The following is a 57,191-nucleotide window of genomic DNA, read 5'->3' as shown; positions in this document are numbered from 1 at the left end:
TCATCAGCGCCTCAAAAAAAGAAGGTATCTCAATGAAAGTAGCTCGATTTGCTCGGAATGGCTCGGTCAGCATCGGCCTTGTGAAGGGCGACGGCATCATCTCCCTGTCGCCGTTTGATAAAGGCCTATCTGATATCGATGAAGTAGTGGCTGCGGAAGGCTGGGCTCGCGCAGAAAAGCTTATGACACGCGAGCCTGACCTGAAGATTGGTGACGTTGAGTTTCTTCCTCCCCTGTCTGCTAGGGCCAGGGTGTTCTGCGTTGGCTTCAACTATAAAGCTCACGTAGACGAGACCGGAAACGAGGCGCCTGCTTACCCGACTTTTTTCCAGCGAACGCACGAGAGCTTCGTTGGGAATCGCCAGCTGCTGCTTCGGCCTAAAGTGTCTGAGCGCCTCGATTACGAGGGGGAGCTTGCTCTCATCATCGGCCGGACGTGCCACAGAGTGGAGGAGGGAAGGGCGCTCGACTACGTCGGCGGGTACACCTGTCTAAACGAGGGCAGTGTCCGAGATTACCAAAAACACTCTGCCACTGGCATGACGGGCAAGAATTTCGATTCGAGCGGATCCATAGGACCCTGGATCGTGGCGGCGACTGACGTCCCGCATCCGGACCGCCTCGCGCTTTCCACGCGCTTAAACGGCGAGGTGGTTCAACAGGCATCGACGAGCCAGCTGATCTATGGGTTACCGCGGCTTATAAGCTATCTGTCCAGTGTTCTCAGGCTCCTGCCAGGCGATATCATCGCGACCGGTACTCCAGCAGGAGTTGGGTCGCGTCGCGTTCCGCCGCGTTGGCTGCGCGCTGGCGACCGGGTCGAGGTGGAGATCTCAGGCGTCGGAATTTTGGAAAACGCGGTGATCGACGAACCGACGTGAAAGCTCGCCCGAAAGCGGCCGCTTAAAACCTTCCCGATAGGCGGACCCAACAATCTGCTTTCAACAACGGCCCGCGGTTAAGCGCGCCAATACGACCTTACCAATTCAGCGCACGGAGGTGTTCATGCCCGCAGCCATGATGAAAGCTGTTCAAGTCGAAAAGCCGGGAGGACCCGAGGTCCTCAAATACATCGATCTGCCAATTCCCACACCGGCGGCTGGGCAAGTCCTCATTCGGACCGACACCATCGGGGTCGGGAAATACGATGCGCTGGTCAGGACTGGACGCTACCCGTGGCCCGTGGAGTATCCGGAGGTGCCGGGGATCAGTGTAACCGGCTATGTTGAGCGGGTGGGAGATGGTGTTGAAGGCTTCTCCCCGGGCCAGCCCGTTCTCGCATGGAAGTTTTCTCGCCGATGTTACGCCGAATATGTCGCCTGCGATGTCCACGAGATCACGAAGCTGCCTGAAGGCATAGACATTGAGGGCGCGGTCGCAATTCCCGACTATCAGGTCGCATGGGGCATGTTGAATGACGCTGCAGATCTGCGCCGGGTAAAGGTCGCCTCCATCAACGGAGCTACTGGCGGCGTCGGCTGCGCCATGATCGATCTTTGCCGCGCTGCTGGGATACAGCTGATAGCTGTCTGCCGGGCCCCGAACAAGGCAGCGTTCGCCTTGGAGCGGGGTGCAAGCTATGCGATCGACAGCAGCTCTGAAGCGGTTGGTGCCCGGATCTTGGATATCACCAAAGGTACGGGCGTCGACTTGATGTTCGACCAATTGGTCGGTCCGGATTTCCGCGACAACATCAAGCTCGTTGCTCCCTTGGGACAGATCGTCACGTTCAATGCGCTGTCGGGACTTCCATCGTCCGACCTATTCGCGGACTTGCGCAAGAACATGGACCGCAGCATCTCAGTGCGTGCTTATAGCGTTCACGTCTACGATCCATTTCCTCAAGAGCGCGTACGGATTGCGTCAGAGGTCTTCAAACTCGTGGAAGCAAGAGCCATCAATCCGTCCGTGACGGTGCGATTGCCGCTTAGGGAGGCTGTGCAAGCGCATCGAATGCTTGATGGCCGGGAAGTTATGGGCAAGCTGGTGTTAAAGCCGTAGCGAGGGATGCATCACCGCACACCCGAGACGCCGTGATTCGCCGCCTTCCATTTCCTGTCGATGGCAAGGAGATGCGGCGCAATCGACGACACGACAATTCTATACATAGGCATACCGCCACCAAGATGCGTCCCGGACTTAATGATGAATTAGCGAGAGCGCGATAGGTTCTCGGAAACTTATGCGAAATGTGGGGTACGCATGCGAATCGGAAAGCTCTTTGCGCTGTCGATGCTGACGGTGACCACGTTTGCGGTTATTCTCGGCGCCGAGGTTCTGCTTCCGCAGACGCGCATCTTCGTTAGTCGCTCCGAATCCATCAAAATGGTCGAGGCTTTCGGCGCGGTGCTGATGGTCAGTCAACACCTGGCGGGCCTTCGTACACCCTACATCACGATCTTTCAGGAAACGCCCGCCACGCCGACCCAGATCGAAGCGATGGGCAAGGCGTCGAGCGCCGCCGATGCGGCCTTCGACCTGGCCCGCAACAGTTTGCTGGCCCTTGATGGTGGCGAACCGATGATCCAAAGCCTGGACCGTACCGGGCGCCGTTTCAAGGATGTTCATGCGGCGGCCGATCGGGCCGTGCGCGTATCCCTCGGATCGCGCGATAGTGCGGTGGTCAAAGAACTCCTTCCCACTGTTGCCGAGATGATCGGCGCGATCGAGCCGATCCTGAATCGGCTGGAGGGGCAGGTGGTCAGCGCCGATTCTTCACTTGCAACGCTGCTGAGCCTGGCGCGAACCGCGCAGGATTTGCGGGTGACCGCCGGCAGCCACGCCTCGCCACTGTCGCCGGCCTTGAGCGCCTCGCGTCCGCTCACTCCCGCTGAATTTGCGCTGATGGATCGTATGCAGGGCCGCTTAGATGCCGACCGAGAACGCATCGAGGGCACGATCGACCAGCTCGGCAATCCGCCCCGCCTTGCCACGGCCATGAAAGCGGCCGTCGAAGCCTATTTCGGAAAGGCGATTCCGGTCGTCGAGAAGGAAATGCCGGCGGCCAGAGGCGACGGCAAATACAGTCTCAGTCCCTCCGACATGGCCAAGGTCATTGTGCCCGCTATCCAGATGTTCTTCGGCGTCCGCGATGCCGCCTTGGCCGAAGCTGCCGAGCGCGCCTCGGCGGTCCGTGACGGCGCGCTGGGGATGCTGGTGCTTGCAGGAGTTGCAGTGCTGGCCCTGCTCGGTACGCTCGCTGGCGTGACCATAATGCTGCGCCGACGCGTGGTGACGCCGCTAGGCCAGCTTGCGGAGGTGATCGGCACTCTTGCGGCCGGAAACCATGACGTCGAGATCCCATCGACCGGCCGGAATGATGAAGTCGGCCAAGTTGCCGGCTCGCTACAGCATTTCAAAGACAAGCTAGTCGCCCAAAAGGCTGCCGACGCCGCGGCCGCCAGCGAAGCCGAGGGCAAACTCAAACGCGGCCAACGCTTGGACCAGATTGCGCGCGAATTCGAGGCCATGATCGGCGATGTGATCAGGACCGTTTCGTCCGCCTCCGCGGCGTTGGAAGCGTCGGCCGGTATGCTGACTAGCACGGCCGAGCAATCCAAACAGATCACGGCTGCCGTGGCTGGCTCCTCCGAACAAGCTTCGACCAACGTGCAGACCGTGGCGGCGGCCGCCGAGGAGATGTCGTCGTCCGTCGACGAGATTGGTCGCCAAGTGCAAGATTCAGCCCGCATTGCTGGCGAAGCGGTGCTGCAGGCGGGACGGACCAACGAGCATGTCGCCGAACTCGCCAAGGCGGCCCGTCGGATCGGCGACGTAGTCGAACTCATTAGCCAGATCGCAAGCCAAACCAACCTATTGGCCCTCAACGCCACTATAGAAGCGGCACGCGCCGGGGAGGCCGGCCGCGGGTTCGCGGTGGTGGCGTCGGAGGTCAAGGCTCTGGCCGAGCAGACGGCCAAAGCAACCGACGAAATCGGTCAGCAGATAACAGGCATTCAGAGCGCAACCCAGGACTCGGTCGGCGCGATCAAGTCGATCGGAGACACCATCGGCCGCATGTCAGAAATCGCCTCCACGATCGCGGCGGCGGTTGAGGAGCAGGGCGCGGCAACGCGCGAAATCTCCCGCAACGTGCAGCAGGCGGCGCATGGTACCCGACAGGTTTCGGCCAGCATCGTTGATGTACAGAGGGGCGCCAGCGAGACCGAAACGGCGTCATTCAACGTGCTCGCCGCCGCGAAGTCACTGTCCGGCGAAAGCAACCGGCTAGAGACCGAGGTCGCCACATTCCTGGAAGCGATCCGCGCAGCCTAACGGGCCTAACACGGATCACCTGTCCTCGCCGGAACTCTCCGGGCTGAACGTCTCATTGCTCGTCTTGAACGGGCACTCACCACAAGGTCACCTGGACACACCGTCGATAGTCATGTCGGGATAGCACTCAATATGTTTGCCTCGAGTTCGTTGCGGAAACCCCGCAGACTCTGATCGTCCGCTGGATAACAATTGAGTGACAGGTCAGCACCCACACTAGTCACGACCGCCGCCTCACAAACTTTGCTGGCGGTGCAGCTGTGAGCCGTGTCGTGGAAACGTTGCGATCACGACGTGGCTGGGCAGCCTCCTACTTCCTTTTGGTAAACTCAGGCGGCGACGACATTCTCTTTTTCGCCCGTCGATCGGCTACTAATTCAGCAGCCTGCTAGGCGTTTTCGGGACACATCACTGCGCTAATGACGGCGATCAGCTCCTTGCGGAATTGCTTGTCGTCTTTAGCAACCGGCGCAAATCGCGCGATGAATTGCCGGTTAGCCATGGACATCGACATCGCGCCGAGGGCGGCAAAGAATCGCAAGTTCGGATCGACTTTCCGGCTGTTGCCACTCCGATTGACTGCTGCGATCAAGGGTACCAAGGTTTCTCGGAGTGGCTTAGTTAGGGCATTGTGAAAGAACTCAAATCGCTCGCTCTGGTCGATCCCGGCAACCTCGTTGATGACAAATCGCGCAAATTGCGGCTTACGCTGGCCCACATTGATCAATTGTTCAATCGTAAGCTCTAGGCGCTCCCTCGAAGACACTTCTGCCCCATCCGATCGCACGGATGCGAGCAGAGCCATCGCCTCCCCCGAAAACGACTCGATTACGGCCTTCCATAGTTCGAGTTTTGATCCGTAGTGGTAAGAGATCAGGGCGACATCAACTTTCGCGGCAGCAGCGATTGAGCGGAGGTTTGCCTTTTCGAAACCGTGCTCGGCAAATGCGTCGAGCGCTGCATCGAGAAGGTTGTCGGCCTCTAGTTCTGAGCCCTTCCGTGGTCGACCGCGCGTTCTCACGGCTTTTCGAGACATCCCTCCTCCTCCATCGACCATTCCGACCTCTTGACGTTTAGAACGATGCAACTAAATATTCAACGCCTGTTGAATATTACGCCTTGGAGTTCTTTGGCGGGGCGCTCAGACAACTTGAAACTTTGAGTTAAATCAGCATGTTGCAAATGCCCAGCGAAGAAGGGGACCTAATGCCGCGGCTGGCCAACAGGGCGCAATTCCGCACGTCGCTCGCGCTCGTCGCGACCGTGCTTACAGCGTTCCCGAACTCGATGGCGCGAGCGGGTGACAAGTCTTCGGCGCTGTTGCGCGTGACCGTCGCCACCGCCCGCCGGCAACACATCACGCCAGACCTTCCCCTCACTGGGACGATCCAGGCTCGCATCCTTTCGAACATTGCATTTCAGACCAGTGGACGAGTTGTCCGTCGCGACGTCGAGGTTGGGCAGTATGTCAAAGCAGGTCAAACTCTCGCGCATCTTGAACGGACCGAGCAGCAGACCGATGTTACCAGTGCTGAAGCAGCGCTGAATGCTGCGAATGCGCAGTTGCTGGAAGCCCAACGAAATTTCGAGCGACAACAGTCTCTGCTTAGCAGTGGCTCTACCACACGTGAGCGATTCGATCAGGCGTTAGCCACGCTTCGAACAGATGAGGCGCAGGTCAACAGCGCACAAGCTGCCCTGAATACGGCACGCGAGCGGCTAACCTACACGGAATTGAAGGCAGGACGGGACGGCATCATTGTCTCACGTAGTATCGAAGTCGGCCAGGTTGTGCAGGCCGGACAGACGGCTTTCGCCCTTGCCGAGGATGGCCCGCGGGATGCGGTATTCCAAGTTCCCGAGATTCTTGTCACCAATCCGCCAAACGACAGGACTGTCGACATCACCTCGCAATCGATGCCGAATGTAACTGTTGCCGGCTCTGTGCGCGAGATCTCGCCGATTTTGGATCAGGCCACCGGCACCGTTACGCTCAAGGTCGCGGTCGAACGAGCGCCGGCCGATTTGACACTCGGTTCGGCCGTCGTCGGTAGAGCCCGTTGGGAGTTATCGCCTGCCTTTGTCATTCCATCGAGCGCGCTGTTTGCAGCCAACGGTAAGCCCGCAGTCTGGATATTGGATAGCGAGAACAAGGCCCGGCTTCGCGGGGTCGTCGTGCAGGAATATCTCACTGGAGCGGTCGCGTTGGCCGCCGGATTGGAAGAAGGCGAGCGTGTCGTAACTTCCAGCGTACAACTGCTGTATCCAGGGAAGGTTGTCGCGGTCGCCTACGGAGCCGAGCCATGACGTCGCCCGCACCCACGGTCTTGCGGCTGCTACTTTTCGCCTGCGCCGCGGCGCTTTCCGGGTGCGAGGAGAAGAGCCTCGAATCGCCCGTCATTCGTCCCGTGCTCACCATGGTTGTGCAACCGGCCTCGTAGAGGATCGACACCTTCACCGGAACGGTGCAGCCTCGGTACCAGGCCGAGCTTGGCTTTCAAACAATGGGGCGAATGAGCTCGCGCGACGTCAATGTGGGAGATCTCGTTGCCAAGGGGCAAAGACTCGGGTCCCTTGATTCGACCGTCGCGCAGCTCGCGATCGTCTCAAGCCAGGCCGATCTGGCCAACGCTCGAGCGGTCCTTGCCAATGCCGAGGCCACTCTGGAACGAAAGCACAAACTGTTCAGCACGGGCAGCGGGACACAGGCGGACCTCGATGCGGCAACAGCAGCCCAGCAGAGCGCCCAATCACGCGCCACGCAAGCTGAGGCGAGTCTGCAGAAGGCGACCGAACAACTCGGCTACACGACCCTAAACAGCAGCTATGACGGTGTCGTCGTCTCCTGGTCCACGGAAATCGGCCAGGTCGTCTCGGTAGGCCAGACGGTTGTCACCATCGCTCGCCCAACTTTTCGCGACGGTGTGTTCGACATACCGGACGACCGAATTGGCCAATTCATCGAAGGTTCATCCTCTCGGGCATCGCTCCTCGTCCAGGATAGCATCGCAGCCAAGGCGGTCGTCCGTGAGATCGCGCCGCAGTCGGACTCCTCGACCAGAACTCGGCGCATTCGGTTCACCATCGAAGATCCACCTGAAGCGTTTCGGCTGGGAACCACGATCCGCCTCGCGGCTGCACAGGAGGGCCAAATGGAGATTCCGGTTAGTGCTCTTTTGAAAATCGAAGGTCAGGACGCCGTCTGGATCGTGGGAGCAAACAAGAGGGCTCTAGCACGTCCTGTGATGCTCGGCGCCCACAGGGGAGACCGCGTGGCAGTTACATCCGGCTTGTCGATTGGCGATCGCGTCATCACTGCCGGCGTGCATTCCCTCTCCGAAGGACAACTCGTCAAACTTTTGCAAGAGAATCAGTCGTGACCTCCTTCAATCTATCTGAATGGGCCCTAAAGCATCGCTCGTTCGTTTGGTTCCTGATGATAGCGTCCGCGATAGCGGGCCTGCTCGCCTACCGCAGCCTCGGTCGCGAGGAAGATCCTCCGTTCACCATCAAGACTATGGTGATCCAGCAACAATGGCCCGGCGCGACGGTTGACGACATGCTCAATCAAGTGACCGACCGGATTGAAAAGGAGGTGAAACAGATCGGCGCGGTCGACTACGTCAAGAGCTACACGACGCCCGGTCAGACCACGATTTTGGTCAATCTGAAGGACACCACCAAGCCAAAGGACGTGCCGTGGCTATTCTATGAGGTCCGCAAACATGTTCAGGACATCCAGTACACCCTGCCTTCAGGCGTAGGCGCAGCCTCCTTCAACGACGAATTTGGCGATGTCTTCGGCAACATCTACGCGTTTACGTCCGACGGACTCAGCCCACGGCAATTGCGCGACTATGTCGAGCGGGTGCGCTCGGAACTTCTCACCGTGCCAAGCATCGGCAAGATCACGGTGATCGGAGCACAAGATGAGGTCATCTATCTCGACATCTCCACGCGCAAGCTGGCGGCACTCGGTCTTAATATGCAGTCGCTCATCAAGACACTGCAAAATCAAAACACAGTGCAGCCGTCAGGCGTCGTACAAGCGGGCCCAGAACAAGTTTCGCTGCGCGTAAGCGGTCAATTCGCTTCGGAAGAGGCCCTTCGAAGCACCAACCTGCGCATCGACAACCGCTTCCTTCCGCTTAGCGACGTCGCGACCATCACCCGTGGATATCGCGATCCACCCGATCCGCTATTTCGTGTCGATGGAAAGCCTGCGATCGGGCTCGGCATCGCGATGATGGCCTCTAGCAATGTGCTTCAATTTGGTGAGGCGCTGAGAGCAAAGATGCGCGACATCTTGGCCACGCTTCCGGTAGGCGTCGAACTCCACCTGGTTTCCGATCAGCCGAAGATAGTTGAGCAGGCAGTCGGCGGCTTCACCGAAGCGCTCGTTGAGGCCATAGCCATCGTGTTGGTGGTAAGCCTGATCAGTCTTGGAGTGAGGGCAGGGCTGGTGGTCTCGTTCTCAATTCCGCTCGTGCTGGCGGTCGTGTTCGTCATCATGCAGTATTTTGGAGTAACGCTGCAGCGCATTTCCCTAGGTGCGCTGATCATCGCGCTTGGACTGCTCGTCGATGATGCAATGATAACAGTCGAGATGATGGTGCACCGCCTTGAGCGCGGGGACAATCTCTATAACGCAGTGACCTTTGCTTACACCTCGACCGCATTTCCGATGCTAACCGGAACCCTGGTAACTGTCGCAGGCTTTATCCCGATTGGGTTCAACGGCTCATCGGCTGGCGAATACACCTACACTCTGTTCCTCGTAATCGCAGCATCGCTACTAACCAGCTGGGTGGTAGCCGTTCTGTTCGCTCCACTGATCGGCGTCATGGTCCTTCCAAAAACCATGAAACATCACGACCATATCGGTGTCGGCCGGCTATCCCGCTACTTTGTCGTTCTACTGGAGGCCGCGATGCGCTTCCGCTGGGTCACAATCGGCGGAAGCCTCGGTCTGCTCGCGGTGGCAATCGTCGGTATGGGATTTGTGCAGCAGCAGTTCTTCCCGTCGTCAGACCGGTCCGAGCTGCTCGTCGACTTGACGCTTCCGCAGGGCAGCACGATCCTTGAGACCAAGAAGCAGATCGACCAGTTCGAAAAAGGGCTGGCCTCCGATCCTGACGTCGAAAGCTGGAGCTCTTATGTTGGGCAAGGTGCGATCCGCTTCTATCTGCCACTCGACCAGCAGATGGCCTTTAACTATTTCGGCCAGGTGGTCGTCGTAGCCAAGTCACTTGAAGCTCGCAATCGGATCGAAAGCAGATTGCGAAAGACCGCGGCCGATCAATTCATCGGGATCGACGTCTTCATCCACCCGCTCGACCTTGGACCTCCGGTTGGACGTCCGCTGCAATACCGCCTCAGCGGGCCGGACATCCAGCAATTGCGCGCCAAGGCACTGGAGATCGCCAAAATCATGAGCGACAACCCGCATCTTGACCCTCCGACATTTGATTGGAACGAGCCAGGCAAGGTCGTTCAAGTCGAAATAGCGCAAGACAAGGCGAGGCAGCTCGGGCTCGACTCCGTCGATGTTGCCTCGATACTGAACGGCCTTGTCGGCGGGACGTCCATTACACAGATGCGCGATAGCATTTATCAGGTCAACATCGTTGGGCGCGCCGCAAACGACGAACGCAGCCGAATCGAAACGCTGCAGTCGTTGCAGATCCCGACTGGCAATGGACAGGTGGTCCCGTTGCTCTCGTTCGCAACACTTCGCTATGACCTGGAGCAGCCCATTATTTGGCGACGCGACCGTGTCCCAACAATCACGATTCGAGGCACCATCCACGATGGCACGCAACCGGCAACTGTCGTCCAACAGCTTGCGCCGGCTATCGAGACCTTCGCCGCGAACCTGCCGGCGTCGATGAAGATCGCAACCGGAGGCGCCGTCGAGGAGAGCTCAAAGGGTCAGGGTCCAATCGTTGCGGTCGTGCCTGTGATGCTGCTTGCGATGGCGTTCTTCATTATGGTCCAGCTGCAAAGCTTTGCGAAGCTGTTCCTTGTCGTAAGCGTGGCTCCCCTCGGCTTGATCGGCGTTGTGTTCGCTCTCCTCGTATCCGGAAAACCGATGGGTTTTGTCGCGATTCTCGGTACGTTAGCCCTTATCGGGATCATCATTCGCAATTCGATTATCTTGATGGCGCAGATCGACGAAATGCTTGACGAGGGTCACGATCAATGGTCGGCAGTCGTGCTGGCAACACAGCATCGCATGCGGCCAATCCTGCTGACGGCCGCCGCAGCAAGCCTCGGCATGCTTCCGATCGCGCCGCAGGTCTTCTGGGGTCCTATGGCGCTATCGATGATCGGTGGCATCATGGCTGCGACCTTCCTGACTCTCTTTTTCTTGCCGGCGCTTTACATCGCCTGGTTCCGTGTAGAAGCCCCACTAAAGGACTCTTCTTCGCGCCAGGAGGAGCCCAGCAGGCTCGCCAGGGCCAGCTCACCATAGGGAAGCCCGAGCGCGATGCCACAAGGCCTTTGGCGTCCTGCTTGGTAACCGCCACGCTCCGCGCCGGTTTGTACCGGGAGTTCGTGATGCCTTTCCCTGCACCGGATCCGACCGTAGAGCTCTTCGGGCTTGGCGATCCGGTGCACGACGATCGGCGATTGCCGGCAGCGTCGCACGACGTTCACCGCGCTTTCACAATCCACGAGCGTCGTGAAATGATGTCACCGCCGTAGCTGTCGAGCTACCGAGTGATGGTCCTTAGGAGAATCAAACAATCGATCGCGAGACCGAGCACCAGAACGACGTTAAAAAAGCTCGCCACATCATCGTCCTGAATGTCTCTCCCGTAGCGTCCACGGCTATCGAAAGCGCAGCGCCACTGAATTGATCAGGAGCGTGGCACATTGGTCTCGTCTCAGAATGCCGGTGACGCGTCGAACTCGGCCCAGCTACAGTCGACGTGGCTCGGACGTGCGTTTCCGACCGTGCTTATGAAAGCGCACGGCGCAACATGGGTATGGTCGAGAACAAGACCACTGCTAGCAATGTCGTAGACCTTCTTATCAGGTCTGCTCTCCTGCCAGACGTTGTCGAATGCGACGACATCAGCCGTCCCAATCGGCGTATTCTCGTGGGCACAACAAAAGCCCCAAGCTTCAAATCTGGCGCTCTTTGCGGTTCTGCATAGTTGCCGGCCACGCGCATCCATACGTCAGATTTGACATATATGTTCATGCCTGCTAGCCAGTAAGTAATAAATGACATATGGAGGAAGGCCGTGAATTGCCGCTCGGGGGTGGACGCACCTGACCTGTTCGGAATGACGTCCGAACTCTGCACCAAACGCTCTGACCGGTGCTGGGTATCCTCAATTGCTGATCAACGGTGAAGCCATTTTCGCAAGCAGCTGCGCTTTGTGCAGATGCCATTGGTAATTGGCCGCGATGGCTAGTTGAAGCAACGGGCAATCGTCCCGTCTAGAGCTCTCATCCATGATGCTCTCGATGGATAGCAAAGCACTCTGTGAGGCGCGCGCCGGCAGCTCAAGAGTTTCGATGGCAGTGGGGAGCGAGCGTCGCGGCTCTCCATAGCTGTCGGATGCCTTCATCATGCCTGCATCGGTGCGGAGCTGCAATTCACGAGGGCCGACTATCATACGGGAGGAAAAAATGGCGCAGATTAACTCGTTGGGGTCAAAGATTTCATTAGTGACAGGGCACATGGCTGGGATGATAGACCAGCCCGCACTTCCGATTTGGGTCGGTGTTCTGATCTCGGAATATGCGTTTTCACCGGCGCGAGCGGGGGCGCTTCCGACCCTCTTTCTAGGAGCCATGGTCTTTGCAAGCGTTACACTATCGCCATTCTTCCATCGCGCTCCGGGGCGCTGGATGCCGACGCTGGGCTTCGGCATCAGTGCCGGGACCTTCTATGTGATGGCCGGCTTCACCGAATTTAGCATTCTGGCAGTTGGCCACTTCGTCGCTGGATTGGCGACAGGAGTCGCACGGATAACCCACATCGTGTCTTTGCAATGGGGGGGTTAACGCTTGGAGTCTTCGCGGTAATATTGCTCGGCGCATCGGCGACTCTCATCACGAAATTCGGTCCACCAGCCATCTTTGAGGTCTTTGCCGCAGTTACGGCCGTGGCAGCCGCAATAGCGACTTTCTTCTTTCCCTCTGCTTCCATCAGCGAAGACCTCGTCAGGGATGCCGCTGGATTCACACGCCCTGTGTGGTTCATTATCACTGGAATCGTCCTGATGTCGCTCGTCCAGGCAATGATATTCAGTTTCCTACAACCGATGGGCACCGATCGCGGACTGTCGCCTGTCCAGATCCAAAGCGTTCTGGTCACGTTAGGTCTGGTGGCTATGACACCGACCCTGCTCGCCGCGTTTCTCCAAAAGCGGCTTCCGCCGATGCGGGTCGCGATGACTGGAACCCTGCTGCAGGGAGCGGTAGCTGTCCTAATCTCTTGCTCTAGCGGTTTCTTGCCGTATGCGGTCGGAGCGGTCGTTTTCCCGTTCATAATGTTGTTCACGCATACTTTTGTCTTCGGGCATCTCGCGCGCCTTGATCTCACCGGGCGCGCGGTTGCTGCGACCCCAGCCATGTTGGTCGGCAACATGATTGGACCGCTCCTGGGCGGGACATTGGTCCAGACGACTGGCTATCTTGGTCTCGGGTCGGCGGCAGCGGCCGTCGATCTCATTGCTCTCTGCTGCTTCATTGCTGCATCACAGAGAGCCACATCCGCTATCCAGCCGTTGCCGCAGCTAAACCAGTAGGCAGATCTCTTGGCTTGCCGGAGCCTGACGAGAGCCAACGCTACGCGCGGATTCGAAATGCTGAAAGACGTTGAGATGCCGATCTAGTTTCTGCGAGCAGCCAAGTTCTCATTCGCTTTTATCCAATTCGACGCAACCCCTTTGGCAAATTCCCCAGGTGCCTGGCACCGGTGCGAGCGAGAGATGTCGAAAGAGGTATAGGGGCCGGGCTCAAAGAGGCCTCTCCGCCAATACGTTCTCGCGGGGACGCTCTCTCGCCGCTGTTACGCCGAATAGGGTGATTGCGTCAGGCACAATCACGACCCTTTCCGCGACATGCACATAAGGCGCAGTCGCCATGATCGCTTTTGCCGAGAGGGCGGCATTCAGCTGATAATGATCCGCCGGCTCCGGAGACGGCATGGTTCGAATTGGAGCAGGGTTGCGAGCTTTGCTATCGACAACAACATCTCGGATGTCAGTCTCGGTTCTTCGAGTTGACCAAAGGTGTGAGCATTAATCTGATGTTTGACCATTTCGTTGTTCGGTTTTCGCGACGACACTCGCTGGTCGCATCGTTAAGTCAGATATTAACGTTCAACACAAGTCCGGACGTTCTTTCCTCGGAGCTGCGCAAGAACATCGACGGAGGCACCTCCGTCTAAGCTCGCATGAAGTGCGAAGTCTACGATCCTTTCGCCGAATAAAGTGACCGCATCGCCAGGGAAGTCTCATCGCCTAGGCGGCCATCGCGCCATCCGTGATCACGTCGATGCCGACTAAGGTTCGATAGGGCAATCGTGGTAACTTCTTCCTACCTTCTTGTTTGCCGCTACTGCTCGGCGGTTGCCACGGCGAATTCTTCGCGTTCATACCTTTCAATCAGGCAATCGGCGAGCGCGGTACACACCTCGCCGCCCCGCATTCGGGAATTCCGCTTTGCTGAGCAGAAACAGAAAAACATAAGGTTGGTCCACCGGCAGGTAATATGTAAGGATTGCCATATGCGATAACCTGATGTATTCTTACTATAAGTCAAAACTGACATATAGGAGGATCCGTCCGATGGGCTTAGTCCGCCTGTTCGAGCAGTCGAAGGCTCCGTCAGGCTCAAGTCGGAGCGTCCGGATTGTGTGTGCTGGTCTTAAGGATCAGCCAACATTTGGTTCGCTTGACCGAGTAGCTCATTTCGAGCGACGTCCCGATTGGTCGCCTGTTTCCGCGCGCTTTCGATTTTTCTCACTCAAGTCGATGCACAGCCGCCGGCAAGCTCCTCCCGCAGCTTGCGCAGGGCCCCGGCACGAGTTGTCGCGGCACCGCATTTTGCAAGAGCGCCGCCTAGGTGCTCAATCGCCTTTGCAAAATCAGTTTGAAGTTCGTGTCTGCGCTACTGGTTGCGCGCATTGGGGAAACGCCGGTCGACTCCCTGCGTATGCGATGCGGCTCTTTGTACAAGCCGAGCTCCGCGCCAAGCCGCGAAGTCATGGAATGGCGGAGTAACGATCATGAAGAAGGGCTACAAGTGGATCAACAGGAGGATCGAGCAACTCGATCCGCACGTCGATTATGCTGAAATTTGGCGGCTATCCAGCTGTTACGGCCTGACGGATTTCATACAGAATTTTTCGTATTGTTTCACATTTCCCAACTTCGTAGTGACTGAGTGGGGCGCTCGGGCCGTTTGGCGCGAGGATGGCGGAAAGCTTCTTTATAGAGCCACTCATCGCGCCGAACAGACCGGAATCAACAACACAACCTGGTGGTATTACGGTCCTCAGGACGATCGCACCATCAAATCCGTCGAAAACATCAACAAGCTCCACGCCCATTATGCCAAACAGTACCCGGGCGATTTTTCTGATCACGAAGATTAGATCTACACGCTTGCCTTCACGGCGATCGCCATGGATCTGGCATTCAAGGCGATGGGATTGAAGGGCTTCAACGAGAAGCAAAAATAGCAGCTCACAAGTTTTGGGGTGAGATGGCAAAGCTATTCGTCGCCGAAGGTGGCGTACCTTTACACGGGTATCCTAAGGACTGGGACGGTCTCGTTGCATTTTGCCGGGATTTCGAAAGCAGGGAGCGATCAGTGACCGAGAGAGGGAATCTGATCGTCAACGCGCTCTTCGATCAGTTCAGCTATCGCTATTTTCCGCCAGGCTTGCGGTGGTTGGGTCACCAGATGTTGCGATCAATGGCGCTGCCTTCGACGCTGAAGGCGCATGGCATTCCGCCGGCGCATCCCTTGGCTCAAGTACTCATACCGCGATCGTTGGGCTGCGTGGCCTGGATTGCAAAGACGCTCCTTCCTGATCCGCGGATCAGCTACATGGAACAAAGGAGCAGTATGCCGGCGGAAAACAGGAAGAAGCTGCGTAATCGGATCAATGTCCTTGATGAACAGTTTCCATCCTACTTTATCGGACGTCATGCCGAGGATCAGGCATGGGCTGGCTGTCCCTATCATGCTGCGCTGAAGTGCACCTGGACAATCCGCCCCCGCCGTTCAGGTGAGGGCTCTTGAGAAGCAGTCGAGCGTGCTCGACGCCAATTGACCCGGGACATTTTGGAGAATGAAAGAAATGGTTAGCGACAACATCGTGGCAGGCTCGGTGCTGACTGGGCAATTCTTCACGGGCGAATGGTCATCTAGCAAATCCGCCTTTGAGGCAGTCGAACCTGCGACCGGTGCGGTGATTGGTAAGGTTGGTCTTGCAAGCGCGGTCGACATTGGGAGCGCTTCTGCGAATGCACGGCAGGCGCAGGTCTCGTGGGCCGCGACGGCGCCAGATGCACGCGAAAACATACTTCTAAAGGCGTGCGAAGTCGGCGAGCGTTATAGGGATGACATCGTCACCTGGATCATGCGAGAGAGCGGCGCGGTCCGCTTGAAGGCTGAGATCGAGCTCGCAGGTACGCTCAAAGCAATCCGGCTTGCGGCTGCGATGCCCTCGCAAGCTCAAGGGAACGTGCTTCCAAGCCCGGGAGGGCGCATCAGCTTCGTGCGGCGACGCCCACTCGGGGTGATCGGCGTGATATCACCCTTCAATTTCCCGCTCTACCTTGCCGAGCGCGCCATTGCGCCGGCCCTGGCCGTCGGAAACGCGGTGGTAGTCAAGCCGGATCTGCGGACTGCTATTTGTGGTGGCTTCGTTATTGCGCGCCTCTTCGAATTGGCGGGTGTGCCGAAAGGCGTTCTTCAGGTGCTGCCCGGTCGAGAGGATGCTGGTGAGGCTCTGTGCAAGGACCCCAATGTGGCGATGATCCAATTTACCGGGTCGAGCAGGGCGGGGCGAATGGTCGGACAGGTGGCTGGACAGCATCTCAAGAAGGTGTCCCTCGAACTTGGCGGCAAGAACTCACTTATCATCCTAGACGACGCAGATCTGGATACCGCCGTTCGTGCCGCCGCCTTTTCGGCGTTCTTTCATCAAGGACAAGTTTGCATGAGCGCTGGACGCATTCTCGTGCAGAGAAACATCTTCGACGCTTTCAGCGATGCGCTCGTCAGATATGCGAAGACTTTGAAAGTTGGCAACCCTCTCGACCCTTCCGTTGCCCTCGGTCCGATGATCAATCAGCATCAGCTAAATCATGCACTAACCCTGATTGACCGCTCCGTCACCGAGGGAGCTCGGCTGCTAACGGGAGGCAAGGCGGAGGGCCTGTTTCTTCAGCCCTCCGTGCTGGCGGAGATCTCACCCACCAATCCGGCCTATCGTGACGAGCTCTTCGCTCCGGTCGCGGTGCTTGTCCCATTTGAGACGGATGTACAGGCCGGGCAAATGGCGAATGATACCGAATATGGGCTCTCTGCTGTGATCATCTCGCGCAACATCGGCAGGGCAATGGCAATTGGCGAGCAATTACGAACGGGTTTGCTACACATCAATGATCAGACGATCAACGACGATGTGGTCAATCCCTTCGGCGGCTCCGGCACATCGGGCAATGGCACATCGATCGGCGGTATCGCTAACTGGGAAGAGTTCACTCAATGGCAATGGGTGACGATCAAAGCTGAGCTGCAGCCCTATTCACTCTAAACTCGACACTCGATCACTGACTGAATGACCAATGCGCCCGTGGCGCTGATTGTTTCTCTAAGTTCCCGGCGGAGTGTTCACCAAGCTCCCTCCCACTTGGCCGTACTCTACTACCAAGAGTACGGCCTCTCTTTTCGGATCAAGGCAAGATCTGTTCGAAGGCTATCGAGTTGATCCGGACTCGTAAAGCTCGATCAACGTCTGTCTTCGACACACGCAAATCTTTTTTGGGTAGATTGGCCAAAGCCTTGGCCATCCCGATCTTAGCTTTGAGCAATAGCAGGAAGCGCTCGCTCGCGGCGGCTTGACCTGCCACTGAATTTTCATCCAGCAGCAGTTAGAGTCTCGGAGTTCGCGCCAAGTGAGGCTGCTGCGCGCGCGTGGAGAAAGAGTGCGGTTGCTACGATTAGGTGAAGCCCAAAGCGGAAACGCCAATGGTATCGCTATAGCGCACCGAAACCTGATCTCGCCCTGCACGCTTGGCGCGATACAAAGCTTCGTCTGCAAGGCCAAGTACTTTCGACAATCCCTCGCTTCCCTTGGAAACCGCCAGCCCAATGCTAACCGTGACCTTGGTCAAGGCACCATTTCGGGCAACTTCTCTCTGCCCGCAAGCCTGCCGCAACTGCTCAGCGAGTAAAACTGCATCGCTCGGAGATACGCCCAACAGCAGCGCCGCGAATTCTTCGCCTCCATGCCTGCCAATCACGAGGCTATGCTCCTTCGCGAACGACTTGAGCACGTCCCCGATTTCAACCAGCACCGCATCACCGAAATCATGACCGTATTGATCATTTATGCCCTTGAACCGATCGATATCCATCATCAAGCCTATAGCGGGAAGGTGACGATCGTATGCCTCTGCGAGAGCCTTGGCTGCAACCTCGTTAAATCCTCTTCGATTCAAGAGACCGGTGAGTTGGTCAACTCTCGAAAGTCTTAGGAGCTCGGCCTGGGTCGCGATCAACTTTTGCTGCAGCAGGTTGCTGCGCAGGCTCATGGCGCCTCCAATTCCAATGGAGGCGAGCGTACCAAGCAGAGCGACGCAACCTGTCGCATAAAGGCTGCTCACGTTGCCCTCCGGTCCGAACAGATAGGCGTATGCTAGCCAAACCAGCGGAACAGTTAAGACAAGCCCGATCGCAACGTCGCGAACCGTCCGACGGTACACATCTCCCAACGTCATTAAGGGATCATTCATCAATCGCGCTCCGTGACTTTTTGAAAGCCTAGGAGGGATCGACTGGTCGTCATCTTAAAATGCTTGGGGACTTAACAGCGTTACTAACAGGAGGTTAAATTCGGAGCCAGAAATAGGCATTGACGCTCTCCTGTCGAGTCGCCTGCCGGCACGCGCCCGGCGCAGGCCCGCTGCCACGACCGGTATGCGCAACATGCATGGGCTAATTTCCACTATTGGCAGGCCTCTAGACCGCCTGCAGCTTCCTTGAAGCCAGAAACTGCGTGAATCGCAAAGCCGAGCCATCGTCTGCCGAGCAGACGCGTCTCTAAATTCAAGCCTTGGCGCCGCTCTCGCGCGTTTGCAGCGCATGGTAGCGCAACTTCTTCCGTGTCTCGTCGAGGCGATCGCCGCGCAGCACGGCTTCGCGGATCTTCTCCTCTGCGGCTGCGATCTGTCCGGCGACTTCGATCACCTCTTGGACGCGGCTCGCCGGGATGCAGATCACGCCGTCGCCATCCCCGACCAGCCAATCGCCAGGCGCGATGCGGATACCGGCAATTTGCACGGTCACATTGTAGGCGTCGGCAGTGACGCGATCCTTGCCAGTCCGCATCGTGTTGGCCCGGGCATAGATCGGATAGTCGAGTTCGATGCTGCGGTCGATATCGCGGCAGACGCCGTCAATGACGGTGCCGCCGATGCCGCGGCGGTCGGCGACCAGGGTCAGAATGTCGCCCCAGACCGTGGCGTCCATGCGACCGTCATTGTCGATGACGACGATCTGGCCGGGCTGCACATCATCGATATAGTCGCCGACCGAACCGCCGCTCTGGCCGGTCGGTAGCATTCGGATCGTAAAGGCCGGGCCGGCAAGACGCATCGAGCGCGCAAACGGCATGATCCCGAGACACTGCCCCTCGATGCCCAGTCGATCCAGTGCATCTGACAGGGTCGTCACCCCGAATGTCTTGAGGTTTTCAGCCGCGTCCTGTGTCATTTGCTGCGCTACCCTTTCAGCATATCTTCGTAGTTCCCGGCCATGACGTTGCCGATCGCTTCGCCGCGATCGATGGCTGCCGCCATCGCCCGCTCGCGCCCAAAAATGTCCTCGGCTCCGTAGCGATGATCTCCTCGGCGCGGAGTTGGTCGACGAACACCACGCCGCTGCCATCGGCTAGGACATAGTCTCCCGGCTTGACGGCGACGTTGCCGAACGTGATCGGCTCCTGGAACGAATGCTCCGCGATCCGGCCGCGAGCGGTCACGGGTACGGCTGCGCGCGCAAAGACCGGAAGCCCGAGCGCGCGACTTTCATCAAGGTCTCGGCAGGCGCCGTCAATCAGAATAGCGGAAACGCCCTTCTTGACGGCGCCGAGGCTGAGCAGGCCGCCCCAGCCAGACACATCGGTCCGTCCGCGATGCTCGACGACGATGATGTCGCCACGTTCTGCCGCCATCACCGCTCCCGCGCCGAGGTGGCGTTTCGGGAGGTTCGGCAGAGGTGCGCCGAGCTTCGTCGTAACGGCTCGTCCGGCGACTCGCGTCGGGCCGGTGAGGGCCGAGACTCCGATGACAGCGCCCGGCAAGTTGAGCTTGTCGAGCGCGTCGGACACCGCGCAGGTGTCGAGTTCCATCAGTCTGGCGACAATGTCAGATGTCGTTGAGGTGGTCACTCGAGAACCGCCATGGCATCGCATTGGACCAGCATGTTGGCCGGCAGATGATCGTTCTGGAATGTATGCCGTGCAGGTCGCGAAGCTGCATCGGGGAACGCTTCCAGCCAATGCTTGTTGACGGCCGGTCGGGCTTCCGGAACCTTGACGTAAACCGTCATCTTGACGATGCGATCCATCGCACCTCCGGCTGCCGCCATGATGCGCTTGAGATTGTCGAACATCAGTTCAACCTGTTTCTCGACCTCGTCAGGAATCTTTCCTGCCGCGAGATCCAACCCATAGACACCGCCGGTCATGACGATATTGCCGACGCGAGACGCTGCGGGTATCGGCTGAGCGCCATGGCTGAAGCCTTCGATTTCGATGCTGCGGCGTGCAGTCATTGCTGCTCCTCCCCAACCGGTCAGACGTCAAGCCGCGCGAACAGACGGCGCGCGTTGCCTTCGAAAATGCCCTTCTTGTCAGCTTCGCTGATCTCGGTGATCGATTCGATTACCGGCCTGATGTCGTCATAGGGCTTGCCCGAATTTGGATCGATGCCGCCGCCGCTGCCCGGCCGCTCGGTGCCGAAGACGCACCGATCGGCGCCGACCACGTCGAACAGCAGCTCCAGCGATTTCTTGTAGTGCAGTACCGTATCGAACCAGAAGCGCTTGAGCGTCTCGTCGAAAGTCTCGGCCTTCGCCCCCGAGGCGGCGGCGAACATTTGGCGATTCGAGCGCCAGCGACCGACTTGATACGGCACGGAGCCGCCGCCATGGCTGATCAGCAGCTTCAAGCTGGGAAAGCGCTTGAACACGTCGGACCGGGAGATCGAGGTGATGGCAAGGCTCTCTTCCGTGATGAAGTGCTCGTCATACGTTTCGCGGCCGCAGCAGGCGCAGCTGTGGATGTGACCAGGGATATCGTGCTCGCAGAGGAATTCGTATAGGGGATACCAATAGGAATCGCCCATCGGCGGCGACTTGCCGGCCCCCTCCGAAGGATCGGGATTGATCAACACGCCCAGAAAGCCGAGATCGTTGATGCACCGCTTGATCTCGTCGAACATCTTTTCAACCGGCACGCCCGTCGCTTGAGGCAGGCCGCCCACGCCGCGGAAGCGCTTGGGGTGCAACTTGATCGTGCGTGCGATCATGTCGTTGTTGTCCTGCGCCCAGCTGACGATGTCGTCCCAGCGGTTCTCGCCATGCAGCATCATGAAAGGCCGGGGTGAGAGAACCTGGATGTCGGTGCCGACGCCGTCCATGATCTGCACGTTCTGGGCTGCTGATTTCTCAAGCTCTGCATCCGGGATCTTGGCGTGATAGATGCCGTATTGGCCGCGCGCGACCTGGAGATTTCCGCGATGGGCGTAGAAGCTCGGCGGCGCGACGAGATGCGCGTGGGCGTCGATGATCATGCGGACATTTCTCCCTGGATGGATAGCGCGGGTCTTGCGACCACTAAATCTTCCACATGGTATAATTAAAAAGCGACCGTCGCAAGCCCTGGGAATTGCGTCGAGGCGATTGCCATTCGCGATCGCTCGTAGCAATATAGTCCATCTGGTAAAATTAAAAGAGAGGAAATGTCCAATGGCGAAAATCGTTCTCGGCCTCGCCGCGTCGCACACCCCCATGCTCGCGCTGGAGGGAAAGCGTTGGAGCGAGCGCGCGGCTGACGATCTCAAGAACAAAGCTCTCAATCTCTCCGATGGCCGCTATGTGTCCTACGACGAGCTCGCCCGCGAAAACGGCGCTCCTTATGCGGCGCTGGCGACCGAGGCGAAGTTCCTGGAGATCGAGGCCGCATCGCAGAAGGCTCTGGATTACATGGCCGACCGCCTGGCGCAGGTTGCACCCGACGTCGTGCTGATCGTGGGGGACGATCAGGCCGAATTGTTCAGCCTATCCAACATGCCCGCAATCTCCATCTTCTATGGAGAGGAGATCCTGACGCATGAGCGCCATCTCACGCCGCAGACGCCGAATTGGATCGGCACGGTCATGAAGGGATATGCCATGGATGCAGTCCATACGTTTCCGGGCTGTCCAGAGCTCGCCCGCGAGCTGATCCATGGTCTGATCGAGAACGACGTGGACATCGGAGCAGCAGCGAAGGTGGATGACCCGCACAAGGCCGGATTCGGCCATGCCTACGGCTTCATCATCGAGCGGCTGTTCAAGGGAAAGTCCATTCCGGTTCTGCCGGTCCTGCTGAACACCTACTTTCCGCCCAATGCCCCGACGGCACGACGCGCCTATGGCGTCGGACAGGCGATCGCGAGCCTCATTTCACGGTCGAAGTTGGATGCCCGAGTGGCCGTGGTGGCCAGCGGCGGCCTGAGCCATTTTGTCGTGGACGAGAAGCTCGATCGCAAGGTGCTCGATGCGATCAAGCGCAAGGACGTGTCCGTCCTCAAGTCGCTGACCAGGGGAGAGTTGAACTCCGGCTCTTCGGAACTCCTGAATTGGGTGATGGTCGCGGGCATGTCCGAGCATCTCGACAACGACTGGACGGAATACTATCCAGGCTATAGGACCCCGGCCGGTACAGGCACGGGTATCGGCTTCGCCGTCTGGTCCTAAATTTCCCGGCACAGCGAGCGACTGCCGCCGGCGAGGCGACTTGCCGGCGGAGTTCACGCCTGTGTCGCTCCGGTCTGTGTGTTCCGCTTGTGCGCGTCGGGCGCGGTGTTGACAAACCGGTCGCTCCGGCGGATAGGCTTCGTGCGGACATGGCATGCCACGCGGAGCTGTTTTGGCGACGGATCTGACCAAGGAAACCCTCGACGAGGTCGTGAATCAGCGCCGGCGCCAGCAGCGTTCCCTCGACACAAGGGAACGGATCCTGGAGGCCGCTTTCGAGGAATTCGCCGAGCGTGGCTTTGAGGGAGCGTCGACACGGACGGTTGCAGCCAAGGCCGGCGTTCAGCATCCGCTCGTGACTTATCATTTCAAGAACAAGGACGGGCTTTGGCGCGCCGTCCTATCAACGACGAGCGTGAATTTCAGCCGGCACTTCCAAGACTACCTTGCCGGCGTCTCTAAGCAGGACGAGGTGGGACAGCTCAGGGTTCTCCAGGAGCAGTTCATCCGCTTCGCCGCTGCCAATCCGAACTTCCATTGGCTGATGTCACACGAGGGAAAGCGCGAGAGCGAACGGCTGACCTGGCTAGTCGAAGATCGGGTCCGCAACTATTTCAACGTCGTCGCGAAGCTCATCCGTGCGGCTCAAAAGCAAGACCGTTACGTCGAGGGCGATCCCTATCATCTCCAGTATCTGTTCATCGGTGCGGTAACGCGTATCTTCATGCTTTCGGCCGAGGTCCAGCAGGTGATGGGCCACTCGCCTTTTTCAAAGAAATTCGTTGATGAGCACATCCGCACCTGCTGCGCGCTGTTTTTCCGCGAGCCGGCAGAGCAACCTCGCCGGCGTAAGCTCGCTCCGCGAAACAAAGACGCAAAACGCGTTACCAAGCGAGCGGCAAGCTCCTGAAGCCGCGCACCATCAGGTGACGAACACGAACTGCGCGGGCGAGGTCAATCTCGAAGTCCCCGAAAGTGCTCAGCACTTTCGGCAGAATGGTGCGGAGCATGGCGCGTGTCGCGGGGGCGCCGAGGCAAATATGCGGCCCCGAACCGAAGCCGAAATGGCGAACCTTGCCCCGGTCGACATTGAAGGTCTCGGCATTTGTAATTGCGCTCTCATCGCGATTGGCGGAGCCGTAAAGCAACACCACCCGGCTGCCTGCTGGAATGTCGGTTTCGCTGAGGGCGACCGGGCTGGAAGTGATCCGCGCGAAACACTGTGTCGAGGTATCCCAGCGCACACCCTCTTCGATGGTAGCTTCGACCAAGCTCTGATCGGCCAGGATGCGCGATCGCTGCTCGGGGTGGCGCCAGAGCGCATGGACCAGGTTGGGTAGAAAGTGGCCGATGGAGGCATTGCCGGCCAGGAGCACGGTCATCATGTTTGCGACGATCTCGGTATCCGTGAGGGGCGCTCCATCCTGTTGAGCAGCGATCAGGACCGAGAAGAGATCGTCCCCACGTTCGACACGCCGGCGTTCCAACTCCTCGGACAGCAGCGCAATGACCTTGGCGCGTTCTTCCTCGGAGAGCGCAGGCCCCGCGGGGCCGGAATTCCCGCGAAATAAACGCTCCGACAGCTCGGCTGCGCGCTGCGCCGAATCGGGTCCCAGCCCCAGCATCCTGCCTAGCGCGCCGAACAGCACCGGGCGGCTCACTTCGGCGACAAAGTCGCATCGGCGCCGGGTGCCAAGCGCTTCCAGGCCCTTAGCGAGAGTATCGCGGATCCAGGGCAGAACCAGCTCGATACGCGCCGGGCTCAGTCCCCGCATGATGATCCGGCGAAGCTCGTCATGCCGTGGCGGGTCGATCGAGCCGAGCGTCTTGCCCACGCGCAGCGGAGAATCGCTGAGGGCGTTCCCGGCGGAGGACGAGAGCAGGACGGGATTGTTCAGTGCATAGGCGATATCCGCATAGCGGCTCACGAACCAGAGCTTTGTGGTAGGGCAATGATAGACCGGACATTCGGAGCGCAGGCGACGATAGGTCGGATAGGGGTCATCGAGAAACCCATTGCCGGTGAGGTCGAACTCGCTCACCTCGTTCACCAGCGGATCGTCAGCTTGTAAAAGCCGCGTACCATCATGTGAGCGACGCGTTCGGCGTTCGCGACGTCGAGCTCATAGTCGCCGAGCGCCGGCAGCAGAGGGGTCATGACCGTTCGCATCATGGCCCGTGCTGCGGGCGCCCCAAGGCAGATATGGGGGCCGGAGCCGAAGCCAAAATGCCGGGTCTTTGGCCGGCTGATGTCAAAGCGGTCCGGATCCGGGATAGCGCGTTCGTCGCGATTGGCGGCCGCGAAACAGACCACGAGCCGGCTGTCTGCCGGAATTGCGATTCCGTGCAGCTTGACCTCCTTCGTGGTCTGCCGTCCGAAAGCCTGGGTTGACGTATCCCAGCGAACGCCTTCGTTCACGGCGGCATCCAGCAGGGCCGGATCGGCCTGCAACTTGCGACGCTCGTCCGGATTGGTCCAGAGCGCGTAGATCAAGTTAGAGAAATAATGCCCGATGGACGCGTTGCCCGCGAGCAGGACGGTCGACATGTTGCCCAGAATCTCGCCGTCGGAAAGTGGTGCTCCCCCCTCCTGTGCGTCGAGCAGGAACGAGAACAGATCGTCACTGCGGTCCTTGCGACGTCGCTCGAGCTGCTCGGTGAGCAGTTCAAACACCCCTTCCATCAAGCCCGGCCTCGCAGCCGGGCCCATCGGTCCCGTATCGGTATGAAAGATGTCCCGCGACAAATCCGCCGCCCGGTCCGCAGCTTCGCCGTCCAACCCGAGCATCCGCCCGAGTGCGCCATAGAGGATGGGCCTGCTGATATCTGCCATGAAGTCGCACTCACGACGGGTGCCGAACTTGTGCAGCAGTCGATCGACGTCGCGCTGAATGGCGGGCAGCATGGATTCGATGCGCGCGGGCGTGAAGCCCTTCATCACCACACGGCGAAGTTCGTCATGACGCGGCGGATCGGTCGATCCGAGCGTCCTGCCCACCCGCAAGGGTGAATCGACCAGCGCATTGCCACGCGCCGAAGAGAAGACCTCGTAGTCGTTGAGGATGCGCGCCACGTCCTCGTTTCGCGTGATGATGTAGAACCCGCTCCCTTCGTGCAGATAGACCGGATGGTCGTCGCGCAACACCTTGTAGGTGGGATAGGGGTCGTCCACGAAGTTCCGCTCCTCGGGATCGAAACGAAAGGCCATGTGGTTCTCCCAGGAAATTATTATTACGCTAAATCTACCATATGGACAGTATAATGAGCAAGCCTTCGGCTACGCGGCGCGACCGGGTTTGCGGATGCCGACATATTGTTCGAGGGCACCGCGATCCGCCGCAATAGCGCTGCTTTCTCCGTTGCGAACGGCAATGCCGCGCTCCAGGATGATCGCCTGCCGCGCCAGCCTGAGCGCGAAGCCTGCGTGCTGCTCGATCAGAATGACCGCCATGCTCTCGGTCTCGGTGATCGCGGTGATGCAGCGCGCGACGTCCTGCGCGACGACGGGGGCGAGGCCTTCGAGCGGCTCGTCGAGCAGCAGCAAGCGCGGGTTCGTCACCAGGGCTCGACCGATCGCCAGCATCTGCTGTTCGCCGCCCGACAGCTGATCTCCGAAATTGGTGCGACGTGCCTTCAGACTTGGAAACATCTCGAAGATGCGCTCGATTGTCCAAGGTCCGTTCGTCGCGGCAATCTGCAGGTTCTCCTCGACAGTGAGGGGGGCGAATATCTCGCGGCCTTGCGGCACCCACCCGATGCCCAGTCGGCATCGCCGGTGTGGCGCTAGGTCGGCGATCTCGTTGCCGCGAAAACGAATTCGCCCCGAGCGGGGCGTGAGATGACCCGCAAGGGCGAGCATCAGGGTTGATTTTCCGGCCCCGTTTCGGCCCAGAACCGCAAGAGAGCCGCCGGCCTCAATCGCGAAGGACAGTCCGCTGATGACGATTCCTTCACCATAGCCCACGTTGAGCTGGTCGACCTCGAGCAGCGGCTCAGTCACGGTCATCTCCGAGATAAATCCGCCGCACCTCCGGGTCGGTCGCGATCTCGCCGGGCTTGCCTTGGCGAAATACCGAACCGGCGACGAGAACGGTGATCGTGTCGGCAAAACGAAAGACCAGATCCATGTCGTGCTCGATGAAGAGAACGGCGATCTGATCGGGGAGGGATTCGATAGCCTGCATCAGCTCAAAGCTCTCGCCGGCGGGAACTCCCGCCGCCGGCTCGTCCAACAGCAGCACGCGGGGACGGCCGGCGAGGGCGAGAGCAATCTCCACAAGGCGCTGGCGACCGTAAGATAGTTCGGCAGTCCGCCGCAGGCAGTCGCGGTCAAGCCCGACCGAACGCGCCAACTCATACGCCTCGTCCGTGGTGTCGGGCTGCCGATGTAAGGCCTGAAGAGGCCTGCCAAGCCGTCCGCGGCGCCGGGCGACCGCGAGCATGATCGATTCCAGCGGCGTCAGATGCGGGAACAGGGCGTTAATCTGGAAAGTCCGCCCCAATCCGCGTGCGACACGCTGATCGGTGCTCAATCGATCGATTGGCTCGCCCTCCAGCAGAATGCTGCCGCTGCTCGGGGCCAGCACGCCGGTGAGCAGGTTGATCAGCGTGCTCTTGCCGGCGCCGTTCGGCCCGATCAGGGCATGTCGACCGCCTGCCTTTAGCACGAGGCTGACGGCATTGGTGACCTTCAAGGCGCCAAATTGCTTGCAAAGGTCGCGTGTCTGGAGCGCGGCAACCGTCATCTCGCTCGCCTCCAGCGCACGATCTTGCTCCGAACCAGGCTCACGACGCCGAGTAGGCCGCCTCTAGCCGTCAACACGATCGCGATCAGCACCAGGCCGAGCCAGAACATCCAATATACAGGATTGACCGTCGACAGCAGGTCGCGCATCCAGATGAACGCGGCAGCCCCAATGAAGCCGCCGATAAGCGTGCCAATTCCGCCGACGATCAGCATGACGAGGGCCGACACCGATCGTTCGAAGCTCAACGTTTCCAGTGCGACGATCTGTGTGGTCTGCGCCAGCAGCGCGCCTCGCCGCCGATATCGTGAAAGCGATCATCTTGCGCCGTGTGATGGAGACGCCGAGCATCGGAACGCGGGTCTGGTTCTCGCGAATGGCCTGCAGCGCGAGACCCTCCGGCGAGTGGACATAACGCCGGGCGACAAGATAAAGCGTCAATGCGCTGCAATAGGCATACCAGAACGCGGTTCGGCCGAAGAGATCGAACTCGAACAGCCCGAGCAGCGGCCACATCTCGATTCCCTGGAGACCGCTGTCGCCGCCGGTGAGCCAAGGCAGGCGGCTTGCGCCTTCATAGAGCAGAAGCCCGATGCAAAGCGTCACCATGAGCACTGCGGCGCCGCGGACTTTTGCAATCAGCGTGCTGAAGGCGAAGCCGAGAGCGCCGGTCACGAGCCCGGCAGCAAGAACGCCGGAGATCGGCTCGCCCCAGCCATGCGCAGCGAGCAATCCCGCCGTGTAGGCGCCGAGTCCGAAAAAGGCGGCATGTCCGAAGGACGGAATCCCGCCATAGCCGAGCAACAGATCGAGCGACATCGCAAACAGGCCGCCGATTAGGATCTGTGTGAGAAGGACGAGCTTGCCGGGAAAGAGGACATAGCAGGCCGCTGCAGCGATCCAAAAGACCAGCTCGACCAAGGTCCATCTGGCGCGAAAGCGCACCGCAGTTCGCGCGAGGTCGAGAGTGATGTCGCTCATTGCGGACGGCCGGCTAGGCCTTGCGGGCGCACCGTCAGGACGGAAAGCGCCGTTGCATAGATGATAAACGCGCCGATCTCCGGAAGCAGATATTTCCCGGCCACGTCAAGGACCCCGAACATGAGGCAGGCGGCAAACGTTCCGCGCAAGGAGCCGAGCCCGCCGACGCTGACCACGATCAGCAACTCCGTCAGAAATTTGATGGGGAAGTTCGGGTCGAGGCCAAGGAGCTTCACGCTGAGCGCGCCGCCTAGTCCAGCAAGCGCGGAGCCGAGAGCGAAGGCGAGGGCGTACAGTCTTGCGACGTCGATGCCGCAGGATGCCGTCATCCGCCGGTTGAAAACGGCCGCCCTTATCCTGGCGCCAAAATTCGTATGATCGATCAGAACAAGCAGCGACAGAAGAAGTGCCGTGCCGAAGCCGATCAGAAAAAGCCGGTAGCGGCTGACCTCGACAGCGCCGATGCGGACGTTTCCGTCCAGCCATGAAGGCACCGCGATCGCCATCTGCTCTGGACCGACCAGATAGGTGGCTGCGGCAATCGACACGTAGACGACGCCGATCGTCAGCAGGACCTGTTCCAGCTCCGAGGCCTCGTACAGTCTCCGGAAAAGGCTGCGCTCGAGGATCGCACCCACGGCGGCCGCGATGGCGGCAGCCGCTGCCACCGCCGCAAGGAACGGCCACCCGGCCTTGCCGATCAGCAATGCCGCCGTGTAGCCTCCAACCATGGCCAGCGCCGCATGCGCCATATTGGCGAAGCCCATCAGCCCGAGCGTGATGGAGAGGCCACCAGCCATCAGAAACAGCACGAACCCATAAGCGATGCCGCCGATCAGAACGTTGACGAAGCCGACCATGATCTAGCGCGCCGATCCAGGATCCTTGACGTCGGGAATGGTCGCAAACTCCAAATTGACCATCTGTCCGTCCCGATTCTCGACCCTTCGGAAGTAGATGTTCTGCACGATCTCACGGGTCGACGGGTCGATCGCAATCGGGCCGCGCGGGCTTTCGAATCTTGTTTGCTTCAGAAGCTCGATCGTGCGCTCGGGATTGAGATCGCCCTTCTGCGCATCAACGACCGTATAGATGGCACGCAGGACGTCGTAGCTGACGACCGGTATGAAACCGAGCGGCCGGCCCTGCGCGACCGCGTTGAACGCGGCTGCGAACTCTCGGTTGACCTCCGAATCATGCGTCGGGGTGTAATGGAAGGCCGTAACAACTCCGAGAGCGGCCTCGCCCGCGGCAGGTAGTGACGATTCGTCCGTGATGTCCCCGATGCCGATGATCTTGGCCGGATCCAGCCCTGCCTCCTTGAACTGGCGGAGAAAGATCGGCGTCAATTCGCCGGCAGCCATGAACACGAAGATGCCATCCGGGTTCGCGTCCTTGATGCGCTGGATATAGGCGGAGAAGTCCGTGGCCTTGAGCGGCGCCCGCACAGATCCGGCAATCACGCCGCCGGCCGCTTTGTATTCACGGACGAACATCGCCTCCGCATCGAGGCCCGGCTCGTATTCATGCACGAACGTATATACGGATTTCAGCTTTTGCTTGGCGGCGTAGAGCGCGAGCTGCTGCGCCATTTCGGTGGTCGTGAAGCCGAACCGAACGGCGAAGGGATGCTTGGCGAGGATGCCCGAAGTTGCCGAGTTGACGATGAGGAGGGGCACCTTGGCGCTGGTCGATAGCGGCGCAACAGCCATTGTGTTGGGCGTGTAGTCCATTCCTGCGAGGAAATCGACATTCTCGCTGACGATCAGCTCCTGGGCCAGGCGGCGGGCCACGTCAGGTGCGGGTCCCGTCGTGTCGCGCTTGATGATCTCGATCCTGCGACCGGCGACCGTAGTGCCGAACTTGCGGAAAAACACCTGGATCGCGGCATCGGACGCGGCGCCGGCCGCGGCGCCCGGCCCGGTATAGCTCATCAGCCAGCCGATCTTCAGCGGACGGTCGTCGGCCTTTGCCTGAATGCTGACGGCCAACATGGCCGCGGCCACGATTGCGATCCTGGCGATCATGCCGCTTATCCTCCCTTAGACTGATCATGCGGGGTCTCTCCCGGACCCTTGATACAAATTAGACCATATGGAAAATATATGCAAGATAGCGCGAGGCCGGTGGGGCTGCCCTAGCAGGACACGGTCTGACAGAAGCGAGCACAAGGGAGGGGAGATGAACGCAGATATCGGAGTTACGATCGCGAAAGCCCGCGAGCATTCGATTGGCGATCTCTTGCGCCGCTCGGCTGCCCGCGAGCCGAGCAAGCTAGCCTTGAGCTGCGGCGCGGTGCGCTGGACGTTTGCCGAACTGGACGCGATCTGCAATCGACTGGCGCGTGGCCTACCCGGCCTCGGCGTCGGGAAGGGCGACCGTCTCGCCGTGCTGTCGCGCAACTCGCATGCCTTTGCGGCGCTGCGCTTCGCGGTAGCGCGGATCGGCGCGGTGCTGGTGCCGATCAACTTCATGCTCAATCCCGACGAGATCAATTTCATCCTGAAAAGCTCCGGCGCCAGGCTGCTCGCGACCGGCCCCGATTTCGTCGAGGCCGCACGCGCCGCGAGCAGTAAGGGCTGCGCGGTGGAGAAGCTCATCTGGTTGCCGGGCGAGGATCCCGCTGCGCAGCCGGCGGGCCTCACCAGCTTCGACGATCTTCTCGATGCCGACAGCTCGTTGTTTGAGGCCTCCGTCGACAGCCGCGATCTCGCACAGATTGTTTACACCTCGGGCACGGAATCCCTGCCCAAGGGTGCGATGCTGAGCCATGAAGCCGTGATGTGGCAGTATGTGAGCTGCATCATCGACGGCGGCATGAGCGCCGACGATAAAGTGCTGCACGCGCTGCCGCTCTATCATTGCGCTCAGCTCGACGTCTTCCTCGGCCCGCAAGTCTATCTCGGCGCCTCCGGCGTGATCACGGGCAAGCCGACCGCAGACAACATTCTGGCGCTGATCCAGGCGCACGGGATCACCTGCTTCTTCGCGCCGCCGACGATCTGGATCGCGATGCTGCGCTCGCCAAATTTCGACAAGAGCGATCTGTCGTCGCTGCAAAAGGGCTATTACGGCGCTTCGATCATGCCGGTGGAGGTGCTGCTCGAGCTCCAGCGCCGCCTGCCCAACGTCAAGTTCTGGAACTTTTACGGTCAGACCGAGATCGCGCCGCTTGCGACCGTGCTGACGCCCGAGGACCAGCTCCGCAAGGCGGGCTCCGCCGGCAAACCCGCCATCAACGTCGAGACCCGCGTCGTCAACACGGCAATGGAGGACGTTGGCGTCGGCGAGATCGGCGAAATCGTACACCGCTCGCCGCATCTGTTGTCGGGCTATTACAACGATCCCGTGAAGACCGCGGCGGCTTTCGCTGGCGGCTGGTTCCACTCCGGCGACCTCGCCACCGTCGATGCCGAGGGCTACATCACCGTTGTCGACCGCGTGAAGGACATGATCAAGTCCGGCGGCGAGAATGTCGCCAGCCGCGAGGTCGAGGAGATGATCTACAAGATCCCGGCGATCTCCGAGGTCGCCGTCGTGGGCCTGCCCGATCCGCACTGGATCGAGGCCGTAACCGCGATTGTCGTGGTTAAGAGCGGCGAGAAGCTCGACGAGGATGCCGTCATCACGCATTGTGCGGGATCGATGGCGCATTTCAAGGTGCCCAAGCGCGTGATCTTTGTCGACAGCCTGCCGAAGAATCCGTCCGGCAAGCTGCTCAAGCGGGAATTGCGCCAGCGTTTCATCGGCGGCGAGACGCTCGACAAGGCGATCCAGAAAAACTTCGGGGCTTGAGGCGGCCACCCAGCCGCTCGCGGCAGGTTGGGGCCTTCGCCAGGGTTTATTGAGGTCTGTTAATGCGACACGGTCAGAAGAAGATTCCGAGCACGATTCTCATTTTCGGTGCAGCGGCTCATATCGGCGGCCCACTTGCGCACTTCTTGCGCGAGGAGGCGCCGCAGATCAAGCTGCGCCTCGTAACAAGCAATCCCGCCAATTGTGACGTCCTTCGCCGCGAGCACCCGCATGCGGAGGTCGTCATTGCCAGCTATTTTGATCTCGCATCGCTTGAGAAGGCGGTCGACGGAATGGAAGGAATCTTCGTACTGACCAGAAGCGGCACGAACGAGGCCGACGCGATGACAAATCTCGTTGTCCTGCTCAAGAAGGCAAGGTCCGCCGTTCACGTTATACGTCTTGTCGGCCTACAACCCGAAGCGAATCGAAGGCGAATTCCTCAGTCTCTCCGCGAGCATGGTCTTGGTTTACCCATCCAACACCCCATCGCAAAAGAAATCCTCGACGAAAGCGGTCTGCCTGTCACCTACCTGAACATCGGCGCAACCTTCATGGACAACTTCTACTGGATGAAGGACGGCTTGAGGAAGGAGCGAAAGCTGATCTGGCCCGAACGCTTGATTCCCTATATCGATCCACGCGACATTGCGGAAGTGGCCGGACGTCTTTTCCTGTCGAGCAATCATCGGCACATTGGTCAATTTCACACTCTGAACAACGGACAGGACATACTGAGGTTCAGCGACGTCGCCGATCTCATGACCAAGGTTTTTCAGGAAAGAATTGTTCACGACGGCAGCAGAGCGGGCTTCTTCGAGGCGTACCGGGAGCTCGGAGAGATCCGGCTGCACTATCTCTGGGATTTCTTCCAGTACGAAGAACAGAACGAGGTGGTTTGGGCGCGCAATGACTTCGTTGAGCGCACCCTAGGACGGATGCCCGTCTCCTTGAGCGAATGGCTGGCCGAACATCGGCAAGCCTTGCTGTTCGGAATATAGGCCTAAAGCGCCCTCGCGCGATGGAGATCTAGGGATCATTGCCCAGCGGGACCTCCGCTATATCGTACTCATGAAACGCTTTAAGTGGCGCGCAACTGGACACCCGGTTTGCCTGAGGCTGATTGCTGCTACCATCCATTTGGAGGGGCGAAGACATGCTGCGATGAGCGAAGCTGCATCGTGGGAGCGTGCCGCCGGGATAATTCGACGCCAATCGATCCCCTGAGAGCCTTCGGGAAGCACCGCCATGGCTGGTTAGGAGCTCGGCATCAGGATCGGCGCGGCGCGACCGGTATCTTGCGCCCGCGCCCCCAGACAACAAAGACGCTAAGGGCCAGCAAGATGAAGTTGAGAGGCGTGAGCTCGGCCTCGCCGCGAGAGACATGAAAAACGATAGCGAAGACCTGCAACACGGAGCAGCCAAGCGCGGCAAGCACTGTCAGCCGCGGCATAATCCGGGTTAACGCAGGCACGAGAACGCCAATTCCTCCGGCGAGGTCGATCAGTCCGATGACCCGGACAAATGCTTCAGAGTGCTGACCTGTCCATGGCATCATTGCCGCTAACTGCGGAATCGGCATGAACAGCTTCGCGAGCCCGGACGAAGCGAACACGCAAAAGAGGAGGGCTTGAGCGATCCAAAGGCTCACGCATAGGGGACGTTCCCGCGGGGCGGCTTGGGCGGTGGCGGTGGACATGGCAGGCACTCCGACGATCACAGGGCTGTCACCATGTTTGGTCGCTTCACGATTTTGGATCATTATCTGTTTTGGGATGGATTCATTTCCTATATGTTGATGATCTGAATGGATACGCTGGTCAGCATGAAGGTCTTTTGCCTGGTTGCCGAGCTCAAGAGCTTTGCAGCCGCGGCAGAGCGGCTGGGCATCTCGCCCGCCATGGCGAGTAAGCATGTGATGCAGCTTGAGAAGCGTCTGGGCTCACGGCTGCTCAACCGCACGAGCCGACGCGTCAGCCTGAGCGAAAGCGGCGCATTATATTTCGAGCAGACGCGTCAAATGCTCGAGTCCCTGGATGAGGTAGAGGCGGCCGTCAGCAACGTGACCGTAGTTCCTCGCGGCACATTGCGGCTAACCGCACCGGTCTGGATGGCCAATCCGAAGTTTTCGAAAGTCTTGGCAGACTATCAGGCTCGCTATCCACAGGTGCGGCTGAACATCGATCTCAGTGGACGATTGGTCAATCTGGTCGAGGAAGGTTTTGACCTGGCCTTGCGTGCGACGGGCACGCCTGACGAGGCATTGATCGCGCGGCCGATCACAAGGGTCCCATTTTATATGGTTGCCACGCCCGCTTATCTCGATCGCGCAAAGCGCCCGAAGAATCTGGCTGAATTGTCCGGACACAGCCTCTTGCACTATGCGCTGCACTCTCCAGGCGAGAGTATCACCATCCAGGGCGAAAGTGGGACGCAGACTATCAAATTCAACCCCGTTTTGCTCAGCGGCAACGAGACTCTGCTGCACCTGGCCGCCCTGGAAGGCATGGGGCTCGCGGTGCTGCCCAAATGGCTGATCAGCGAGGATCTCGCCGCCGGGCGCCTGGAACAAGTGCTGCCGGAGCAGAGCATCTTCGAAAGCCAATTGTTCGCGGTTTATCCGACGCGCAAATACCTCTCAGCCAAGGTCCGGACATTTATCGACTTCATCGCTGCTGATAAGCGACTGAGATAGCCGGGCCAAAAGCGTGACTGCTGCGGCATCAACTTTACTTACGTCATCGTGAATGTGTGGCTGCTTTCTCGATGTGCTGCCAGAATGCCTCCGCCGCCTGGGCGAGCCGCAGTTTAGGCCGGAATACGTGGATCTCGATCGGCACGTACCACTGCTGCCCGCCTGCCGCGACAATCTCGCCAGAGGCAAGCTGATCACTGATCAGGCTTTCCGGCAGCCACGCCATGCCCCGGCCTGCCTGAACCATCGTGACCAAAAGCTTCGCCAGATGCGACGTGAATGTTGTGTGAAGATGAGCTTGCAAGGGGGAGGTGGCACGCACCGCTTCCAGGATCCGTCCCATCCCTGATTCTGAACGGAAGCTCAAGAACTGTACAGGCGCGCCCTCCGTTCCCGGAAGCTTGAAGCGAGGCTTGCGGTTGCGGCGCGAAACCGGCACCGATGCGGGGATCAGCCGATCGTCACCAACATGCAGCGAGCGAAAATGCGACGGCGTCAACGCCGTCGTGGCGGCCGGATGATAATGGCAAAGCAAAAAATGGGCATCGCTCGCCAAGAGGATCCGTTCGCAGCCTTCCATATGATTGGCAACGAGCTGTACGTTGGGCACGAATGGTAGCTCGGTCTCGATGCGACGCAGCCAATCCGGAAAGAACGTCAGCGACAGCGCATTGGTCGAGGCGAACTTCAGTACGTCCGAGGCACCGCGCGCCCGCTCCTGCGCCTCGAGCCGGCCGGCACTCAATCTGCGCACGATATCGTCAGCAGTGTGACGAAAGGCTTCACCAGCGGGCGTCAGATTGACGCTGTGCGTGGTGCGATCGAGCAGCGATGCGCCAGCCCAGACCTCGAGCGCCTGTATCCTCCGGCTGAGCGCCGGCTGGGAACAGTTTCGCTCCTCTGCGGCCCGTGAAAAACTGCGCGCTGTCGCAACCGCGATGAAATCGTATAACCAGTTGATCTCCATGGAGAGCTCTCGTTTATGCAGGCCTTGCATAACGATATCAGCATCCGGCATTGGATTTCTAGTCGCGCGCGCGTCACGGTGGCCGGAAAGAAGCTTTGGAGGAAGGCGGGATGGCCGCGCGCACGTTGTATGACAAGCTGGTGGACTCCCATGTGGTCCGCAATCTGGATGATGCCGGGCTCGTCCTGCTGTACGTCGACCGAACCGTCCTCAACGAGTATACCAGCCCCCAGGCGTTTGCCGGCCTGCGCGCCGCGGGGCGGAAAGTTTGGAATCCCAAAGCGGCGCTGATGGTGGTCGATCACGTCAACCCTACAGCCGCACAACGCACCCGCGCCATGCCGGATAGCGGCGCCGCGCGCCAAGTTGACTACTTCGCTGAAAACGCCCGGGATTTCGGCATCGAATATTTCGATATTCTCGATCCGCGCCAAGGCATCGAGCACGTCGTCGCCCCCGAGCAGGGCCTCGTCATGCCAGGTATGGTCATCGCCGCCGGCGACAGCCACAGCACCGCCTATGGCGCCTTCGGCGCGCTCGGCTATGGCATCGGGACCTCCGATATCGAGCACTATCTTGCAACCTCGACGGTGCGCTACCGACGCCTCAAAACGATGCGCATCCACCTCACCGGAGACGTCCCGTTCGGGGTCACGCCGAAAGATATCGTCATGGAGATCATCCGGCGGATCGGCGCCGACGGGGCTACTGGCTATGCCGTTGAGTTCACTGGCCCCGTCGTCTCAAACATGAGCGTCGAAGGCCGCATCGTCATGTCCATCATGATCGTCGAAGCGGGCGCGCGTGGTGTCGTGGTCGCCCCGGACCAGAAGGTGCTGGACTATTTAAAGGGCCGGCCGCGCGCGCCAAAGGGCGAGATGTGGGAGCGAGCGGCCAAGAAATGGCTGACGCTCGCCTCGGACCCCGATGCCCGGTTCGACCGCGAGGTTGCGCTCGATGTCGCGGATGTCGCCCCTCTCGTCACCTGGGGAACCAGCCCCGACCAGGCAATTGCAGTGACCGATATTATCCCCGATCCTGCGCAACAGGTGGCGCCTGAACGCAAGGCCGCGGCCCTTCGCGCCCTGAGCTATATGGGGCTTCGAGCCGGTGATCCCATTCAATCCGTCCCGATCGATTTTGCGTTCATCGGCTCCTGCACGAATTCGCGCATCGAGGATTTGCGCGACGCGGCCGAGGTCTTTCGTGGCCGCCGTGTTGCGGCCGGTGTACGGGCAATCGTAGTGCCGGGATCGACCCACGTCAGAGCGCAAGCCGAGGCTGAAGGCCTTGCAAAAGTGTTCACGGATGCCGGCGTCGAATGGCGGCAATCCGGCTGCTCGATGTGCCTTGCCATGAATGACGATGTGCTCAAGCCCGGAGAGCGGTGTGCGTCCTCGACCAACCGAAATTTCGAAGGCCGCCAGGGACCAGGCGCCCGCACGCATCTCATGAGTCCGGCAATGGTGGCCGCGGCCGCGGTCACCGGCCACATCGCTGACGTTCGTTCACTGCTGGGAGTTGCAGGCCAATGATGCCATTCGATCAAGTTTCAGGCGTCGCTGCACCCATGATGTCGCCAAACATCGACACCGACGTGATCATGCCCAAAATGTTTCTTAAGGGCGTGGACCGGAGCGGGCTGGGCGAGGGCGCCTTCAATCTGCTGCGCTTCTCCGCCGGTAAACCCAATCCCGAGTTTATTCTCAATCAGGACGGTTATCGCAACGCTTGCTTCCTCGTGGTCGGCCCAAATTTCGGCTGCGGTTCGAGCCGCGAGCACGCGGTGTGGGGGCTTCAACAGCTCGGCATCCGGGCATTGATCGGCACCAGCTTCGCCGGGATATTCAATGACAATTGCGGCAACAACGGCCTGTTGACGATCTCGCTCGAACCCGATCTCGTAGCTGAGATCGCTAACGCTGTGGCACATCGTGAGCGCAACGACGTCTTCGTTGATCTTGCAGCGCAGACGATCCGCTTCGACCGTGGCCGCCGCCCGATCAAATTCGACATCGAGCCGACGAGGAAAGAGGCGTTCCTGACGGGCCGGGATTTCGTCGCATCAACCCTGGTCCTTGCTGACGACATCCGCGCTTTCGAAGCACGCCATGCTGCGGAGAATCCCTGGATCTTCTGACTGGCAAGCCAGTCCTCGCGGCCAGCAGACTGGCCGCAGCCCGGATGACGAAAATAACAAAATTGGAGGGAACTTTGGTTGACACGACTTTTCGTCCGGCCGCGCCGGAGGCAATCCCTTCGACGAAGCTCAACGGCGTCAAGATCGGCCCGTTGCCAATCAGCATATACGTCGGAGCGGCCATCGTCTGTGCTGCCGCGGTTTACTCTGGAAAGCTCCCGAACGATGTGATCGGCGGTCTCCTGGTCCTCATGCTGCTCGGCTTTCTGCTGGGCAAGCTTGGCCAGACGATACCGGTTCTCAAGCAGATCGGTGGGACCGCGATCCTATGCCTGTTCGTTCCGGCAGCACTGGTAAGCTATGGCTTGATGCCGGATGCCGCCCTTAAAGCAATCACCACGACGTTCCGGACCGCCAATTTTCAATACTTCTTCATCGCCTGTCTCGTCGCAGGCTCAATCCTCGGAATGCCCTACCGCGTCTTGGTTCAAGGCTTCATCCGCATGTTCGTTCCGCTTCTGATCGGGACCATTGCCGCCGTCTCGGCCGGCATTCTGGTCGGGCTGGCATTCGGGTATACTCCCAAGGACACGTTCTTCTTCATCATCATTCCGATCGTCGGCGGCGGCCTTGCCGAGGGCGTATTGCCGCTCTCCATTGCTTATTCCGAGATCTTGCAGCGGCCGCAAGCCGATCTTGTCGCACACATGGTGCCTGCGGCATTGCTCGGCAACGTGGTCGCAATCGTTTGCGCCGGGCTTCTTGCGCGCCTTGGCGAGAGACGGCGCGATCTGAGCGGGCAGGGCATGCTGGTCAAGACCGGCGACAATGACATCCTAGGCGACGTGCGGCCCGATCGGCCTATTGATCTCGGATTGCTGGGAGCAGGTATGGTGCTGTCCTGCGGTCTATTCGTGCTTGGCATGACCCTAGCGCCATTTACAGGGATACCTGGACCGATCATGATGATCATCGCGGCGGTCGCGTTGAAGCTGACCAAGATCCTACCGAACGAGATGGAGCTCGGCGCCTACCAGATCAACAAGTTCATGTCGACCAACCTGACCTTTGCGATCCTCGTCGCCATGGGCGCATTGCTGGTCAAATGGGAACAACTCGTCGCCTCCTTCAACCCGGGATACATCATGATCTGCACCGCGACCGTGCTGGCCATGATTGCCTCCGGCTTTTATGTCGGCAAGTGGCTAAACATGTATCCGGTCGAGGCTGCGATCGTCACCGCCTGCCATTCGGGACTGGGCGGCACCGGGGATGTTGCCATCCTTGGCGCCGCCGATCGCATGGGCCTCATGGCATTCGCCCAGATCGCCACTCGTGTCGGCGGGGCGATCATGATTGTGATCGCGACCCTGCTGCTGAAGTCGCTATCCTGATCTGGCGTGTTGGAGATGCAACAAATGGATCGGCGCGACTTTACAAAGGCCCTATTGGCCATGTCCGCCAGCGCTGGCATGTCAGGTGCAGCGGTCGCGGAGCAGGAGCCAAGCGGCGGCGTCCCTTCGCTTGCCGTGCGCGTCAACGACAAGATCAGGCTGGGTGGCCAACGCAACTTCGACAGAGGACCGGTGACCTCGCGGCAGAACATGCAGTGGCACCAGCGGTGGGGCATTCGCTATCTCGATGTCTCGCTGGAGACGAGAAACGCCGCTCCGGACGTCTTTGGAAGCGATACGCCCGACGAGGGTGCGCTTGCTCGCGCTCAGGCGCTCGGCACGGGCATGGGAGGCGCGCGGCTTCAGCCCACCACGCGCTGGAGCCTCGAAGGCATGATGCGCATCGCCGACACGCTGCAGAAAAACGATCTCATCTGGGAGAGCATCCGGATGGATTCGGCGTACATCGCGATGGCGCCGGGGCCGGAACGCGACCGTTATCTGGATCTGATTTGCGAAAACGTCCAAACCGCCGGCCGCGCCGGGGTCAAGATCATCAGCTATCATTGGAATTTGACCCCGATCCGGCGCAATCGCAAAGTTCAGGGCCGTGGTGGGTCGGAATACGACGCGTTCAAGCTAGAAGACAATTGGCGCGACCTCCCGCCGACCCCTGCAGGCCGTGTCTCAGCGGACGACTATTGGGAGCGCCTGCATGTTTGGGCGTCCCGCGTCATCCCCGTGGCCGCGGAGAGCGGGGTCAAAATGGCTTGCCACCCCTACGATCCGGGCGGCCTGCCTCTCGGCTATCTCGGTGTCGACAGCTTCGATGCCGGCGATTATGCGAACGCGCTGCTCAAATACGAGAAGCTGTACGATTCACCTCATAATGGCTTTCAATACGATACCGGGGTCTCACGGGAATCGATGCCTGAAGGGGTTGATCAGCTTGCGCTGTTATACGGTTTGATCAAGAGAAAGAAGATTCATCAGATCCACTTCCGCAATGTCCGCGCCAGCCAGAACGACTTCGTCGAGGTCTATCATGACGAGGGCGATGTGGACTTGTTCAACATCATTCGCCTGCTTCGCGACAGCGGCGGCTCACTGCTGGCCGATCATAGTCCGCGTCATCAGGATGATCCCTCTTACGTGATAGGCTTTGCGTTCGCAAACGGCTACATTCTCGGCCTCCTGCGCGCTGCCCATGAAGAGGCGCTCAAGTCCATCGCACGATAGCCCGTTATGGAACCAGATCGGATGAAGAAAATGAACAGGCTGCTAAAGCTCAATCCCAACAGGTTCACAATGAAGTCGGTGCTCGCAATCTCGATCCTTTCGGCCTTGGCATTATCCGAGGCCTTCGCGCAGAACACCGCGCTGCCGACTGGCCCCCAATGGGGCGATCAAAACCTATCGGCTTTTTATCGTTGGACCGATCCGCTGCCCACAAGGCCGGGCGTGATGCTGCGTGAAGAGCCAATGAAGGCCCAGCCGGAGATCACGAAAGCGGCTCTCGCCGAACGCATTCTCTACAGTTCGACGGATGTACGTTGGCACGCCGGGATCGTACCGGTGAGCGGGACACTGTATCTGCCGGTTGGAGAACCGCCGGCCGGAGGCTGGCCCCTCGTGGCCTGGGCTCATGGCACGCTGGGCGTTGCGGACGTGTGCGCGCCGTCCTGGGCCGGGCACAAGCCGCGCGATGCAACCTACATCCAAAAATGGCTAGAGAATGGGTTTGCGGTCGTTGCCACCGATTACCAGGGTCTCGGCGGTCCCGGCCCGCATCCTTACCTGATCTGGGAAGCTGAAGGGCATTCCGTGCTCGATGCCGTCCGGGCAGCGCGCGCCGCCCATGGCGACAAGCTCGCTCCCAAGGTCTTCATCAGTGGTCAGTCGCAAGGCTCAGGCGCAGCTTTGGGCGCAACAACGGTCGCACCGAACTATGCGCCAGATGTACCCTTGCTCGCCACAGTCGCCACAGGGGTCGTGTCGACCTTTCCCGACGGCCCTTACCGGCCTGCGGAGGCATTCAAGGTTGGCTCGCCGATTTACCTCACCCTCATGATGCTCGGCGGTTCGCTTCCCGATGAGGCACCCCCCGTAGACAACCTCGTGACTGACAAGGGAAGGCTCGTCTTACGCGCAGCACGAGAAGGCTGCACCGGCGAGATGCGCGCGATCGCGCAGAAAGATACTGTCACCGCCGACAACGCCTATGTCCAACCGATCGCGAACATCGAAGCGAGCCTTGCGTCTCCGACCGACATGAAGCCCGTGCGGCTGCCGGTGCCCGTTCTGCTTGGCACGGGTCTGGCCGATTCAGTACTGCCGCCCCGTCGCCAATATGCAGCCGTGGCGGCCTTATGCTCGGCCGGAAACGAGGTCGTTTGGAACACCTATCCTGGTGCCACTCACAACGGGGGCCTGATTGCCGCTTTCCCGGACGCATTGGCGTTCTTCAAACAGACACTTGAAGGCAAAAAGACGCCAAGCAACTGCGCGCGCATTACCGAGCCGGGGCTTCCGACGACACCGGCGCCTGGTATACCCTTCAATGACTGACTAGCGGTTCTTTGCATCTTAGCGCATCGGTTTGCACGAACCGATGCGATCCAAGCCAGGCAGTCCTTTCTGAGAAGCTCTGGGCTGCCGGTTTGACCTGCGCCTTCGGCTAAATTGAGCCCCTTCCAAGTGCGCCAGGGGAGGCTTTCGTTGGGTTAGTCTCGTCGAGCGCGATCCTTTCGATTTCTAGCGCTCGCGCCCGTGACGACCGGCGGCTTATTTCTTGTTTCTTATCGGTCGGCATATGCCGCGACCGTCTCTCCGCTCTTGAGGTAGAAAGCCATGTCAGGAACTTTAGCCATCGTCGCGCGCTTTGTCGCGAAGGCGGGTTGTGAGGAGGAATTGAGGGCTACACTACTAGAGGCTGCGGCAATCGCCCTGGCGGAGGAGCCTGGCTGTCGTCGCTTCGAAATCCTGCAGGCGGTTAATCCTGATGGCGTGGTGCTGCCGGATACTTTCATGTCCAATGAACTCTTCGACGACTACGAGGCCGTCGAGGCGCACCGTAACTCCAGGCACGCTCCCGTCCGCAAGGCTCGGATCCGTGCTCTTGTGTCGAGCCAGACCCGGATCGAGATGGGCGCTGTGATTGATGAAGTCTGATGACGCTCCCCCGAGATCGAGCATCCAAAATGAGCCGCTTTGCAACGAGGCAAGCACAGGGTGCTTATGGCTAGGACAATGTGATGGAACATAGGGGTGTCGGCCGTTCAGGGCTGAGGATCCCAGCCCTGGCCTTTGGGACAGCGACTTTCGGCGGTGGGAACGAGTTCTTTCGCAAGTGGGGCACGACCGATCTATCGGAGGCCCGACGGCTCGTCGACATATGCCTCGATGCGGGGCTGAATCTCTTTGACACCGCCGACGTCTACTCGATGGGCGCGGCGGAAGAAATCCTCGGAAAGGCTCTGGGCTCACGCCGATCGCAGGCCCTGATCGCCACCAAGCTCGGCTACCGCTCGCATAGCGGGCCGAACGGAATGGGGGCGAGCCGGCAGCACATCATAATGGCGTGCGAGGCCTCGCTGAAGCGACTTGGCTGCGATCACCTCGACCTGCTGCAACTCCACGGCTATGACGAAAATACACCGATCGAGGAAACACTGCGCGCCTTCGAGGAACTGATCAAGGCCGGGAAGGTCCGCTATATTGGGGCGTCTAACTTCTCCGGATGGCAGCTGGCCAAGATGGCCACCACCGCTGACTGGCTTGGCTTGCCGCGCCCCATCTCGCATCAGGTCCACTATTCCTTGCTGTGCAGGGACTATGAACACGAATTGATGCCCGCGGGTTTCGATCAGGGCATAGGCGCCATCATATGGAGCCCGCTATCCGGCGGCAAGCTTAGCGGCAAGATCAGCCGTGACCGGCCGCCGCAGGCCGACAGCCGAGCGGCGAAATTCGGAGGCCTGACCGAGCGCGACGCCAAGCTCTTTGACATCGTGGATGCGCTCAACGATATCGCGCAGGAGCGCGGGACAAGCGCGTCTCAAGTTGCGATCAATTGGCTACTCGCCCGGCCAACCGTCTCAAGTGTCGTCATTGGCGCCCGCACGGCCGAACAGCTCGTTGAAAACATCGCAGCCCTCGACTGGCAACTTTCCATCAAGGAGGTGGAGCGCTTGAACCAAGTGAGCGCCTCGCCAGCACCCTATCCCTATTCACATCAGTCTATGTTCCCTGAATTACTTCGTCCGCTCAGCGGAATCTCTCGGTAATGCATGCAACTGGCAGGCTAGGGTCTCGCAATGTTTGGCACTTTCGAACAATGCTCGCCTGAACGGTCCATCCCTGCCGGGGCGCGGCGCTTGCAAAGGGAGACCAAATGTCCGACGCCATCCGCAGCTTTGACCATCCGCGGCTATCAACTCATGGAAATCACAACAGAGCCCTTCAGCTCGTCTCCGGGTTCCAGAATCACAGTTCCAGTGTCAGCACAACCGCGAGCGAACAGGTTGAACCCGTCCGCAACGTGGCTGACGGGCTCTGCGCATAGATGTGCGGCATCAGCGGGCCGATGCAGCACAAAATGCGAAAATGCAGGATCCCCTCGCATTTCAATCCGATCACCATTCGAGCGGTGAATAACGCAGAGCCCGCGCCATCCACTGCGATAAAGCGTCACCTCACCGGGCGGCAATGAATCTGCTGTGGGCCCGGCAGAATGGGCATCCGGCAGCGCGGCGAGATAGTCCGTCGTCACGGCCCAGTCGATCGGTGCGTCAAACTCTATGTTGTCATCGACTTGGTGCTCGAAATAGGGATGCAGGCCGATTCCACCCGGCATCGGCGTCTGCGCCTCGTTTCGAAGATTGAGACAAAATATGGCACGCGAGGGTTCAAGTTCGACCTTAAGAGTTGCGCTGAACGCCCAAGGCCAGTCGGCGCCTCCCTTGTGCGAGTATCGCATCGTCACCTGCGATGGCGTCAGCGAGATCGTCTCCCAAGGCATCCTGTGCGCATGCCCGTGCAACGTATGCGGCAGCGCGTCGGGATGGGCCGCAAGCTCGTACCGCTTACCCTGGAAGAGAAGAACCCCATCCCTCACGCGGTTGCTATAGGGGACGAGGGGATAGATACCACCCTTGGGCCAGCGCAGTAACTGAGCGGGCTCTACCCCGGCCGGGAACGGACGCAAGACCCGTCGCGGCAAGCCGCTACCCTTGCTGCTGCACAGCTCGAGAGAGGTCACGCGTCCGCCAGCGGACGCCGAGAAGCCAAGTCGAGCCGCACCGGCCGTCAAAAGCTGGTTGGTGATCATAGAACGCCATTCAAACCATTTGAGATGGACCGTTTGAGCGCCCGTTCACTGCCGCAGCTTAATGCTCAGCTGATTCGGCGACGAACGCCGCCAGCTCGGGCGTCGCAGGCATCCGCAGGATGTCCGACGATCCCATTTCGTGCACCTTGCCATCGCGCATATAAATGACGCGGTCCGCCACCTTGCGGGCAAAGGCCATTTCATGGGTCACCAGGATCATGGTCATGCCGTCGGCCGCGAGCTGCTCCATGACACGCAACACTTCTCCCGTAAGCTGCGGGTCGAGCGCTGAAGTCACTTCATCGAACAGCATCAACTTAGGCTCCATGGCAAGGCTGCGGGCAATGGCTACGCGCTGCTGTTGCCCGCCGGAAAGCTGTTCCGGATAGCAGTCCATCTTCTCCCGCAGCCCCACTTTGGCGATCACAGTATCCGCAATTTCGCGGGCCTGCCGCTGCTTCATGCCTTTTACCATGCGCGGGGCCAACATGATATTTTCGGCCACGGTCAGGTGCGGGAAGAGGTTATAGCTTTGAAAAACGATTCCGACATCGCGTCTCAAAGACTTCAAGTCGATGTCGTCATCATGGAGCTCGTGGCCGCAGATCAGCATCGAGCCGCCTTGGATGGTCTCCAGGCGATCCATGCAACGTAGCGCCGTGCTCTTGCCCGATCCGCTCTGGCCGATGATAGCGGCGACTTCGCCCCTGTTCACCTCAAAGGTGACACCTTTAAGGACTTCCAGCTCGCCAAAGCTCTTGCGCACGTCCTTTAATTCAACGATTGGCGACATTGAGTTTCCTTTCGAGGGCTCTGCTTTGAACCGACAGCGGATAGCAGATCGCAAAGTACATCAGGGCAGCGATGCCGAAGTAGAGAAACGGCTCAAATGTTGCGTTGTTGATGATCTTTGCGTTGTAGGAGAGCTCGGCGTATCCGACCACAAGTGAGGCGATCGATGTGTTCTTGACGATCTGGACCAAGAAGCCGACTGTCGGTGGAATGGCAATGCGCAGAGCTTGCGGCAGGATGACAGCCCTCATGCGCTGCCAGCGCGTCAGGCCGAGGCACTCTGCGGCTTCCCATTGCGGCTTCGCCACCGCCTGAATGCAGCCGCGCCAGATCTCGCCCAGATAGGCGCTGCTGTAAAGTGTGAGCGCGAAGGTCGCTGCCGTCAGCGGAGATAAGGAGTCGTAGCCCAAAATGCTCGGCCCGTAAAAGCACAGACCCATGAGGACGAGCAACGGAAGTCCCTGCATGATCTCGATATAGGCCGCCGCCCCGCGCGAAATCGCCCAATTCCGCGAGATGCGTGCCAGAGCGACGATGAAGCCGGCGATGCCGCCAAACAGGAAAGTTAACAGGCTCAATACGACCGTCGCCCATAGCCCCTGGAGCAACGAGAGAATGTAGGCGCTATTCATCTGCTATCTCCATGCTCACAGCGGGGTTCCGAGCTTGCGGCGGCGAGGAAACATCGCAAGCCCGAGGAGAGCAAAACCCCCACGTACCAGTATGGCGAGACCTAGATAGATGCCGCCGAGCACGACGAAGATTTCGAAATTGCGATAAGTCTCGCTCTGGATACGGTTAGAGATCCCGAATAGCTCCTCAACGCCAACCGAGGACACGATGCTCGAGGCCAGCATCAACAGAACATACTGGCTCGACAGCGCCGGATAGACGCGCTCCAGCGCTGGCCGAATAATCACATGCAGATAGGTTTGGGTGCGCGACAGTCCAAGGCAGGTCGCCGCCTCAAGCTGGCCGCGATGGATCGATTCAATGCCCGCACGCACGATCTCAGTCGTATAAGCTCCGATATTGACCGTCAGCGCGATGGTCGCACCAACCAGGATGGGCAACCGAATTCCCATGCTCGCAATGCCAAAGATTAGGAAGTAGCACTGCACGAGCAGCGGCGTATTGCGGATGAACTCCACATACAAGGAGACGATCCAACGGGCCCAGGTTGGCCCGCCGGTCCGGACCACGGCGCAGGCACCACCTAAAAGGATGCCGAACACCGTGCAGAATAAAGTGAGCCGTAGCGTCGTCCAGATACCCTCCAACAGGAGCGGCCAATAAGCCAGCACGGCTGCGAAGTCGAAATTGTAAGTCATAGGACTTTGCTCGTTTCAAGGGCCGTAGGCCATGTCATTGAGACGCGGCGATGACTTCCTGGGGCAGGTCGGCGCCCTGAAACTTCTTGAAGATCGCTTGGAGTTTTCCGTTGGCGATGTTCTTCTTCACCCAGCTGTCGACCCATTCCTTCAGATCCGTATCCTCCTTACGCATGCCAACACCCATAGGCGCGGTCCGAAGCGGCAGCTTCAGCTCAAGCTCTTTGGCCGGGTTCTTCTTATTGATCAGGTCGACAAGGGTCGGCACCTGCGCGACCAAGTCAAGCTGGTTGGACACGACCGCCGTCATGGTCGTTGCTTCATCCTCAAAGCGCACGATTTCCGCATCTCGCGGGGCCGCCGCAGTCACATCCGCATCGTTCGTCGTGCCGCGCGTGACGGCAATGCGCTTTCCCGACAAATCAGCGAACGTCTTGATCTGCATGCTCTTCGGTGCTGCCACATAGGACGTCGCTCCAGAATATGGCAGCGAGAACGCGATCAGCTTCTTGCGCTCATCAGTGATCGACAAGGCCGAAAGGACTGCGTCTGCGCGATGCGACATCAGGAAAGGAATGCGATTGGCGCTGTTCGTCCCCACGATCTCCATCTTCACGCCGAGATCGGCAGCCAAGAGCTTAGCTGTTTCGACTTCCGAGCCAGTGGGATTGAGGTCTTCGTCCTTGAATGCCCAGGGAGGGACACTGAGATCGACGGCGATGCGAATGATACCCGCGGACTTGATCTTCTCAAGCGTCCCGGCTGTCGCTGTTTGCCCCAAGAGGGCCAGCGAGACAACAGCAGCTGTCAAAACTCTAGCAAGAGTCTTCATTTTCAATCCTCCCGATGGCAATTGACTGTTCGAATTAGAGCTACGCCCAGATTTTCGGCTAGAAGAGGTCGATTCGGACTCGGTATTCGGAGCGCATCCGCTTCCGCCCCGGCGTTATTCTCGTCGCGGCGGTGCCAGGCAGAGCGACCACTCAGGGAGCAGGCGGCGATCGATTCCTTTGGCCCGACCGCCTCGATGGCGTTCGCAAGTGTCTCCTCCAGAGTGCCAAGTATTGTTGTTATGATTGCGCGAAACGTTAGCGAGCGCGGCTTTCAACGTGAAGCCCGTCTTTCATTGTCCGCGAGAGATCGTCTCACTTCGTGAGACTGTCGCCGTTAGTGAGCGGTCTGATGCTCAATGACCAGAGGTCATGAAGGAGAACAGAAGCGCGATCTGTCCATCCAGCATGTGCGTGCCGTCTCGCGTGGCGCAGCCAATCTTGGCTGCCTCCGACAGGAGCCTTGTCGGGACCGGATCGGTGATAACGTCGGCAACGATCATGTGCGGCGCAAGTTGAGCGGGATCGACTGGTAGCGGGTCGCCGTCCCGCAAGCCTGCCGACGTCGCATTGACGACAATATCGCAATCGCGAGGAACGGCAGTATCGATGGAGACCTTGCCTGGATATGCCTTACTAAGCCTGTCAAACAGGCTGTTCTGGTTTGACGCGTCGAGGTCGTGGAAGGTCAACCGGCGGGCGCCTTCTTCGAGCATGGAGACGCCGATCGAGGAGCCTGCACCGCCCGCGCCGACCATGAACACGTTTTTGCCGGCGATGGCATGGCCCGCCTTCTTCAATCCGGCAGTCAGACCGGCACCGTCGAAATTGTCGCCGAGCCAGCGGCCGTCCTGTTCTCGTCGCATGGCGTTGATCGCCCCGAGGACCTTGGCGCGATCAGACAGGCGGTCGCAATGCGCGATCGCCCCGAATTTGTGTGGCAGCGTGATAAGAATACTGTCGATGTTGAGCATTGCTTTGAGGGCCGCCAGAGCCGTGTCAAGATTGCCTCTCTCGACCTGCAGCGGCACCAGCACACCGTCATATCCGGCATCCTCCATTCGCTTGGTCAGCCAGCCCGGTGCCAGCACCTGCGAAATAGGCGAGCCTATTAGCGCATGAACGCGTGTCTTTCCGGTCAGTGAGGTCATGAACAGGCCCGGGCGCTTCAGGACAATTTGGGCGGAGGCGAGGGCGGCGCCATGGCATAGCCCCTGGCCTCATAGTCGAAGTCATGCAGCTTGTTGACTGTCTCGGCCTTGTTGACGGGAGAGGCATAGTAGGCCCGGATCTCGGCAATCCGTGTGACGTCGTCGTTGAAGACGTACCATTCATCGCCGCGCAGCACCTCACCAAGGGCCGTCTTCCAATGGGTCCATTCGATCACCGCTTCGTGGCCGTCCGAGCTGGCCAGAACCTTCTCAATGGTCCAGCGCGATCCCATCGTTTTGACACACCAGACCCAGCCGTCGGCTATTGCCTGAGCGCCGCGCCAGGGCGCACCAGGCAGGCCGGGTGGGAAATAGTGGACAGCATTGCTCGTGAAGCAGTCCAGCAGCGCCTGGTGATCGGCATCGTTGCAGGCTTGAAAGTATCGGCGGATCAAGGCCTCCGCCTGCGCGGCTTTCGTGAGCGCACCCATCGCTTTACTCCGCCGCTCGCCGGGCTCGCCATTCCGCGTATTCCTTCAGCGTTGCCTCGTTCGGCGGGTAGGTGCCCCAAAGAGGCGCGCCAGCATCGATCTTGGTGAATAGAAATCTCTCGCGCAGCTCCTGCTCATGAGACTCCTCCGCCACCTCCTCGGCGATGGCACGTGGGATGACGACGACGCCATCGCTGTCCCCGACGATGATGTCGCCGGGGTAAACGGCAACATCGGCGCAGCCGATTGGCAATTGCATGTCAACCGCGCGATGATAGGCAGGGCGCGTCGAGGCCGTGTTGGCCCTGCAGTAAGCGGGAAACGCCATTTTTGAGATTTCTGTCCCGTCGCGGAATGCGCCGTCGGTAATGGCTGCCGCAACGCCCTTGCGCATCATGCGCGTCATCAACATGTTGCCGGCCGATGCGGCACGCGGGTCGTTGCGGCTGTCGATCATCAGGACTTGGCCTGCACCAATCGCCTCCACGGCCTCCCACTGCATATTGTCCTCACCCCGCTTGCGGAGATCAGAAAGATCCCAGTCCTTGTCTTCCCGCGAGGGAATGAAGCGCAAGGTGAAAGCCTCCCCGGCAAACGCACCAGCGCTCGGATTGAGCGGCGTGATCCCAACCAGGAATTGCTGACGATAGTTGCGCTTGAAGAGCTGCGTGGTCAGCGTCGCTGTCGAGCAGGCCTTCAGCTTTTCGAGGGTTTGGGAAGCAATCGGAGCCATGCGTATCTACCTCCAAGAACGGAATCTAAACCAGCGCAAGCAGTGCAATGCTTGCCTTCAGGCATCACCATAGCGGCAGCAGTGCTCGGCGGAAGGCCTATCAAGCTCGCAGCGAGTGCGCCGTCTCACATGTTGAGATCAGGTGCGGGGAGCGTAGCGCTTGAGGACATCGAGATCTGGTTCAAAGCCGATGCCGATGCGATCAGATGCGCTGACAACCCCCTTCACCGGCTTCGGTGTGCTCGCGAGCCACACTTCAGGGTCGACGAACAGGAACTCGATCAGCGTCTTCTCCTGCATCAAAGGCAGCATCGCCAGGGTCGCAAGATATCCCGGCCCGAAGTAAGGCGTATGTGGCATGACGCTCTTACCGTGTCGCTCGCATGCGGCCAAGATCTTGACGAATTCGGAGATCCCGCCGACTTTTGTCATACTCGGCTGTGGATAGGTAACAGCGTTGATGATCCGCATGAAATCAAAGGCCGTGCTGGCGTTCTCACCGCTGCCAACGGGGATTGCGGCCTTCTCAATCTCCTCCATACTCTTGTAGTCGTCGGGCGGGAATACCGGCTCCTCCACCCACAAGGTGTTGCAGGCGCGGAACGTTTCTCGCAAAGCGATCGTCTCCTGCATGGACCAGGCGCAATTGGCGTCAACCATCAGCGCGACACCGGGCCCGATGACCTCGCGCGCGTGCCTGATTACATCCGGGGCGATCTCGTGAAGCTTGATGTGCCGGTAGCCGCGCTCGAGCGCCCGCTTGCATTGCTCAGCGACGAGGTCCTTGTCGCCATACCTGACGAGGCTCGCATAGGCCGGCCGGTGCGTCGGCGCATTCGCCCGGAAAAGCCGCCATAGCGGCACGCCCTGCCGTTTCGCCTTCAAGTCCCACAGCGCGATGTCGACCCCTGACAGCGCGAACATGGTTATGCCGTAGCGTCCAAAGAGATGAAGTTTCTTTTGCACCTCCAGGTTCCAGGCAGCGATATCGTCGATGGCTGCCTCGGTCACAAACGGCGCGATCATGTGATCGACGGCCGCGCGCACCGCCTCCAAGCAGAAATAGGCAAAGGCATCGCCCCAGCCGACATGCCCATCCTCATCTTCGATACGAATCAGCACCATGTCGAGGCGATGCCAGCGGGACGGCGTGCCGCCCGTGCCCGGGCCGCCATCGGCGAACGGAATGCGCACCGGAAAGGTTTGCAGTGAGATGATCTTGGGTACGGTGTTGCTTTGGGGCATAATGCGAGTGGCCTGGGTCAAAGCCTTGCGACTGGATCGGCGAGGCCGCGCTCGCCGACATCGATCGACAGGAGGTGTCCCGAAAGAGGAGCATTGGCGAGGCTTTCGCGCGACAGGCCGGTGCGGGCACTGGTCACGAAGAGCTCGGACAGGGAGGCTCCTCCAAACGCGATACCGGTTGGTCTTGGCACGGGGAGGGCGACGGTTCGCTCAATCTCTCCGCTCTCATTAAGCTTCACGACGCTCCAGCCGTCCGACAATCCAACCCATGGGTTAAATTGCTCGTCGACGGCGAGGGCGCAAGGAGCGCCCGCGACCTTCGGAATATCGGCGAATTTTCGCTTTCGCGCCGCCTTTCGCTCAAGCAGATAGACGCATTGACGCGATGGCTCCGTCGCGAACAGGCCGGCATCACCGCAAAAGGCGATGTCGCTCACCTGGCCTTGCACTTCGAACACCGGTTCCATCCCCGATTGCCGTCGCCACGGTCCAACCAGGCTTATGTTGGCCTCGGCGCTGTAGGCTGCTGCCCAGATCTCACCAGCCTCCGAGACGCGCAGCACTTTGAAGGAAATACCCGGCTTTCCTTCAATGCGCTCCTGGCCGCCCGATAAATTGTCGATCACGATGTCATGGCCAACTGAATAGGCGACGCCGCCCTCGACAAGGCACAGCGAGTTGATGCCCTCAGAGAGCGCCTGCAGCGAGACGGTGAAGGGATGCCCGCCGTCGGCGCGGATAGCAGGCGCCAACAGGTCGGCCCAAACCAAGTTCTGCGCGCGCGCATCCCAGCGCGGCGCCGCGCCCACAAAGGCTGTGCTCTTCGTCCAGACCTTGTAATTTCCCGGATCATGCCGAGCGCTCTTGATGGCAGGTGCGAGCAGGCTCGAAATCCGTCTTGCGACATCAACGAGCTCTTGCCCTAATCGTTCGGCGCGCTCGGCGGTGATGCGAAAAGTCGGGCCGGCCACGCTGATGGCCGCAAGCGGTTTGCCGGCGGGATCGAGAATAGCCGTTCCGACGCAGCGGGTGCCGAGAACTATCTCTTCGTCATCGATCGCATAGCCGCGCGCACGGACGATGGCCAGATGTGCCTTCAACTGCTCGCCGTCACAAATCGTCTTCTCGGTAAACTTGGCAAGCCCGTCGCGGACCACCAAGTCGAGTTGCGCGTCGGAGAGATGAGCGAGGATCGCCTTGCCCTGGCTTGTGCAATGCATCGGTTTAAGCGCGCCGAGCCTCGCATTGGATCGCTCGGAATGTGCGCTCTCGAAGCGGCCGAGCGAGAGCACGTGGTGACCGTCTTGAACCGCGAGATAGGCGGTCTCACCGGTCAAATCGCGTAAGCGCCTCAACTCTACGGACGCAATTGACGCAAGGTCAGACGACGACCAAGCATTCTGTGCAAGATCGAGAAAGTTGAAACCAAGCGTGTAGGCCTGGGTGCGCGGATCTGCCCGGATCAGTCCACGCGAGATCAGCGCCGCAAGGATGCGATACAGGGTCGCCCTGGGGATGCCCGTCTGGTCCGCAAGACGCGCCTGGTCGAGGACGCCGGGTGATCTGCCGATCAGCTCGAGAATATCGCAGGCCTTTCCCAGAAGCGCCGTCCCGGCGACATTCTTAGGATGGATCAGCTCCGGCGACCACTCGACTTCGTGTTCAGACATGGCCCAATTTTAGGTTCACGAGACGAGACCATCCAGCCTGTCGCAGGCTTGGTGCGCCTCATCCAGCCGGGTTGCCCACATGGTGAGACCCGGAGGGGCAGATTCCGAGCCAGTGAAGCGAGGGGTTATGTGCTTGGTTTCAAAAAGGCATTTGTCTTGTGGGAACGTCGCATTGATATAACTCCTTGTGCAAAATCTTGACACTTGCAAGGTTTTGTATCATGCGGGTTTCCATGAGGAAGCAACCACAACGCCAGAGGGATAGGGCGATCTCGCTTCTTCAGAAGCGGGGCATGATGCGCCTTTCTGAATTTCTCCAGGAAGGGATCACGGCCGCAACCATTTCCCGAATGGAACAGAAGGGCACGCTCAATCAGCTCAGCCGCGGCCTTTACCAGCTACCCGATGCACTGCTCGACAGTAACCACTCGCTCGCAGTTGCTGCGAAACTCATTCGAAACGGCGTCATCTGTTACGAGTCTGCGCTCGCCTTCCATGAGCTGACAGACCGCATCCCGCCCTATGTATGGATGGCGATCGGTCCGCGCGACTGGCGGCCCAAGATTGCGCGGCCTCGCATTCAAATTACGCGCTTTGGTCCCAAGGAGTTTGACAAGGGGATCAAGCATTACACCATCGAAGGGATCTCGGTACCGATCTACACACCGGCCAAAACTATCGTCGATCTCTTCAAGAGCGGCCAACGTCAAAAAGCCTTCTACAACGTCCCCACAGGCCTTGCGCACGCCACGCAAGCGATGAAAGACGCGATCAGACTGCGCAAAGCGACACCCTCCGAAATCGCAAAATACGCCGCCGAAGCCGGCATATGGGACAAAATCGTTCAGCCGCGCCTTGAGACGCTGACCTTGAATGCGTAGGCCGCTGACGAATGTCGGAGCATCCATCCGTGGCCGCCTGCTCAATCTTGCAAACAGCGTAACGAGCCTTTCGATCTCTTGCTCACACAGTATGCGTTCGAACGGCTGCTCTACAGGCGAAATCTGCGGATCCCTGCTGTTGATTCCGACGTAGACCGAGTTAGCTAAGGAAAGCGCCTTGGTTTAGTTAGGGTTTGCCCGATGGTGGGCCGGGCATTTTATGATCGCGCGAAAGCGATGAGGGGCCCGAAATCATGGTTGTCGGCAGCCTGAAGCGCTGCAATGTAGGCCCTGCGTGCGGTGCCGGCTGTCTGCAAGCCGGCGGCGCCCCATGTAAAGCGCCGGCCCCCAAGCTGCACGATCAACAAGTCAGCAGCCAATCGTGACCAGCGACCGTTGCCGTTTGGGAACGGATGTACGGATACGAGGCGGTGATGGAAGCGAACCGCAAGTTCGTCCGGTGGATAGGTGTTGTTCTCAATCCAATACCTTGCGTCGTCGAGCACCTGATGCAGCGAAATTTCGATCAGATGTGGCGCGACACCAAGATTGCGCTCCGTCGTTCGAAATTTTCCAGCCCAGCGCCAGACGCGTTCGAACATGCGCCGATGCAAACTCTTGAGAAAACTTTCCCGCGTCGGAACCTTGCGGCGGCCAAACGCCCAGCGGTTTGCCGTCGCGATGTTCTGCTGCTCCAGTTCGTTCAACTCGCTACGTAAGGTAATGTGCGTTGGGATAAGATCTTCGCGCTCCTGAGGGGTCAGCGGTGTCGCGTGATCGTCGGCGGCATGCAGATCAGTCTCAGTCATTCGTCGTCCCAGAGGCGCGCGGGGCGTTTCAACAAATCCTCGATCGCTTGTTCCCGAAGCGCGCGGGCAGCCTGATTGTCCTCCACCGCTTGGTCCTCGAGCCGCATCGTTTGCTCGATAGCTCGTGATTGCCGCTCGGCGACCTCAGCAGCTCGCTTGGTTACAACTTCTGCGAGGGGGCGGTCGGGTACAAGCACATAGACCAGCCTGCAGCCGAGGGCCTCGGCCGCGCGTTGAAGCGTATTGAGGGTTACGCTGCCGCCTTGCTCGGATTTTTCGAGTTCCACGATGCGTGGCTGCGAAACCCCCAGCCTCTTGGCATATTGGGCGGTGGTCATGCCGAGGGCGTCGCGGATCGCGCGAATCCAGCCCTTGGGAGGGCGCTGGGAGTGCGAGAGCGCTCGGAGCGCGGCAAAGCGGCTGTCGAGATGCCGGATAGCGTCTTTCATCCGATAAGATATACCATATAACGAGCTGATAAATCTATAAGGAATACCATATTAATATTTCCCGCGGTAATAAGCTTTTTCTTATAATACACAAGGTTGACAATAAGATAAATCTTATCGAAGTGACGCAGGGCCTTCACTACGACCTTTCGTCAACCATTTAACATCATTGCAGAAGTAAGCGACGAGCCACCCCAGGGCGGCGGTGGCGGACCGAATCCGGGTCCGCGTTCTGGTTAGTGGCCTCTAGGGCTGCAGCTGCAAGGGCCGGCGGACACCGCTGCCCTCGTCCCGAAAGGCAAGCTCGCGCAGGCGCGGTAAAACAGGATTGCGATTGTCACTTCTCCAGATGGCGTGCAATTCAGCAAAGATAGAGCGCCCAAAGCGGATAGGCCGAAACACGACATTGTCGAAGCAGGCATTGCGGGTCTCTCCGGGAACAATCGCAAGACCCAACCCCGTGCTGACCAGCGCGAGGATGGCTTGTGCCTGGCTCATCGACTGCACGACATTCGGCCGGATGCCGGCGGCTCCAAACGCCATGGTCAGCAGCGAGTTCATGTAGGGGCCAGCGCTCGAATACATGATGAAGGGTTGCCCATCGAGCTGCTCAAGCTCGGGCCGGCGCCGCCCCGCGAGCGGGTGATCGAGTGGCAGGGCGAGCGCCAGCTCCTCGCGGAACACGCATGCGCTTCTGACCGTCTCGGCCGTCTGCAATGGGCGCACCAAGCCGAAATCGATTTGCCCTGATTTGAGAGCTTCGAGCTGCTCGCGCGAGGTCAGCTCGACAAAGCTTGCTTCGATGTGCGGTAGTTCGCTGCGCAAGCACGAGGCAAGCCAAGGCAAATACCCGTAAGTTGTAGCACCCACGAAGCCGATCGTCAGGGCACCACCAGCCAATAAGGCTGCTTGTCGCGCAGCCTTCACCGCATTCTCCCGTTGCTGAAGCAGCCCTCGCGCTTCAGAGAGAAACGCCCTTCCAGCGACGGTCAGCTCAACCGACCGGCTCGTTCGCTCAAGCAGCGTCACATCGAGCTGTTGCTCGAGCATCTGGATGTGCCGGCTGAGTGGCGGCTGAGTCATGTTGAGGCGCTTGGCCGCTCGCCCGAAATGAAGCTCGTCGGCAACCGCAACAAAGGCACGAATTTGTGCAAATTCGATCATTGATAACTTTAAGGTATTAGCTCGATCCAAAATTGAGTTTAGACGTGAATTGATCCTGCGTCTAGGTTGGGCTCCGTGATCGGCGAGAGATCGATCCGGGAAAACCTCGACGGGAGGATCGTATGTCAGGGAGCAGAGTGGCGCGCTTCCAATTTCGTTTCGTGATCTTGGCACTCATCACGATGTTGCTGGCACTAAGCAGCGGCGATCGAGCGACGCTCTCGATCGCGGGCCCCAATATGTCCAAGGCTCTTGGCATCAGCCCGGTCGAACTCGGCTGGATGTTTTCCGCTTTCGCATGGGCCTACGTGCTGGCTCAGGTGCCCGCTGGCTGGATCACGGACAAGCTCGGCGCAAAGCTCAGCATCCTGGTCGGATTGATCCTCTGGTCGGTCGTCACGTTCCTGATGAGCGGCGTGGCCTGGCTCGCCTATCCGTTTCTGGCCATGCTCGCCTTGCGCTTCCTGCTTGGCGTGTTCGAATCTCCAGTCGGGCCGGCTGCTGGGCGCATCATCGCTGCCTGGTTTCCATCGAGCGAGCGCGGCATTGCCGGCGCGATCTTCAACAGCGCGCAATATGTCTCCCTCGTGATCTTCACGCCTTTGATGGGCTATCTAGATCATCGCTTCGGCTGGGAGCACATCTTCACTGTGATGGGCGTCCTAGGGCTCGCATTCTCCGCCCTCTGGTTCGTCACGTACTATCCGCCTGCTCAACATCCAAAAGTCGCGCCAGCTGAACTCGATCACATTCGCTCTGGTGGCGGCCTTGTCGACCTCGGCGCAGCTCCTGTGCGCTCCGCCGAGCGCGGTCCAAAATGGTCGGATCTGGCCGAAGTCTTCCGCAGCCGCATGCTCGTCGGCATCTTCCTCGCGCAGTACGGCATTACATCCATCACCTGGTTCTTCGTCTCCTGGTTTCCGAGCTATCTCGTCAAGGCCCGCGGCTTTTCGGTACTCGACGCAAGTTTAGTGGCGACCATCCCGGCCATCGCCGGCTTCGTTGGCGGCGTCATGACCGGCTTCTTCTCAGATTGGCTTCTTCGCAGGACCGGATCGCTAAGCACCGCGAGGAAGACGCCGATTACGATTGGTCTGTT

The 57,191-nt window shown here is 59.6% G+C and carries 54 protein-coding genes (1 of these 54 running past the window's edge); 25 read left to right on the top strand and 29 right to left on the bottom strand.

Annotated elements, in window-relative coordinates; translation table 11 throughout:
- Positions 1-32 precede the first annotated feature (32 nt).
- From L6639_RS29590 to L6639_RS29580, 3 genes are all read left to right on the top strand, one after another.
- Complete coding sequence (locus L6639_RS29590) at positions 33-881, top strand: fumarylacetoacetate hydrolase family protein (RefSeq protein WP_128955136.1); 849 nt, start codon at positions 33-35, stop codon at positions 879-881.
- Positions 882-1,005: 124 nt separating this feature from the next.
- Positions 1,006-2,001: a quinone oxidoreductase family protein gene (locus tag L6639_RS29585; RefSeq protein ID WP_128930006.1), complete on the top strand. Its 996-nt coding sequence runs from the start codon at positions 1,006-1,008 to the stop codon at positions 1,999-2,001.
- A 201-nt stretch (positions 2,002-2,202) separates the two neighbouring features.
- Positions 2,203-4,275: a methyl-accepting chemotaxis protein gene (locus L6639_RS29580; protein ID WP_128930007.1), complete on the top strand. Its 2,073-nt coding sequence runs from the start codon at positions 2,203-2,205 to the stop codon at positions 4,273-4,275.
- Between the two features lie 388 nt (positions 4,276-4,663).
- Here L6639_RS29580 and L6639_RS29575 read toward each other — a convergent pair whose 3' ends face one another.
- Positions 4,664-5,311: a TetR/AcrR family transcriptional regulator gene (locus L6639_RS29575; protein WP_164938227.1), complete on the bottom strand. Its 648-nt coding sequence runs from the start codon at positions 5,309-5,311 to the stop codon at positions 4,664-4,666.
- A 170-nt stretch (positions 5,312-5,481) separates the two neighbouring features.
- Here L6639_RS29575 and L6639_RS29570 point away from each other — a divergent pair, with 170 nt between their 5' ends.
- The 3 genes from L6639_RS29570 (at position 5,482) to L6639_RS29560 (ending at position 10,750) form a co-directional block, all read left to right on the top strand.
- Positions 5,482-6,582 carry an efflux RND transporter periplasmic adaptor subunit gene (locus L6639_RS29570; RefSeq protein ID WP_164935433.1) on the top strand — a complete coding sequence of 367 codons (1,101 nt, stop codon included), beginning with the start codon at positions 5,482-5,484 and terminating at the stop codon, positions 6,580-6,582.
- Positions 6,583-6,719: 137 nt separating this feature from the next.
- Positions 6,720-7,655, top strand: coding sequence for an efflux RND transporter periplasmic adaptor subunit (locus L6639_RS29565; RefSeq protein ID WP_128930010.1), 936 nt, complete (start codon positions 6,720-6,722; stop codon positions 7,653-7,655).
- Entirely contained in the window at positions 7,652-10,750 is a 3,099-nt protein-coding gene (locus L6639_RS29560) for an efflux RND transporter permease subunit (protein ID WP_128930011.1), read from the top strand. Before L6639_RS29565 ends, L6639_RS29560 begins: the two co-directional genes overlap by 4 nt.
- 868 nt (positions 10,751-11,618) lie before the next feature.
- Here the strand turns inward: L6639_RS29560 and L6639_RS29555 are convergent.
- Positions 11,619-11,861, bottom strand: coding sequence for a hypothetical protein (locus L6639_RS29555; protein ID WP_128930012.1), 243 nt, complete (start codon positions 11,859-11,861; stop codon positions 11,619-11,621).
- Between the two features lie 58 nt (positions 11,862-11,919).
- Between L6639_RS29555 and L6639_RS29550 the strand changes: the two genes are divergently transcribed.
- From L6639_RS29550 to L6639_RS29530, 5 genes are all read left to right on the top strand, one after another.
- The gene (locus L6639_RS29550; RefSeq protein ID WP_128930013.1) at positions 11,920-12,297 is read left to right on the top strand and encodes a hypothetical protein; all 378 of its coding nucleotides are present in this window, start codon (positions 11,920-11,922) and stop codon (positions 12,295-12,297) included.
- Between the two features lie 23 nt (positions 12,298-12,320).
- On the top strand, positions 12,321-13,043 hold the full coding sequence (locus tag L6639_RS29545) for an MFS transporter (RefSeq protein ID WP_128930014.1): 723 nt from the start codon (positions 12,321-12,323) through the stop codon (positions 13,041-13,043).
- A 1,484-nt stretch (positions 13,044-14,527) separates the two neighbouring features.
- The gene (locus L6639_RS29540) at positions 14,528-14,896 is read left to right on the top strand and encodes a hypothetical protein (protein WP_128930015.1); all 369 of its coding nucleotides are present in this window, start codon (positions 14,528-14,530) and stop codon (positions 14,894-14,896) included.
- A gap of 110 nt (positions 14,897-15,006) precedes the next feature.
- Positions 15,007-15,549 carry a hypothetical protein gene (locus tag L6639_RS29535; protein ID WP_128930016.1) on the top strand — a complete coding sequence of 181 codons (543 nt, stop codon included), beginning with the start codon at positions 15,007-15,009 and terminating at the stop codon, positions 15,547-15,549.
- Between the two features lie 49 nt (positions 15,550-15,598).
- A complete protein-coding gene (locus L6639_RS29530; protein ID WP_232995548.1) occupies positions 15,599-17,071 on the top strand; it encodes a benzaldehyde dehydrogenase in 1,473 nt (490 codons plus the stop codon).
- A gap of 406 nt (positions 17,072-17,477) precedes the next feature.
- Here the strand turns inward: L6639_RS29530 and L6639_RS29525 are convergent, their stop codons facing one another.
- The 5 genes from L6639_RS29525 to L6639_RS29505 all read right to left on the bottom strand — a co-directional run bounded on the left by L6639_RS29525 (position 17,478) and on the right by L6639_RS29505 (position 21,332).
- Positions 17,478-18,272 carry a GGDEF domain-containing protein gene (locus tag L6639_RS29525; protein ID WP_128930017.1) on the bottom strand — a complete coding sequence of 265 codons (795 nt, stop codon included), beginning with the start codon at positions 18,270-18,272 and terminating at the stop codon, positions 17,478-17,480.
- A 313-nt stretch (positions 18,273-18,585) separates the two neighbouring features.
- Complete coding sequence (locus L6639_RS29520) at positions 18,586-19,251, bottom strand: RraA family protein (protein WP_128930018.1); 666 nt, start codon at positions 19,249-19,251, stop codon at positions 18,586-18,588.
- Positions 19,252-19,267: 16 nt separating this feature from the next.
- Positions 19,268-19,927, bottom strand: a complete 660-nt coding sequence (locus L6639_RS29515) for an RraA family protein (protein WP_206733112.1) — start codon at positions 19,925-19,927, stop codon at positions 19,268-19,270.
- On the bottom strand, positions 19,924-20,313 hold the full coding sequence (locus L6639_RS29510; RefSeq protein ID WP_128930019.1) for a RidA family protein: 390 nt from the start codon (positions 20,311-20,313) through the stop codon (positions 19,924-19,926). The genes L6639_RS29515 and L6639_RS29510 overlap by 4 nt, the downstream gene beginning before the upstream one ends.
- 20 nt (positions 20,314-20,333) lie before the next feature.
- Positions 20,334-21,332, bottom strand: a complete 999-nt coding sequence (locus tag L6639_RS29505; RefSeq protein ID WP_128930020.1) for an amidohydrolase family protein — start codon at positions 21,330-21,332, stop codon at positions 20,334-20,336.
- Positions 21,333-21,441: 109 nt separating this feature from the next.
- Between L6639_RS29505 and L6639_RS29500 the strand changes: the two genes are divergently transcribed.
- Positions 21,442-22,500: a DODA-type extradiol aromatic ring-opening family dioxygenase gene (locus tag L6639_RS29500; protein ID WP_164935432.1), complete on the top strand. Its 1,059-nt coding sequence runs from the start codon at positions 21,442-21,444 to the stop codon at positions 22,498-22,500.
- A gap of 172 nt (positions 22,501-22,672) precedes the next feature.
- Positions 22,673-23,410 (top strand): TetR/AcrR family transcriptional regulator, encoded by a 738-nt coding sequence (locus tag L6639_RS29495; protein WP_164933590.1) that lies wholly within the window; start codon positions 22,673-22,675, stop codon positions 23,408-23,410.
- Here the strand turns inward: L6639_RS29495 and L6639_RS43330 are convergent.
- The 7 genes from L6639_RS43330 to L6639_RS29460 all read right to left on the bottom strand — a co-directional run bounded on the left by L6639_RS43330 (position 23,385) and on the right by L6639_RS29460 (position 30,253).
- The gene (locus tag L6639_RS43330; RefSeq protein WP_128930023.1) at positions 23,385-24,551 is read right to left on the bottom strand and encodes a cytochrome P450; all 1,167 of its coding nucleotides are present in this window, start codon (positions 24,549-24,551) and stop codon (positions 23,385-23,387) included. The genes L6639_RS29495 and L6639_RS43330 overlap by 26 nt on opposite strands.
- On the bottom strand, positions 24,548-25,708 hold the full coding sequence (locus tag L6639_RS29485) for a cytochrome P450 (protein WP_128930024.1): 1,161 nt from the start codon (positions 25,706-25,708) through the stop codon (positions 24,548-24,550). The genes L6639_RS43330 and L6639_RS29485 overlap by 4 nt, the downstream gene beginning before the upstream one ends.
- 69 nt (positions 25,709-25,777) lie before the next feature.
- A complete protein-coding gene (locus tag L6639_RS29480) occupies positions 25,778-26,500 on the bottom strand; it encodes an ABC transporter ATP-binding protein (RefSeq protein WP_232995550.1) in 723 nt (240 codons plus the stop codon).
- Positions 26,493-27,245 (bottom strand): ABC transporter ATP-binding protein, encoded by a 753-nt coding sequence (locus L6639_RS29475; RefSeq protein ID WP_128930026.1) that lies wholly within the window; start codon positions 27,243-27,245, stop codon positions 26,493-26,495. Before L6639_RS29475 ends, L6639_RS29480 begins: the two co-directional genes overlap by 8 nt.
- Positions 27,246-27,308: 63 nt before the next feature.
- Entirely contained in the window at positions 27,309-28,226 is a 918-nt protein-coding gene (locus L6639_RS29470; protein ID WP_128930027.1) for a branched-chain amino acid ABC transporter permease, read from the bottom strand.
- Positions 28,223-29,086: a branched-chain amino acid ABC transporter permease gene (locus L6639_RS29465; protein WP_128930028.1), complete on the bottom strand. Its 864-nt coding sequence runs from the start codon at positions 29,084-29,086 to the stop codon at positions 28,223-28,225. Before L6639_RS29465 ends, L6639_RS29470 begins: the two co-directional genes overlap by 4 nt.
- A gap of 3 nt (positions 29,087-29,089) precedes the next feature.
- A complete protein-coding gene (locus L6639_RS29460) occupies positions 29,090-30,253 on the bottom strand; it encodes an ABC transporter substrate-binding protein (protein WP_128930029.1) in 1,164 nt (387 codons plus the stop codon).
- A 154-nt stretch (positions 30,254-30,407) separates the two neighbouring features.
- Here L6639_RS29460 and L6639_RS29455 point away from each other — a divergent pair, with 154 nt between their 5' ends.
- Both L6639_RS29455 and L6639_RS29450 read left to right on the top strand, forming a co-directional pair.
- Positions 30,408-32,021: an acyl-CoA synthetase gene (locus L6639_RS29455; RefSeq protein ID WP_128930030.1), complete on the top strand. Its 1,614-nt coding sequence runs from the start codon at positions 30,408-30,410 to the stop codon at positions 32,019-32,021.
- Between the two features lie 62 nt (positions 32,022-32,083).
- The gene (locus L6639_RS29450) at positions 32,084-33,022 is read left to right on the top strand and encodes an SDR family oxidoreductase (protein WP_128955140.1); all 939 of its coding nucleotides are present in this window, start codon (positions 32,084-32,086) and stop codon (positions 33,020-33,022) included.
- A gap of 269 nt (positions 33,023-33,291) precedes the next feature.
- On the opposite strand, the gene L6639_RS29445 is transcribed toward L6639_RS29450, so the two are convergent.
- Entirely contained in the window at positions 33,292-33,720 is a 429-nt protein-coding gene (locus L6639_RS29445) for a DoxX family protein (protein ID WP_128930032.1), read from the bottom strand.
- Between the two features lie 108 nt (positions 33,721-33,828).
- On the opposite strand from L6639_RS29445, the gene L6639_RS29440 reads away from it, so the two are divergent.
- A complete protein-coding gene (locus tag L6639_RS29440; protein ID WP_128930033.1) occupies positions 33,829-34,716 on the top strand; it encodes a LysR family transcriptional regulator in 888 nt (295 codons plus the stop codon).
- 43 nt (positions 34,717-34,759) lie between these two features.
- On the opposite strand, the gene L6639_RS29435 is transcribed toward L6639_RS29440, so the two are convergent.
- On the bottom strand, positions 34,760-35,734 hold the full coding sequence (locus L6639_RS29435; protein WP_237864940.1) for a LysR family transcriptional regulator: 975 nt from the start codon (positions 35,732-35,734) through the stop codon (positions 34,760-34,762).
- Positions 35,735-35,793: 59 nt separating this feature from the next.
- Between L6639_RS29435 and leuC the strand changes: the two genes are divergently transcribed.
- The 7 genes from leuC to L6639_RS29400 all read left to right on the top strand — a co-directional run bounded on the left by leuC (position 35,794) and on the right by L6639_RS29400 (position 43,503).
- Positions 35,794-37,218 carry a 3-isopropylmalate dehydratase large subunit gene (leuC, locus tag L6639_RS29430; RefSeq protein ID WP_128930035.1) on the top strand — a complete coding sequence of 475 codons (1,425 nt, stop codon included), beginning with the start codon at positions 35,794-35,796 and terminating at the stop codon, positions 37,216-37,218.
- On the top strand, positions 37,215-37,823 hold the full coding sequence (gene leuD / locus L6639_RS29425) for a 3-isopropylmalate dehydratase small subunit (RefSeq protein ID WP_128930036.1): 609 nt from the start codon (positions 37,215-37,217) through the stop codon (positions 37,821-37,823). The genes leuC and leuD overlap by 4 nt, the downstream gene beginning before the upstream one ends.
- A gap of 74 nt (positions 37,824-37,897) precedes the next feature.
- Positions 37,898-39,217 carry a 2-hydroxycarboxylate transporter family protein gene (locus L6639_RS29420; RefSeq protein ID WP_237864939.1) on the top strand — a complete coding sequence of 440 codons (1,320 nt, stop codon included), beginning with the start codon at positions 37,898-37,900 and terminating at the stop codon, positions 39,215-39,217.
- 24 nt (positions 39,218-39,241) lie between these two features.
- Complete coding sequence (locus L6639_RS29415) at positions 39,242-40,456, top strand: mannonate dehydratase (RefSeq protein ID WP_164933591.1); 1,215 nt, start codon at positions 39,242-39,244, stop codon at positions 40,454-40,456.
- A gap of 21 nt (positions 40,457-40,477) precedes the next feature.
- A complete protein-coding gene (locus L6639_RS29410; RefSeq protein ID WP_232995552.1) occupies positions 40,478-41,785 on the top strand; it encodes a lipase family protein in 1,308 nt (435 codons plus the stop codon).
- Positions 41,786-42,067: 282 nt separating this feature from the next.
- On the top strand, positions 42,068-42,388 hold the full coding sequence (locus L6639_RS29405; RefSeq protein ID WP_128930039.1) for a putative quinol monooxygenase: 321 nt from the start codon (positions 42,068-42,070) through the stop codon (positions 42,386-42,388).
- Positions 42,389-42,471: 83 nt separating this feature from the next.
- Positions 42,472-43,503, top strand: a complete 1,032-nt coding sequence (locus L6639_RS29400; RefSeq protein WP_128930040.1) for an aldo/keto reductase — start codon at positions 42,472-42,474, stop codon at positions 43,501-43,503.
- Between the two features lie 146 nt (positions 43,504-43,649).
- Here the strand turns inward: L6639_RS29400 and L6639_RS29395 are convergent, their stop codons facing one another.
- The 10 genes from L6639_RS29395 to L6639_RS29350 all read right to left on the bottom strand — a co-directional run bounded on the left by L6639_RS29395 (position 43,650) and on the right by L6639_RS29350 (position 52,789).
- Positions 43,650-44,546, bottom strand: coding sequence for an aldose epimerase family protein (locus tag L6639_RS29395; protein WP_128930041.1), 897 nt, complete (start codon positions 44,544-44,546; stop codon positions 43,650-43,652).
- A 58-nt stretch (positions 44,547-44,604) separates the two neighbouring features.
- The gene (locus tag L6639_RS29390) at positions 44,605-45,339 is read right to left on the bottom strand and encodes an amino acid ABC transporter ATP-binding protein (RefSeq protein WP_128930042.1); all 735 of its coding nucleotides are present in this window, start codon (positions 45,337-45,339) and stop codon (positions 44,605-44,607) included.
- On the bottom strand, positions 45,323-45,970 hold the full coding sequence (locus tag L6639_RS29385) for an amino acid ABC transporter permease (protein WP_128930043.1): 648 nt from the start codon (positions 45,968-45,970) through the stop codon (positions 45,323-45,325). Before L6639_RS29385 ends, L6639_RS29390 begins: the two co-directional genes overlap by 17 nt.
- A 15-nt stretch (positions 45,971-45,985) precedes the next feature.
- A complete protein-coding gene (locus tag L6639_RS29380) occupies positions 45,986-46,669 on the bottom strand; it encodes an amino acid ABC transporter permease (protein WP_128930044.1) in 684 nt (227 codons plus the stop codon).
- Between the two features lie 34 nt (positions 46,670-46,703).
- Positions 46,704-47,501 (bottom strand): transporter substrate-binding domain-containing protein, encoded by a 798-nt coding sequence (locus L6639_RS29375; RefSeq protein ID WP_128930045.1) that lies wholly within the window; start codon positions 47,499-47,501, stop codon positions 46,704-46,706.
- A 354-nt stretch (positions 47,502-47,855) separates the two neighbouring features.
- Positions 47,856-48,650: a shikimate dehydrogenase family protein gene (locus L6639_RS29370; protein WP_128930046.1), complete on the bottom strand. Its 795-nt coding sequence runs from the start codon at positions 48,648-48,650 to the stop codon at positions 47,856-47,858.
- 17 nt (positions 48,651-48,667) lie between these two features.
- Entirely contained in the window at positions 48,668-49,141 is a 474-nt protein-coding gene (locus L6639_RS29365; RefSeq protein WP_128930047.1) for a nuclear transport factor 2 family protein, read from the bottom strand.
- Positions 49,142-49,145: 4 nt separating this feature from the next.
- Positions 49,146-49,874 carry a ribonuclease activity regulator RraA gene (locus tag L6639_RS29360; protein ID WP_128930048.1) on the bottom strand — a complete coding sequence of 243 codons (729 nt, stop codon included), beginning with the start codon at positions 49,872-49,874 and terminating at the stop codon, positions 49,146-49,148.
- A 138-nt stretch (positions 49,875-50,012) separates the two neighbouring features.
- Positions 50,013-51,140, bottom strand: coding sequence for a mandelate racemase/muconate lactonizing enzyme family protein (locus L6639_RS29355; RefSeq protein ID WP_237864938.1), 1,128 nt, complete (start codon positions 51,138-51,140; stop codon positions 50,013-50,015).
- Positions 51,137-52,789 carry an IclR family transcriptional regulator domain-containing protein gene (locus L6639_RS29350; RefSeq protein WP_128930050.1) on the bottom strand — a complete coding sequence of 551 codons (1,653 nt, stop codon included), beginning with the start codon at positions 52,787-52,789 and terminating at the stop codon, positions 51,137-51,139. Before L6639_RS29350 ends, L6639_RS29355 begins: the two co-directional genes overlap by 4 nt.
- 221 nt (positions 52,790-53,010) lie before the next feature.
- On the opposite strand from L6639_RS29350, the gene L6639_RS29345 reads away from it, so the two are divergent.
- Complete coding sequence (locus L6639_RS29345) at positions 53,011-53,670, top strand: type IV toxin-antitoxin system AbiEi family antitoxin domain-containing protein (RefSeq protein ID WP_313753859.1); 660 nt, start codon at positions 53,011-53,013, stop codon at positions 53,668-53,670.
- A gap of 218 nt (positions 53,671-53,888) precedes the next feature.
- Here the strand turns inward: L6639_RS29345 and L6639_RS29340 are convergent, their stop codons facing one another.
- From L6639_RS29340 to L6639_RS29330, 3 genes are all read right to left on the bottom strand, one after another.
- Positions 53,889-54,479 (bottom strand): mobile mystery protein B, encoded by a 591-nt coding sequence (locus L6639_RS29340; protein ID WP_128930051.1) that lies wholly within the window; start codon positions 54,477-54,479, stop codon positions 53,889-53,891.
- Complete coding sequence (locus L6639_RS29335; RefSeq protein ID WP_128955143.1) at positions 54,476-54,928, bottom strand: mobile mystery protein A; 453 nt, start codon at positions 54,926-54,928, stop codon at positions 54,476-54,478. Before L6639_RS29335 ends, L6639_RS29340 begins: the two co-directional genes overlap by 4 nt.
- Positions 54,929-55,174: 246 nt before the next feature.
- A complete protein-coding gene (locus L6639_RS29330) occupies positions 55,175-56,092 on the bottom strand; it encodes a LysR family transcriptional regulator (protein ID WP_128930053.1) in 918 nt (305 codons plus the stop codon).
- A 122-nt stretch (positions 56,093-56,214) separates the two neighbouring features.
- Between L6639_RS29330 and L6639_RS29325 the strand changes: the two genes are divergently transcribed.
- On the top strand, positions 56,215-57,191 hold the 5' portion of the coding sequence (locus tag L6639_RS29325; protein ID WP_128930054.1) for an MFS transporter. It continues 376 nt past the right edge of the window; 977 of the gene's 1,353 nt are visible here — the first part of the coding sequence; it begins with the start codon at positions 56,215-56,217; its stop codon lies off the right edge, out of view.

This window comes from Bradyrhizobium zhengyangense (assembly GCF_022012555.1).
Taxonomy (GTDB): Bacteria; Pseudomonadota; Alphaproteobacteria; order Rhizobiales; family Xanthobacteraceae; genus Bradyrhizobium; species Bradyrhizobium zhengyangense.
Note: the sequence above shows the minus strand (reverse complement) of the source record. Positions and strands in the feature narration are given on the sequence as shown.

Bases quoted from the DNA above. Each gene is read 5' to 3' on its own strand.
- L6639_RS29520 (WP_128930018.1), bottom strand. From the start codon at position 19,251: ATGACACAGGACGCGGCTGAAAACCTCAAGACATTCGGGGTGACGACC.
- L6639_RS29570 (WP_164935433.1), top strand. From the start codon at position 5,482: ATGCCGCGGCTGGCCAACAGGGCGCAATTCCGCACGTCGCTCGCGCTC.
- L6639_RS29390 (WP_128930042.1), bottom strand. From the start codon at position 45,339: ATGTCGCCAATCGTTGAATTAAAGGACGTGCGCAAGAGCTTTGGCGAG.
- L6639_RS29405 (WP_128930039.1), top strand. From the start codon at position 42,068: ATGTCAGGAACTTTAGCCATCGTCGCGCGCTTTGTCGCGAAGGCGGGT.
- L6639_RS29555 (WP_128930012.1), bottom strand. From the start codon at position 11,861: ATGATGAAGGCATCCGACAGCTATGGAGAGCCGCGACGCTCGCTCCCC.
- L6639_RS29505 (WP_128930020.1), bottom strand. From the start codon at position 21,332: ATGATCATCGACGCCCACGCGCATCTCGTCGCGCCGCCGAGCTTCTAC.
- L6639_RS29380 (WP_128930044.1), bottom strand. From the start codon at position 46,669: ATGACTTACAATTTCGACTTCGCAGCCGTGCTGGCTTATTGGCCGCTC.
- L6639_RS29580 (WP_128930007.1), top strand. From the start codon at position 2,203: ATGCGAATCGGAAAGCTCTTTGCGCTGTCGATGCTGACGGTGACCACG.
- L6639_RS29415 (WP_164933591.1), top strand. From the start codon at position 39,242: ATGGATCGGCGCGACTTTACAAAGGCCCTATTGGCCATGTCCGCCAGC.
- leuC (WP_128930035.1), top strand. From the start codon at position 35,794: ATGGCCGCGCGCACGTTGTATGACAAGCTGGTGGACTCCCATGTGGTC.
- L6639_RS29510 (WP_128930019.1), bottom strand. From the start codon at position 20,313: ATGACTGCACGCCGCAGCATCGAAATCGAAGGCTTCAGCCATGGCGCT.
- L6639_RS29540 (WP_128930015.1), top strand. From the start codon at position 14,528: ATGAAGAAGGGCTACAAGTGGATCAACAGGAGGATCGAGCAACTCGAT.
- L6639_RS29400 (WP_128930040.1), top strand. From the start codon at position 42,472: ATGGAACATAGGGGTGTCGGCCGTTCAGGGCTGAGGATCCCAGCCCTG.
- L6639_RS29365 (WP_128930047.1), bottom strand. From the start codon at position 49,141: ATGGGTGCGCTCACGAAAGCCGCGCAGGCGGAGGCCTTGATCCGCCGA.
- L6639_RS29360 (WP_128930048.1), bottom strand. From the start codon at position 49,874: ATGGCTCCGATTGCTTCCCAAACCCTCGAAAAGCTGAAGGCCTGCTCG.
- leuD (WP_128930036.1), top strand. From the start codon at position 37,215: ATGATGCCATTCGATCAAGTTTCAGGCGTCGCTGCACCCATGATGTCG.
- L6639_RS29445 (WP_128930032.1), bottom strand. From the start codon at position 33,720: ATGTCCACCGCCACCGCCCAAGCCGCCCCGCGGGAACGTCCCCTATGC.
- L6639_RS29590 (WP_128955136.1), top strand. From the start codon at position 33: ATGAAAGTAGCTCGATTTGCTCGGAATGGCTCGGTCAGCATCGGCCTT.
- L6639_RS29455 (WP_128930030.1), top strand. From the start codon at position 30,408: ATGAACGCAGATATCGGAGTTACGATCGCGAAAGCCCGCGAGCATTCG.
- L6639_RS29435 (WP_237864940.1), bottom strand. From the start codon at position 35,734: ATGCCGGATGCTGATATCGTTATGCAAGGCCTGCATAAACGAGAGCTC.
- L6639_RS29470 (WP_128930027.1), bottom strand. From the start codon at position 28,226: ATGAGCGACATCACTCTCGACCTCGCGCGAACTGCGGTGCGCTTTCGC.
- L6639_RS29370 (WP_128930046.1), bottom strand. From the start codon at position 48,650: ATGACCTCACTGACCGGAAAGACACGCGTTCATGCGCTAATAGGCTCG.
- L6639_RS29450 (WP_128955140.1), top strand. From the start codon at position 32,084: ATGCGACACGGTCAGAAGAAGATTCCGAGCACGATTCTCATTTTCGGT.
- L6639_RS29385 (WP_128930043.1), bottom strand. From the start codon at position 45,970: ATGAATAGCGCCTACATTCTCTCGTTGCTCCAGGGGCTATGGGCGACG.
- L6639_RS29550 (WP_128930013.1), top strand. From the start codon at position 11,920: ATGGCGCAGATTAACTCGTTGGGGTCAAAGATTTCATTAGTGACAGGG.
- L6639_RS29350 (WP_128930050.1), bottom strand. From the start codon at position 52,789: ATGTCTGAACACGAAGTCGAGTGGTCGCCGGAGCTGATCCATCCTAAG.
- L6639_RS29410 (WP_232995552.1), top strand. From the start codon at position 40,478: ATGAAGAAAATGAACAGGCTGCTAAAGCTCAATCCCAACAGGTTCACA.
- L6639_RS29475 (WP_128930026.1), bottom strand. From the start codon at position 27,245: ATGACGGTTGCCGCGCTCCAGACACGCGACCTTTGCAAGCAATTTGGC.
- L6639_RS29375 (WP_128930045.1), bottom strand. From the start codon at position 47,501: ATGAAGACTCTTGCTAGAGTTTTGACAGCTGCTGTTGTCTCGCTGGCC.
- L6639_RS29485 (WP_128930024.1), bottom strand. From the start codon at position 25,708: ATGGCCTTTCGTTTCGATCCCGAGGAGCGGAACTTCGTGGACGACCCC.
- L6639_RS29525 (WP_128930017.1), bottom strand. From the start codon at position 18,272: ATGAATGATCCCTTAATGACGTTGGGAGATGTGTACCGTCGGACGGTT.
- L6639_RS29575 (WP_164938227.1), bottom strand. From the start codon at position 5,311: ATGTCTCGAAAAGCCGTGAGAACGCGCGGTCGACCACGGAAGGGCTCA.
- L6639_RS29465 (WP_128930028.1), bottom strand. From the start codon at position 29,086: ATGGTCGGCTTCGTCAACGTTCTGATCGGCGGCATCGCTTATGGGTTC.
- L6639_RS29440 (WP_128930033.1), top strand. From the start codon at position 33,829: ATGGATACGCTGGTCAGCATGAAGGTCTTTTGCCTGGTTGCCGAGCTC.
- L6639_RS29585 (WP_128930006.1), top strand. From the start codon at position 1,006: ATGCCCGCAGCCATGATGAAAGCTGTTCAAGTCGAAAAGCCGGGAGGA.
- L6639_RS29395 (WP_128930041.1), bottom strand. From the start codon at position 44,546: ATGATCACCAACCAGCTTTTGACGGCCGGTGCGGCTCGACTTGGCTTC.
- L6639_RS29530 (WP_232995548.1), top strand. From the start codon at position 15,599: ATGAAAGAAATGGTTAGCGACAACATCGTGGCAGGCTCGGTGCTGACT.
- L6639_RS29330 (WP_128930053.1), bottom strand. From the start codon at position 56,092: ATGATCGAATTTGCACAAATTCGTGCCTTTGTTGCGGTTGCCGACGAG.
- L6639_RS29340 (WP_128930051.1), bottom strand. From the start codon at position 54,479: ATGACTGAGACTGATCTGCATGCCGCCGACGATCACGCGACACCGCTG.
- L6639_RS29535 (WP_128930016.1), top strand. From the start codon at position 15,007: ATGGCAAAGCTATTCGTCGCCGAAGGTGGCGTACCTTTACACGGGTAT.
- L6639_RS29460 (WP_128930029.1), bottom strand. From the start codon at position 30,253: ATGATCGCCAGGATCGCAATCGTGGCCGCGGCCATGTTGGCCGTCAGC.
- L6639_RS29345 (WP_313753859.1), top strand. From the start codon at position 53,011: ATGCGGGTTTCCATGAGGAAGCAACCACAACGCCAGAGGGATAGGGCG.
- L6639_RS29335 (WP_128955143.1), bottom strand. From the start codon at position 54,928: ATGAAAGACGCTATCCGGCATCTCGACAGCCGCTTTGCCGCGCTCCGA.